The organism is Candidatus Firestonebacteria bacterium RIFOXYD2_FULL_39_29 (genome assembly GCA_001778375.1).
Taxonomy (GTDB): domain Bacteria; phylum Oederibacteriota; class D2-FULL-39-29; order D2-FULL-39-29; family D2-FULL-39-29; genus D2-FULL-39-29.
Window position 1 is genome coordinate 1 of the sequence record MFGV01000005.1, and the last position, 52,937, is coordinate 52,937.

Annotated in this window: 47 protein-coding genes and 1 tRNA gene; all 48 read left to right on the plus strand. The window is 38.1% G+C overall.

Translation table 11 applies throughout. The annotated features are described in order from the left end of the window. Positions 1 to 147 precede the first annotated feature (147 nt). The 48 genes from A2536_07700 to A2536_07935 all read left to right on the plus strand — a co-directional run bounded on the left by A2536_07700 (position 148) and on the right by A2536_07935 (position 52,774). The gene (locus tag A2536_07700) at positions 148 to 732 is read left to right on the plus strand and encodes a hypothetical protein (protein ID OGF48272.1); all 585 of its coding nucleotides are present in this window, start codon (positions 148 to 150) and stop codon (positions 730 to 732) included. A gap of 23 nt (positions 733 to 755) precedes the next feature. Beyond that, complete coding sequence (locus A2536_07705; protein ID OGF48273.1) at positions 756 to 1,094, plus strand: hypothetical protein; 339 nt, start codon at positions 756 to 758, stop codon at positions 1,092 to 1,094. Between the two features lie 15 nt (positions 1,095 to 1,109). Then, entirely contained in the window at positions 1,110 to 1,937 is an 828-nt protein-coding gene (locus tag A2536_07710; protein OGF48274.1) for a hypothetical protein, read from the plus strand. Positions 1,938 to 2,077: 140 nt separating this feature from the next. Continuing rightward, a complete protein-coding gene (locus A2536_07715) occupies positions 2,078 to 2,551 on the plus strand; it encodes a hypothetical protein (GenBank protein OGF48275.1) in 474 nt (157 codons plus the stop codon). Further along, positions 2,541 to 2,996 carry a hypothetical protein gene (locus tag A2536_07720; GenBank protein OGF48276.1) on the plus strand — a complete coding sequence of 152 codons (456 nt, stop codon included), beginning with the start codon at positions 2,541 to 2,543 and terminating at the stop codon, positions 2,994 to 2,996. Before A2536_07715 ends, A2536_07720 begins: the two co-directional genes overlap by 11 nt. Further along, positions 2,980 to 3,297 (plus strand): hypothetical protein, encoded by a 318-nt coding sequence (locus A2536_07725; protein OGF48277.1) that lies wholly within the window; start codon positions 2,980 to 2,982, stop codon positions 3,295 to 3,297. The genes A2536_07720 and A2536_07725 overlap by 17 nt, the downstream gene beginning before the upstream one ends. Before the next feature lie 176 nt (positions 3,298 to 3,473). Next, complete coding sequence (locus A2536_07730) at positions 3,474 to 4,436, plus strand: hypothetical protein (GenBank protein OGF48278.1); 963 nt, start codon at positions 3,474 to 3,476, stop codon at positions 4,434 to 4,436. A 154-nt stretch (positions 4,437 to 4,590) separates the two neighbouring features. Beyond that, complete coding sequence (locus A2536_07735) at positions 4,591 to 4,839, plus strand: hypothetical protein (GenBank protein ID OGF48279.1); 249 nt, start codon at positions 4,591 to 4,593, stop codon at positions 4,837 to 4,839. Between the two features lie 14 nt (positions 4,840 to 4,853). Then, positions 4,854 to 5,069 (plus strand): hypothetical protein, encoded by a 216-nt coding sequence (locus tag A2536_07740; GenBank protein ID OGF48280.1) that lies wholly within the window; start codon positions 4,854 to 4,856, stop codon positions 5,067 to 5,069. A gap of 249 nt (positions 5,070 to 5,318) precedes the next feature. Next, complete coding sequence (locus A2536_07745; protein ID OGF48281.1) at positions 5,319 to 6,497, plus strand: hypothetical protein; 1,179 nt, start codon at positions 5,319 to 5,321, stop codon at positions 6,495 to 6,497. Further along, the gene (locus A2536_07750) at positions 6,498 to 6,776 is read left to right on the plus strand and encodes a hypothetical protein (protein ID OGF48282.1); all 279 of its coding nucleotides are present in this window, start codon (positions 6,498 to 6,500) and stop codon (positions 6,774 to 6,776) included. Next, a complete protein-coding gene (locus A2536_07755; GenBank protein OGF48283.1) occupies positions 6,773 to 7,051 on the plus strand; it encodes a hypothetical protein in 279 nt (92 codons plus the stop codon). Before A2536_07750 ends, A2536_07755 begins: the two co-directional genes overlap by 4 nt. Before the next feature lie 81 nt (positions 7,052 to 7,132). Beyond that, a complete protein-coding gene (locus tag A2536_07760) occupies positions 7,133 to 7,330 on the plus strand; it encodes a hypothetical protein (protein OGF48284.1) in 198 nt (65 codons plus the stop codon). Between the two features lie 27 nt (positions 7,331 to 7,357). Further along, complete coding sequence (locus tag A2536_07765; GenBank protein OGF48285.1) at positions 7,358 to 7,549, plus strand: hypothetical protein; 192 nt, start codon at positions 7,358 to 7,360, stop codon at positions 7,547 to 7,549. Between the two features lie 9 nt (positions 7,550 to 7,558). Then, complete coding sequence (locus tag A2536_07770; protein ID OGF48286.1) at positions 7,559 to 7,951, plus strand: hypothetical protein; 393 nt, start codon at positions 7,559 to 7,561, stop codon at positions 7,949 to 7,951. A gap of 15 nt (positions 7,952 to 7,966) precedes the next feature. Next, the gene (locus tag A2536_07775; GenBank protein OGF48287.1) at positions 7,967 to 8,350 is read left to right on the plus strand and encodes a hypothetical protein; all 384 of its coding nucleotides are present in this window, start codon (positions 7,967 to 7,969) and stop codon (positions 8,348 to 8,350) included. Between the two features lie 37 nt (positions 8,351 to 8,387). Further along, complete coding sequence (locus A2536_07780; protein OGF48288.1) at positions 8,388 to 9,527, plus strand: hypothetical protein; 1,140 nt, start codon at positions 8,388 to 8,390, stop codon at positions 9,525 to 9,527. Between the two features lie 25 nt (positions 9,528 to 9,552). Continuing rightward, positions 9,553 to 9,628 (plus strand) — tRNA-Thr (locus A2536_07785). 189 nt (positions 9,629 to 9,817) lie between these two features. Continuing rightward, positions 9,818 to 11,752, plus strand: coding sequence for a hypothetical protein (locus A2536_07790; protein OGF48289.1), 1,935 nt, complete (start codon positions 9,818 to 9,820; stop codon positions 11,750 to 11,752). A 100-nt stretch (positions 11,753 to 11,852) separates the two neighbouring features. After that, positions 11,853 to 15,638 (plus strand): hypothetical protein, encoded by a 3,786-nt coding sequence (locus tag A2536_07795; protein OGF48290.1) that lies wholly within the window; start codon positions 11,853 to 11,855, stop codon positions 15,636 to 15,638. Between the two features lie 24 nt (positions 15,639 to 15,662). After that, positions 15,663 to 16,655: a hypothetical protein gene (locus tag A2536_07800; protein OGF48291.1), complete on the plus strand. Its 993-nt coding sequence runs from the start codon at positions 15,663 to 15,665 to the stop codon at positions 16,653 to 16,655. A 13-nt stretch (positions 16,656 to 16,668) separates the two neighbouring features. After that, a complete protein-coding gene (locus A2536_07805; protein OGF48292.1) occupies positions 16,669 to 17,658 on the plus strand; it encodes a hypothetical protein in 990 nt (329 codons plus the stop codon). Beyond that, positions 17,642 to 20,833 carry a hypothetical protein gene (locus tag A2536_07810; protein OGF48293.1) on the plus strand — a complete coding sequence of 1,064 codons (3,192 nt, stop codon included), beginning with the start codon at positions 17,642 to 17,644 and terminating at the stop codon, positions 20,831 to 20,833. The genes A2536_07805 and A2536_07810 overlap by 17 nt, the downstream gene beginning before the upstream one ends. Positions 20,834 to 21,040: 207 nt before the next feature. Beyond that, complete coding sequence (locus A2536_07815; GenBank protein ID OGF48294.1) at positions 21,041 to 22,921, plus strand: hypothetical protein; 1,881 nt, start codon at positions 21,041 to 21,043, stop codon at positions 22,919 to 22,921. A gap of 3 nt (positions 22,922 to 22,924) precedes the next feature. Continuing rightward, on the plus strand, positions 22,925 to 24,376 hold the full coding sequence (locus tag A2536_07820) for a hypothetical protein (GenBank protein OGF48295.1): 1,452 nt from the start codon (positions 22,925 to 22,927) through the stop codon (positions 24,374 to 24,376). 74 nt (positions 24,377 to 24,450) lie between these two features. Further along, entirely contained in the window at positions 24,451 to 25,665 is a 1,215-nt protein-coding gene (locus tag A2536_07825; protein OGF48296.1) for a hypothetical protein, read from the plus strand. Between the two features lie 83 nt (positions 25,666 to 25,748). Next, positions 25,749 to 26,768 (plus strand): hypothetical protein, encoded by a 1,020-nt coding sequence (locus A2536_07830; GenBank protein OGF48297.1) that lies wholly within the window; start codon positions 25,749 to 25,751, stop codon positions 26,766 to 26,768. A 32-nt stretch (positions 26,769 to 26,800) separates the two neighbouring features. Further along, positions 26,801 to 27,607 (plus strand): hypothetical protein, encoded by an 807-nt coding sequence (locus tag A2536_07835; GenBank protein OGF48298.1) that lies wholly within the window; start codon positions 26,801 to 26,803, stop codon positions 27,605 to 27,607. A gap of 11 nt (positions 27,608 to 27,618) precedes the next feature. Next, positions 27,619 to 28,464, plus strand: coding sequence for a hypothetical protein (locus tag A2536_07840; GenBank protein OGF48299.1), 846 nt, complete (start codon positions 27,619 to 27,621; stop codon positions 28,462 to 28,464). A gap of 156 nt (positions 28,465 to 28,620) precedes the next feature. Further along, the gene (locus tag A2536_07845; GenBank protein ID OGF48317.1) at positions 28,621 to 29,211 is read left to right on the plus strand and encodes a hypothetical protein; all 591 of its coding nucleotides are present in this window, start codon (positions 28,621 to 28,623) and stop codon (positions 29,209 to 29,211) included. A gap of 209 nt (positions 29,212 to 29,420) precedes the next feature. After that, complete coding sequence (locus A2536_07850) at positions 29,421 to 31,388, plus strand: hypothetical protein (GenBank protein ID OGF48300.1); 1,968 nt, start codon at positions 29,421 to 29,423, stop codon at positions 31,386 to 31,388. Beyond that, positions 31,385 to 32,506 carry a hypothetical protein gene (locus A2536_07855; protein ID OGF48301.1) on the plus strand — a complete coding sequence of 374 codons (1,122 nt, stop codon included), beginning with the start codon at positions 31,385 to 31,387 and terminating at the stop codon, positions 32,504 to 32,506. The genes A2536_07850 and A2536_07855 overlap by 4 nt, the downstream gene beginning before the upstream one ends. Positions 32,507 to 32,918: 412 nt before the next feature. Beyond that, the gene (locus tag A2536_07860) at positions 32,919 to 33,809 is read left to right on the plus strand and encodes a hypothetical protein (protein OGF48302.1); all 891 of its coding nucleotides are present in this window, start codon (positions 32,919 to 32,921) and stop codon (positions 33,807 to 33,809) included. A 183-nt stretch (positions 33,810 to 33,992) separates the two neighbouring features. Next, positions 33,993 to 36,647, plus strand: coding sequence for a DEAD/DEAH box helicase (locus A2536_07865; GenBank protein ID OGF48303.1), 2,655 nt, complete (start codon positions 33,993 to 33,995; stop codon positions 36,645 to 36,647). Between the two features lie 17 nt (positions 36,648 to 36,664). Further along, positions 36,665 to 38,656: a hypothetical protein gene (locus A2536_07870; GenBank protein OGF48304.1), complete on the plus strand. Its 1,992-nt coding sequence runs from the start codon at positions 36,665 to 36,667 to the stop codon at positions 38,654 to 38,656. A 51-nt stretch (positions 38,657 to 38,707) separates the two neighbouring features. Further along, a complete protein-coding gene (locus A2536_07875; protein OGF48305.1) occupies positions 38,708 to 39,103 on the plus strand; it encodes a hypothetical protein in 396 nt (131 codons plus the stop codon). Between the two features lie 157 nt (positions 39,104 to 39,260). Beyond that, positions 39,261 to 39,794: a hypothetical protein gene (locus A2536_07880; protein ID OGF48306.1), complete on the plus strand. Its 534-nt coding sequence runs from the start codon at positions 39,261 to 39,263 to the stop codon at positions 39,792 to 39,794. After that, positions 39,778 to 40,014: a hypothetical protein gene (locus tag A2536_07885; GenBank protein OGF48307.1), complete on the plus strand. Its 237-nt coding sequence runs from the start codon at positions 39,778 to 39,780 to the stop codon at positions 40,012 to 40,014. The genes A2536_07880 and A2536_07885 overlap by 17 nt, the downstream gene beginning before the upstream one ends. Further along, on the plus strand, positions 40,008 to 40,214 hold the full coding sequence (locus A2536_07890) for a hypothetical protein (protein ID OGF48308.1): 207 nt from the start codon (positions 40,008 to 40,010) through the stop codon (positions 40,212 to 40,214). Before A2536_07885 ends, A2536_07890 begins: the two co-directional genes overlap by 7 nt. Further along, positions 40,211 to 41,464, plus strand: a complete 1,254-nt coding sequence (locus A2536_07895) for a hypothetical protein (protein OGF48309.1) — start codon at positions 40,211 to 40,213, stop codon at positions 41,462 to 41,464. Before A2536_07890 ends, A2536_07895 begins: the two co-directional genes overlap by 4 nt. Then, positions 41,461 to 42,624 (plus strand): hypothetical protein, encoded by a 1,164-nt coding sequence (locus A2536_07900; protein OGF48310.1) that lies wholly within the window; start codon positions 41,461 to 41,463, stop codon positions 42,622 to 42,624. Before A2536_07895 ends, A2536_07900 begins: the two co-directional genes overlap by 4 nt. Before the next feature lie 170 nt (positions 42,625 to 42,794). After that, positions 42,795 to 46,070, plus strand: coding sequence for a cation transporter (locus A2536_07905; protein ID OGF48311.1), 3,276 nt, complete (start codon positions 42,795 to 42,797; stop codon positions 46,068 to 46,070). Between the two features lie 34 nt (positions 46,071 to 46,104). Next, a complete protein-coding gene (locus A2536_07910; protein OGF48312.1) occupies positions 46,105 to 46,581 on the plus strand; it encodes a hypothetical protein in 477 nt (158 codons plus the stop codon). 306 nt (positions 46,582 to 46,887) lie between these two features. After that, positions 46,888 to 48,309, plus strand: a complete 1,422-nt coding sequence (locus A2536_07915; protein ID OGF48313.1) for a hypothetical protein — start codon at positions 46,888 to 46,890, stop codon at positions 48,307 to 48,309. Positions 48,310 to 48,522: 213 nt separating this feature from the next. Next, positions 48,523 to 48,972, plus strand: a complete 450-nt coding sequence (locus tag A2536_07920; GenBank protein OGF48314.1) for a hypothetical protein — start codon at positions 48,523 to 48,525, stop codon at positions 48,970 to 48,972. A 159-nt stretch (positions 48,973 to 49,131) separates the two neighbouring features. Beyond that, entirely contained in the window at positions 49,132 to 50,067 is a 936-nt protein-coding gene (locus A2536_07925; protein OGF48315.1) for a cysteine synthase A, read from the plus strand. Between the two features lie 212 nt (positions 50,068 to 50,279). Beyond that, positions 50,280 to 51,575, plus strand: coding sequence for an O-acetylhomoserine aminocarboxypropyltransferase (locus tag A2536_07930; GenBank protein OGF48316.1), 1,296 nt, complete (start codon positions 50,280 to 50,282; stop codon positions 51,573 to 51,575). A gap of 140 nt (positions 51,576 to 51,715) precedes the next feature. Next, positions 51,716 to 52,774: a [FeFe] hydrogenase H-cluster radical SAM maturase HydE gene (locus tag A2536_07935; protein OGF48318.1), complete on the plus strand. Its 1,059-nt coding sequence runs from the start codon at positions 51,716 to 51,718 to the stop codon at positions 52,772 to 52,774. Positions 52,775 to 52,937: the final 163 nt, after the last annotated feature.

Below are 52,937 nucleotides of genomic sequence, written 5' to 3' on the forward strand. Positions count from 1 at the left end.
AATTTTGTTCTCGTAAAACTTATTATACAGGATACGTCGCTGTTTTACTTCATACACATCTTTTGATTATAACTCATCAGCCTTCTTTGTGGAAAAATATTTAAAAAAATAATTAAATGTTAACATTTAAAATAATGGAGGAGTGATATGAGAAGAATGCTAGTAATTTCAATAGGATTCGCGTTGCTTTTTTCCGGCTGTGCTCATGTGTCTGATTATGGTTTTATTGACCAAAAGCTAAAACATATTGCGATTAGCAATAGTATAAAGACAGATAAAAAAATGGGAGACGTGAGTAAAGCATTAAAAAGTAGAAATGTGGCTTTAACCTTTAACGGGATTGTTGATAAGGAACAAGGTGAGTATGTTAAGTCGATAATTGAGAAATATCTAACAAATAATGATGTAAATATATGCTCATTAGATAAAGCGGATTATATTTTAAATATTAGGGTGGATGTATTAGGGACAATACAGGATGATGAGCATTTTGGGATATTTTATCATACATCTAAAAGAATCGGTCAAACTAGAGTAAATCTGAGTCTTAGTGATATAAAAAGCAAAAAAATATTAAATGAAGATACTTTACAAGGATGTGCTATGTGGACGGAATTATATTTATTCTGGATATTTGGACCCATTAGAAATTATAATGATAATGTCGATTATAAAGAGTATAGACCTAAGTATAAAAATTCTGATGAAATAGAAGATCTATATTTTAAATAGACAAGAAAATTGTGAGATTGAAAATGAAAATCAAAGATAAAATATTGGATATTCGGGGTCGTTTGAGTGATGGTATTATTGGATTTGTAGTTATAGGCTATTTTGTAATTAGCATAGTAATTGGTATGTATCGCGATTCCGGGCTGACAATATGGCAGTTTATCTCCACGAGCATTGTGATTATTATTATTATTGTAATAGGTTATTTCTCTAAAAAGGTTGGCTATTTGGAGGGTAATCGAGAAGGTTATAGAAGCGGTTATGAAGATGCTTATGAGGATGGTTTTGCAGATGGGATAAAGAACGATTATGGCAAAAATTATACAGATTTAGACAAAAAGGAAATGGAAGATGAATATTAAAGGGGAAGGTGAAAAATGAAAAATATCTTTTCTATGATTATAGGATTTGTCGTATTGTATTCAGGTTGCTCATATAAGTATTCTAATTTGCAATCTTCAAGTGATTCTGTTTATCATATAAAAGACAATATAGACCTTGCTGGAATTCCTCAATGGGAAAAGGAACGAATGGTTTTCAGTAACCGTTTGGGGTTTAATACTATTGAAGCAGGTAGAGAAGTTATTGTTTCGTTGGTTTATGAGCCAACTTTAAAAGATATGATATTGCCAGGAGATGTTATACTACAATTAAATTCAAATAAAGTGTTATCCAAAAGTTCATATGTTAAAATATTGGATAGTTTAGATATTGAATTGGTTTGCACAATAAAAATAAAAAAAGGTAATAATGTATCTTCCATAAATATCAGACCTGGTAAAAATTATTATGAATCAAGTCTATATTCTGAAATTGAAAGATTATTACTAGGAAATAAAATTGCTATCACCGTTGTCAGCTCATCAAATTCAGGATCCTGTGCAGATAATCCAGAAGCTGATAAAAATGATATTGCCGCTGTATATGAATCTCATTTATTGCAAATATTTAAGGCAGATGATAAATTTTCATTGGTGGATCGTGCTTTGATCGATAAAATATTAGCAGAGCAGAAACTTTCGTTGTCTGGGGCCATTGACGAAAAAACACGAGTTGAAATTGGCAAAGTCACAGGTGTTACACATATTATATTTTTAACTATTTGCAGGTATTCTGATGGCTTTGGCTGTACTGAGAAAATTATTGAACTCAAGACCGGAAAAATATTAGTTAGTAATAGCTATACAAGACCTTATGGTAAATAGATTCTGTGATTTATAATCATGGCCTGCTTCAAAATACCTCACCCTGAAAACATGAAATAATCATATATATCATGATGTATCTAATCTTATAGTATATTGACAAATTCAATAGCCTGATGTATAATGATAAAAGAGTATATATGAGTATAATAGCGCAATTACAACAATATTGTCTTGAAAAGAAGATGACCCAGAAAGAGCTTGCAAAGAGGCTCGGGGTCACTCTTGTTTCTGTTAATCGTTGGTTTAACAAAAGAAGTAGCCCGAATAAACTCCAGGTGTATCAAATTCAGAAGATTTTAGGCCAGACTGAGCAATATTCACTTGATAAGGCTGAATTACATAAATATTTAACTGACAAGGTAGAAAAGAGAATTGAATCTAATAGTAATTTAGGCTATGCCTGTGCAAGAGAGGACTCTCCTGAATACACTCCTGGCAAGGGCTTGATAAATTCTATAGCGCTAATAAAGGATGCTGAGACAGGAAGGGAAGAAGTATTTGTATCATATTTAAGTAGGAATGCTGGGGGTAGAGTTATTTACAGAAGTATACCGGGAAAGAGGCTTATTGAACTATTGGAGAAATCTCCGGGAGTTGACGATGACGCATAACTGGTCGAACTTAAAACGTGATTATCTGAAAGGTGAGTATAAAAGCTTGAAAGACTTTGCAGAGTATAAGGGAATAGCCTATCGGACAGTTAGAAAAATGGGAGCAAAATGGGGGCAATTGAGGGGCAAAATTGAAGAAAAAGGTGATGAGAAGACTGTCGAGAAGGTTTCGGACCACATAGCAGAGATGAATGTCAGGCATATTATAAAGGCTCAAGAACTTATAGAGACCGGAAGTCAAGCTTTGGAGCGGTTAGATTTTGAGTCAGCGGTTGGGGCCGTGAATGCTATAAAGACTGGGATAGAAATTGAGAGAGAAATAGTATTACCTAAAGGTGAAGATGCTTCAATAACTTTAATAATTGATGGGAGAATAAATCATCCTTTAATCTCAAAACTGAAAGCTATTCAGAATCAAAAGGAATTTAATGCTCTTCACCCGTAGAGAAGTGATGATAAGGCTTGAAAACATCCGGCAGTCTGTAATAAAGCTCAATGGATCCGAGAGTAAGGTTGACAATGAAGTTGGAAAGGGAATACTTAAAGAAGTAAATAATATCGAGGCAATAATGATGAGGCTAGCAATAACAGAGCAAGATGACGGCGCAAATACAGAATATGCGACAACTCATCCTGAAATGTGTATGGAGTGTGATGGATGGATCCCGACTGAAGGCAAGGAATTTCCCGATGACTTTCCAAGTAATCAAATATGTGGCTGTCTGCTTCCAAAGAGGGCTAAATGAAACTATTTATATCAATACTTATAATTTTGATAGGTGTAACAATAAAGCCATATTACACGATGTACTATGGTGGCATAGTATTATTTATAGTGTTTCAATTTGCCCTGGATGAAAAGATTAAGGAAATGGGGCTGTAGTAAGCTTAGAAGAATAAAATAGTGAGGCGGTTAAAATATATGAAAATGAAAAATATGGATTATAGATTAAATTCTAATTATCGTTTAGTTTTAAGAGTTATAACTACTATGGTAGATCCACTTCTTTGTGCAAAAGTAGATGAAGAACAGGGCCTTGTTTGTAAGAGTCCATTAACATTTGAAGGAGCATTTAATAAAATTTATTTATTTTATGTAGAAAGAATACGAGAGTTTGACAGGGGTGAATCTTTTTGGAGTTGCAGCGACTTTTTTAATAAACTTGCTATTTGCGGAGACTCAAACAAAATGTATTTTAACCAATGGAAAAAAGAACTGGAGGAAGCATTATTATGTTTTAATGAAAAAGAAACAGCGCCTAAGCTCATAATGATAAAATATGGATTATGTGGATCGACTCTTAAGGATTTTGAGGGTGTTGGCATTCTTGAGGGTGATAAAAGTGTAGCTTTTGTAAATCCTACTAATGAGAAATATCATAGCTGTTTAATTGGCATCCCTTCTTTTTTTGCAAGGAATGATAATAGTGCGGGATATTTGAGCGAGATAACTAATGATATAAACTGCGTTCTTCATCAAGAGGTAGTTGGTAAAGAAGCATTGTATAAATTAAGAGAAAATCTTTTATTACTTAAGAAATTTAAAGACTTCAACAATGTAAGATTTATAAAAAGATTAAATTCTTTCATTAAAAAACTATTGAAGAATAAAACGCCTATAAATGATTTTATGGTTAAACATTATTATGATTTTGCTGAAGAATATGTGGATCCGAAATATGCAAAACAATGTATATTTTGTAAAATGTTTTTTATTGTTTCTAGTCCGCAAAAAAAGTATTGCTCCTTATTAACGGATAGGCGTGATTGTGGGAAAAAAGCTCGGAGTCAAAAAGATTATAGAAAACATCGGAGTGTAAGAAAAAATTATTACTTGGGCGAAATGAGAGAAACAAGAAGAATTAGAAAACTATATAGTAAATAAGAAGTATTACCTGCACTACTTAATTATCTGCAACATTTTGAATTATTCAGTATACTTAAAATCATTATCTCTATCCTCTGTTTTAGGAAATTGAAGTAATGATTAAAGTGCATTAAACTCCTATTAGATTAAATTATTGAATAGGAGTTTATATATGAAAAAAGAAATGTATGCAACCTCTGATTTTTACCTCGCCTGCTTCTTGCTTTCTAAAGAATGTGAATTGTCCGTCGTTCAATCCGTAATTGATAATCCTAAGAAAAAGAGCTTCGTTTTCGTTTGTAATAAACAAAATGACATTGCTAAATTAGCAGATACTTTTTATACCGGGACTGGCTCAATTTCAGTTAAAAAGTATGTGCATTGTATAAAAGATTTAAAAAGTATTTTGTATAAAAATTAAAATGAGGGGCGAAAATGGATTACAGAAAAACGAAAGAAATAATTTTACTTGTAAAGGGTCAAAATTGCGGCTGTATTTATATTAAAACCGCAGATGAAGCTAATAGTATTGTAGGAGAAAAAAAACGTGCAAATAATTCGTCTTTTTACGATTATCACCTTGCGGAGCGAATTTATAAAGTTTATTGGTTTTTATTGCCAAATACAACAAAAAAGAGGGTAAGTATTTAAAATGATTAAAAAAAAGTACCAAGTTGGTACCAATTTAAAGGCCAGTTGGTTGAGTAGGTACCAACTACAAAAAAGTACCAACTTGGGAAAAGGAGGCAATTATAATGTCTATTCTTAAAAATAGGTATATTGGTACTCTTATATACCCCAAAAATAAAATCCTTATAAATCAATACTTTCACTTTTTGAATCTAGGGGGTAGGGGGTATAGTACCAACTACCAACTGTACCTGATAAGTGAGGTAAAAAATGTCTAACTTATTATCTGATTACTTTAATTATATTTACTCTCCGACTTTAGAATATCCGCAGGGCGATTTACAGAAGGCTATTACAGATGGGCCGGAAATTTATCAGGAAGCGACTTTATATTCAATTATAGGCACCCTGATGGGTCGCAAACGTTGGCTACCTTTCGGACATAACCATTTATACCCTAATACTTGGATAGTAATACTTGGTGAAAGTTCAGTTATGAGAAAATCAACAGCTTTATCAATAGGAATACATATTTTACAGGAATTAAAACCTCATAGTGTATATCCTAATGAATTTAGCGGGGAAAAGATTTTAGAGGTAATACAGGAAACCTCGTCAGGGGTATTTTGTTTTTATGAGTTTGCAACTTTCTTAGAAAACATGGAGAAGGAATATAATGCCGGAACAAGATCAATGCTTACTGAGTTATTTGATTGTCCTCCGTCATATAATCGGGCAACTCGACAAACAAAAATTGAAATTGTAGATCCTTGTCTATCAATATTAGCGGCTTCTACTCCGCAATGGCTTAAAATGTCCGAAAACAACTTAAAGGGCGGTTTTCTTACAAGGTGTTTATTTGTACCGGCAACACCAAAAGACAAACCATTTGAAATTGATATACCTAATAAATACGATATTACACAAAAAAGGCCTGTCTTAATAGAATTAAAAAAACATATAGAGCAAACAGCCGGAACAGAATATAAGCTATCTCCGGAAGCAAAAGAGAGATATAAGCAACACAGAAGGTTTATATTTGAATATAGCGAAGGAAAAGAAGTTTGGCAGATAAAAGAACTTTTTGCCCGCCAGGATATCTACGCCTTAAAAATATCAATGATAATTCAGAGCATTTTAAATTTCGATAAAAATGTAATAACTGGCGAAGCAATGGACAAAGCCTGTAATTTTGTAAAAAGATGTATGGGCAGTATGAGCATTGTTTGGGGTGGAATGGCAAAAAACAAAGAGGATAGTCATGTTAAAGCGGTTTTAAATATTATAAAAAAATATGGGAAATCCGGAATAAGCAGAAGTGATTTATTGCGTTCTGGCAATGTATCGGCAAAACAATTAACGGATATTATTGAAACATTAAAACAGAGTGAAAGAATTGAAGTTGTTACAGTGGACAAGGTGCAATGGTATAAATTGGTGGAGGAATAAATGACAAGAGAAGAAAGCATTGCAATAGAATATTTAAAAGGTAACGAACTATTTAAAACAATTAAAGACTTACCGGAATTTGTGCATTTATGCGATATAACTTTCCCGACAAAAGAATATCACTTGGAATTTAAGAAAGCATATTTTTGGCAGAAGTCAAATCCTAAAAGACAGAAGAAGAATCAAAGAAGATTTTTAACAAACTGGTTGTTAGCTGCGTATGGAGTTTATAAGCCGAAACAAGAGAAAAAACAAGAGGAAGTAAAGGAAAAAATATGAAATCAGCTGAGAGAAGGTTTATAGAAGTTTCCAGTAAGAAGCCTTACTGGAGTTCTTATCTTTGTTTTTGTGAGGCTATAGATAGCCAAAAATTTCAGAAAAAGACAATACAAAAGTGGTTCCATAAATTGGTTGATAAAGACGATTACTTTGTTGAGGATGGAATGAAGGGATTATTTCAGCATCTCTTTCAAATCTCGAATCCTGTTAAAGACAACAAGAGAAGAGTCGCCTGGTCTAAAAAAGTGGCTGTGGCGTGTATGAAACAGGGGTAAATTTGGCTTCCTGTGAGTTAATTATATCAAATAGTAGTTCTGATATGGTTAAAGCTGAACGAAGGGGTTTAAAAGTATAAAATGGTTGAAAAGAGGTTATACAACATAAAAGAAACAGCAGAGTACTTAGGTTTAGCAATCGGAACCCTGTATAATCTCATTTCTCAAAAGCGGATTGAATATGTAAAGTTAGGGCGGAACGTGAAATTTGACAAGAATAAGCTGGATAGGATGATAGAGTTAAATACTATAAAAGATATGAAAATAAGTGTTGAATAGTGTGTTTACATATGGTAAACTATTTATATGAGTATACTTGGTGACAGGGTAAGTCAAATATTGAAAGAAAAAAAATTAAGCCATTCTGATTTTGCAAAAAAATTGAAAGTCAGCAAGGGCTTTATATCTTTAGTTTTAAATGGGAAGAGAAACGTTACAATAGATACATTATACAAAATAGCTAAGATACTTCAATGTAATCCGAAAGACTTGGTCTAAGAGGGTAATATGGGAAAAAATAGAGATAATTACGAATTGAAACTTTGGCCATTTATAGTTTTTGCAATAATAGTTTTTATTGTTATAGTTTTAATAAGTAGAATCTATGACATAATAATGGGAACACTCGGTTTTGCGTTAATTGTCTTAGCGATTTGCTGGTATGAATGGATGAAGGCAGACCAAATAAAGCATAGCACTGATATAAATAACCCATATAGAAAAGTATGTAAAAATTGTAATAAATGGAAAAGGATAGGGGCTGGTATTAAAACCGGAAAGTGTGAAAGAATAAAAGAAAGACTTCTTACTGTATCTGAAAGTCCAGAAGACTTTGGTTGTATTGATTTTTATCCATATACTCGAACTCCAAGTGCAAGTGAAAAAAGTTATTTTGACTAATAATAGGGGACGAAAATGGGCAAAAATAGAGATAGATATAAATTAAAAGGTTGGCCATTTGGGATAACGGCGATAGTCGTTTGGCTTGTAATAATAAAAATATTTGAAAGATTTGAAAACACATCAGCAGAAGTATCGCTTTGCTTTGCGTTACTTGCTTTAGCATATTGTTGGTATAAGTGGGTGGAAGCAGACCATATAGAAAAGAGTACTGATATAAATAATCCGTACAGGAAAATATGTAAGAATTGTTCCTATTGGGAAAGAATTGGCGGAAAAAAAACAGGAAATTGTAAAAGGTTAAAAGAAAGTTTTACCGATGTATATGAAAGTCCTGAAGATTTTGGTTGCAGATATTTTGGCCCATGTGGTTATTACATGTACGATTACGATCCTTAACTTAAAGAAAACACAGTAAATAGGTCTGGAGGATAAAATGAGAATATATTCCAGGATAGATAGTAAAAGCGGAGCTAAGAAGTGGGGAATAGACTATTTGAATCCGGCAACGAATGAACGCATAAGGAAAATAATTGGAACGAATAAAAGGCAAGCTGAGGATGTTTTAGCTAAGATTAAGATTGAAATTATTGAAAAAGGCTATTTTGAGAAAAACGAGGTTAAGAATAGGTCGTTTATTGAAGCTCAAAAAGAGTATATTGATTTTGTCAAAAAAGACAAGAAAACATTTGAAGGGGATGAACATACGCTAAGATTGTTTGGAGAGTTTAGTTCCCCTGCAACAAATAGTAAGAATGTAAAGGAATTGTTGCTTTCCGGGATAACAACAAAAATTATTGAGGACTTTAAAGCTTTTAGAAGTGTTAAGAAGAAACCGGCTACAGTTAACAAGGACTTGGCCTGTTTAAAGCACTTCTTTAATAAAAATATTGAATGGGGCTATACTGAGTGTAACCCGGTAAAACGGGTTAAGCTATATAAAGTAAGTGATGGTCGTACCAGGTTCTTTGAGATGGAAGAGGTTGAGGCCTTGTTAAAGGCTTGTGAAGAGGCGGATCCAAAAGCAAAGCACCTTAAATCAATTGTAATTATTGCTTTGAATACCGGTATGAGAAAGAGCGAAATCCTTAATTTAAAATGGAAAAATATTGATTTAACACACAAAATAATTTATACTGGTATAACTAAGAACGGAGAAAAGCAAATAAAGAGAATGAATTCTGATGTAGAAAAGGCCTTGTCTGAAATATCTCCATTTAGGACTAAAGGTGAGAAGCTCTATTTTGATGACTTTGTCTTCAGAAACAAGAACGGGAAGCCCTTTGTTGATGTTAAACGGTCTTATAATACGGCTTTAAAGAACGCAAAGATAGGCGATGGAGCAAACTTTCATACTCTCAGGCACACTTTTGCTTCGCATTTGATGATGAAAACAGGCAACATAATGGCAGTAAAAGAGGCTCTTGGTCATAGATGTTTAAAGATGACAGAACGGTATAGCCATTTGTCGGAAAACTACAAAGAAAGAGCAATTGAAGGGCTTTACAAGAAGCAAGTTGGCACGGATTTGGCACATTTAGAGAAAACCGAAAATATTCGTGTTGAAAAAACATAAGATAAGATATATAAAATAAGGAAAAGCTGGCTTAGCTCAGTCGGTAGAGCATCTCACTTGTAATGAGAAGGTCATCAGTTCGATTCTGATAGCCAGCTCCATAAATATCGCATTAAATGAGACGGTCATCAGTTCTCCGCCTGAGGCGGACGGCTGTGGCCGGATAAGATAGCGAGCTCCATAAATATCGCGCTACAAAAGAAGGGCGTCAGTTCTTTGCTGCAAAGGGTTGGCGGACGGGGCATATGCCGGATGTCAGACAGCTTAAATATTTGCGCTAAAAGAGAATAATGAAAAATAAAAAACTCTTACTAGGGGTGCTTCTTTTAATAACTTTTCTTGCTTTTTTGCCGTCTCTGGGAAATAAGTTTACTAATTGGGATGATGATTTCTATGTCGTTAATAACGGGGTTATTCGTGAACTTAGTTTTCAAAATACCGTTAGAATATTCACTACAAGCTATAGCGAAAATTATCTGCCTTTAACGATATTATCGTATAATTTTGAGTATGAATATTTCAAGTTGAATCCTTTTTATTATCATCTTGATAACCTTCTTTTGCATCTGCTTAATTGTATCTTGGTATTTTATCTTATCTTCCTGCTCTGCGCAAATAACAGAATTGCTTTTTTTACTGCTTTGCTTTTTGGTATTCATCCTTTGCATGTGGAGTCGGTTGCCTGGGTCGCGGAAAGAAAAGATCTTCTTTATTCGTTGTTTTTTCTGCTGTCATTGATATTTTATGTGCAGTATCAGAAATTTAATAAAATCAGATATCTCTATCTGACATTTGCCGGTTTTGCGCTTTCCTGTTTTTCTAAGGCAATGGCCGTTACTCTGCCTTTTATACTTATACTGCTTGATTATTTTAAAAGCAGAAAGTGTGATAAGAAAGTAATTCTTGAGAAAATTCCTTTTTTTGTTCTTACGCTGATATTTGGTGTTCTTGGTTTTCTTATGCAGAAAACTCATGGAGCTATCAAAGCCGAGAAGTTGTCAAATATTTCTGATAATATTTTAAATGCGGTGTACAATCTTGGTTTTTATCTTTATAAAATTATAATACCTCTAAATCTGTCCAATATCTACTCCTACCCTTCGACATTATTTGGCATGATTCCTTTGATAATGCTGGTTGTTTTGACAGGCGTTATTGTGTATCGTTTTAAAAATAAAATAATATATTTCTGCTCTTTGTTCTTTCTGATAACAATATCTCCGGTACTTCAATTGATACCGCTTGGCAATGGAGTTCCTGCGGACAGGTATACCTATATCCCGGCTATAGGTATATTTTTTCTTTCAATTACCGGGCTGGAAAAGCTTTATGTAAGATTTGAATCAAAGAGTATTAAAAGAAAACTTATTTTATCCGTGATATCTGTAATATTAATTATATTTATTTCTCTTACATTTCTAAGGTGTTTTGCCTGGTATAATGGCGAAACAATCTGGACGGATGCCATAAAGAATGATATTAACTCAAAAATTGCGATTTACAATCTGACGGTGCTTTCTTTTGAGAAAGGGGATTATGATAAAGCTCTCACAGGCTTTTCAAAAGTAATAGAACTTGATCCGGGTTTTGATCTGGCATATGAGCAAAGAGCGAATGTTTATATCCGTTTAGGATTGTATGCAAAAGCAAGAACAGACATTGCACAGATAAAGCAGAATAGTTCAAAAAAAAAGGATATTTGTAAAAAGTTGTATGAACTTTGTGACAGAATAGAAGGTAAGGGAAAAAAAGGAATTAATAGAGAAGAGGCTCAGATTGTAGAGGATGGCCTGACTTTTCTTGCTCAAGGCAATTATAAAGGTGCGATAATAAAATACACCGAAGCCTTGGCATTAAGCCCCGGAAATCCTGAGTATCTGAATAATAGAGGAGTATTATTTAGTACGCTAAATGATAACTTAAACGCTCTGAAAGATTTTGATGCTGCAATAAAAGCCGTTAAGAATGATGTTTTGCCGGAATATTATTTTAACCGTGGAAATTTATTTAGAAAGCTGGGGAAAAATCACAAAGCTGTTGCTGATTATACAAATGCAATTCAAAAAGAGAAGGGCAGGTCGGAATATTATAATAACCGCGGAATAGCATACTATAATCTGAAAGATTACAAGCTGGCTTTAGTTGACTTTAACCAGGCTGTATTCCTAAATCCGGATAATAAAAGTGCAGTTAAAAACAGGAATAGTCTTATACAGAAACAATAAAGTATTGAGTATAGTCATTAGACAAAGTATAATTGACTAAGATGTATTTGCTGAAGCCATTGCTTGAATGCAGCTGTCTCTATTTATCGGAGGTGGTGATATGGGTTGGAAAAGATTAATTTTATTAGCTGTTTTATTATGTTTTGGTATTATGACAAGCGGTTATCTGTATGGATTAGATGAGAATGTGCAAAAAGAGACAACAGTTGAAAAAAGCAGTGTGTCTAAACAAAAGAAAAGAAAAAGAGCCCCCAGGGAAAATAAAAAACTGACTGAACCCAAAAAAGAAGCGCCTAAGGCTTCAATCAACCCGCCCATGGAATCAAAAGACGGTAAAGAATGGATCTATGTCTCCGAGACCTCGGCAAGTATCTACTGGAAAACGGATATACCCTGCCAAAGTTATATTGAGTACGGTCAAACAGCTATTTACGATAAAAAATCTGAAAAAGACAGCAAACTTAGAAAGGGGCATTTCCACCGTCTTCCGGGATTAAAGAAGGGCGAAGAGTTTCACTTTAGATATGTAACAATAGGTGAGGATAAAAAAGAAATAAAAGGGGAAGATAGAAGAATAAAAACAAATGTAATAGCAAATGCCGTATATCTTCCCGGCGATTTAAAGGGACCTCCATATGTGTTAAGTCAACCGGATACCGTGTATGTTTTAACAGAAGACATAACTGCAGAAGGTACAGCGTTTGAGATTAGAACCGCCAACGGGATTACTCTGGATTTGGACGGACACACGGTAAAATATTCAACGGCTGCAAAAGCTATTAAGTGGGACAGACCGGCAGGTCAGGTCTTTGGAGTGTTTATAAATTATGCCAAAAATTTAAAAATATATAACGGTGTTATTAAGCAAGGTGTAAAAAATACAAATTGTGCAGGAATAGAAGTAGGAGGATCAGATAACATTGAAGTGGCAGGGATAACTATTGAAACTTTGGGTGATACACAGTGTTTGGAAGGTGCATATGGAGTAGGTGCGGTACGTCTGCATCATAATTATTTTATTGACAGCTGTAATGATTGGATAAAAGAAGGCGGGCCGTGGAATCCCAGACAGTGTGTTTCGTTCGGACAACCTGCTGCAAAAATTGATCATAATCTTTTCACGGCAACTCACAGGTTGCTGCATGTAAGTGATCAGGGAGGGATGTCGGATAACAGCGGCGGGGAAATCTACGAAAATGATTTTTATCTTGATTCCTGGGGAAACCAATCGGAAGGTGTTGTTCTTGAATATCGCAATGCGGTATTCCGTGATAATTATATGATTTGTGAAGGTGCCGCATTGATAGGTGTAAGAGCGGGAGGGGCCGGAGGCAGATATTCAAAGATATACAATAATCACATTGAAGTAAGACCTACCAGGGGATTTGAAACTGAAGAAGGAGCCGGAGTTCCTGCTCCTGATGTTTATATGGCCATTGCTCTTTCCGGAGGTAATTACGGGACGGAGATATATAACAACTATATTGAGGTGTATTCAGGCAGGTACGGCAAGGGCCGGTCTGCTTCATTCTGGTCTAATGAAAAAGGCAGTTATGTTTCTGTGAGTGTTTCCAGCGATATAGAGGCAAACGGGATAAGGGTTGTTAATATGATGTTTGATGCTTTCACAAATATTCATGATAATACAATCAAAGCAATAAGCAAAAAAAACGGAAGAGCAGCCTGTGTAGTTGTTACCGGCGGATGTCAATCTGATACATTGGAGTTTAAGAATAATAAGTTTATAAGCAACTGGTGCGGTGTAATTGTGTCAGATTTAAAACATTCGACTCAATGGAAGGGTGAACAGGATGGTGGAAGAAATGCTGTATTTATAAATAACACCTTCATTAAAGAGGAAAAAAATGACGGATATAAGATAATCAGGTGCGGTTGGGATACAATTGACAGTAATGCCATGTTTTTAAATAATAAATATGAGGGAGGCGCGGCAGCAGACGATATTCTTTTTGACGGTAAAAAGGGAGAAAGGGAAATATTGATCGGAAGCATGTCTTTAGCCGCGATAAAAGATGAAAAAGGAAAGCCTGTTATTGATGCTAAAGTTGAGTTAGTATTAGATAAATCAAAGTTAGAATCTGTGAGTTATTCTACGGTAGCAGGAACAGCCGGGATACCGGTAGTGAATACCGTTTACACCCCAAAAGCCAAAATACCTGTTCTGTCGCACAAAATAAGAGTGAGCAAGGAAGGTTATGATAATTTTGAAATTGATGTGAAACCCGGTGATAAAATTGCAAATATTGTTTTAAAAGAAGGATTTGCCGATCCGGAAGCAGTGATAAAGTGGTTAAGTGAAAAATATTCCGATAAAGCAAAACAAGAAGCTGAGTGGGACTGGCTGCATGCTCCTTTGACCTCCATTACGGAAAATAGTGCTCATTTTGGGGTTACCTCTGCCAGCGTATATTGGCAGACGGATGGAAGGGCATGGGGATATGTTGAGTATGGGGAAGATTTTAAATACGGGATAAAGACACAGCCATTTGAAAAACCTAATTTTGCTCATTTGCACCATATTAAAGGATTGAAAAAAGGTGCCAAATATCACTACCGTATGGTAAGCATAGGTGTTGACGGGAAGAAAGTGTTAAGTGAAGATAAAACAATCAGCACTGTAACTGATAAAGGTATGAAGATATTGACCGGAAATCCGCCTTATAATCTTAATGAAAAAGGGACCTATCTGTTGACAAATGATGCATCCTGCAATAGTGGATTTGGAGTGTCTGTGTCCTCTTCCGGAGTCACTTTAGAAATGGATGGGCATACTATCGTGTACGGAGCTGCTCAACCTTCGGGAGTTCCGGGACAGGGTATATATGGAACAGGTGTTTCCAATTTTAAGATTTTTAACGGTATAATCAGAGAAGGCCCTCATGACGCAGCATATTCTCATGGAGTAAGTTTGGTCGGATGTAAAAATTATGAACTTGCGTATCTTCGAGTTGAAGTGAAGAGTTTTTTAACGGGTGTTTTGTATTTGCGGAAAGGCAGTAACAGCTTTGATATCCATCATAATTTATTGTGGGATCGCGGGCATGCATATGCGAACAGGCATCAGCAGAATAGAACAATTGATATGGCTGACGGTGGAGGGGCTGACAGCAAGTTTCATCATAATATGGTGGTTGCTGCAAGAAATCAGAGTATTAGCGGCGGCGGTCCTAATTCAGAATATTTTGAAAACACTGTGGAACTTGTGGGACATTCAACCAATTCTGCGGCGATAGCCGTTGTAGGGGCTGAAGCCAAGGTACATCATAACAGGATCATAGCAAGAGGGGAACATCCCCACGGCATATGGGGTTCACCCGGGGTAAAATATTTTTCAAATAAAATTGATTCCATGACTGATATGTGCGTTAGTTATGAGTATGGTACATTGGGAGGGGTTGGATTTAGGACGAATTACTCCAGGAATTATTCCGGAATGGAATTGTCTGACAATGTAATGGTTGTGCGGGCGATGGAAGATACCGGACGGGATTTTGTTGACTCAGGCAGCTGGTTGTTCTGGCTGGCTGATATGAAAGGAGAAGACAGCGTTCTTTTTAAGAACAATACCTTTGTTTCTATGGTTTATGGCAATGCAAAAACAAAAGGACTTGCACACTGCAGTACTTCTCCAAACATTGTTTATGAAGGTAATACAATTATTTCTAACTATTGCTGCGTCACCTTTGGCACACACCGCGGCGATGGGATGAACAGTCAATGGATCAATAATACGTTTGTTAAAATAGGGAATAACCGTGAATTTAGAACTTTCAAAAATGAACGCGGAAAATGTACTGGCAATAAAATGACCGGTTCCATATATAAAGGCGGAGCGAGTTTGGATTTTTCAGGATTTTTAAAATGAGATTTAATATTTTCCGGAGGTTTTATGGCAATAGATAATACAGAAGCTATAAAGGTGGTTTGCGATAATATGGACAGGCTGATGAGTTGTTCTTTAAGGACCTTGGGTCATCCAAGGGCAGCTTATGTAAAGAAGCTGTATGAAAGAGAAAGGTCTGTTTTAGGTGAACCTATTTGTTATGTTTGTGCGAAGGAGATATTAAACCATCCGGGGTGCCGTATAGCAATAGTAACCGGAACCTATAATCCTGTTTATTTTCCCGGAGGGGAAACCGACGGACCCATAGGGGCCGTTGTTCTGGGAAGAGCTTTGGAACAATTAGGATATAAAATTACTTTATGTTTTGAAAAACAGATACTTCCTGCAATGCAAGCACTGGCAAAAGCGGCAGGTTTAAAAAAATATGAAGTGGAAGGGCTTACTATCGGAGAAGGAAACGGTTACGCAGAACTGGCGGAGAAATATGACGGTGCAATATTTATTGAAAAAATCGGAACAAATAAAGCAGGCGTTCCTCACACTTCATCGGGGGTAAGGAGCGACTCTGATGATTCAGTCATAGACGGGTTTGTAAACGGGATGCTGAAGAAAGATAAATTTTCAATTGGACTGGGAGACGGCGGCAATGAAATTGGTTTCGGGAAAATGTACGATTATGTAAGAGAAGTAGTTAGATACGGTGCCGAATGCCGTTGTCCGTGTAAAGACGGAATAGCCACAAAGCTCGCGACTAAAATTCTTTTTCCTTCTGCCATATCAAATTGGTCGGCTTATTCCATTATTGCCGTGATAGCATTGATAAAAAATGATATTTCCTTGTGCCATACGCCGGAAAAAGAAATAGAACTTCTTGAGCTGGCGCCGAAAGTAGGTTGTTTTGAAGGGACAGTCGGCAAGGGTAAAGCCTACATTGATGCAGTTCCTGCCAGAGGGTCTGCTGCAATGGTTGAGTTGTTAAGAACTGCAGTGGAAGTTGCTTACGGTGAAACAATATCTTTGGAAAGCCGTCTGTACTAAAAGGAGCTGTTTGATGAAAGTATTGATTTTGAATGAAAAAGATTTAAGAACAGCATTGAAAGATTCAAATCCGATAGACGATGTAGAGCAGGGTTTTAAAAAATTAACATTAAATGAAGCTGTGCTTCCGGGTATTATTTCACTGGAAATTCCGGAAAAAAAAGGCGAGTTTCATATAAAAGGAGCATATCTTCAGGGGAGTCCTTTTGTCGTTTTTAAATCAGCCAACAGCTATTATGATAATCCTGTTAAAGGGCTGCCTTCAAGCAGCGGCTTGTTTTTTGCATTTGATTCGGATACCGGTTTTATAAAGGCGTTAATGTTTGATAATAGTTTTTTAACCCATGTAAGAACCGGGATATCAGGGGCCATCGGGACAAAGTATCTCTCAAATAAAGATTTAAAACAGGTTTTGATAGCCGGTTGTGGGACTCAGGGTCGCTTTCAATGGGAATATTTAAAAAAGGTAAGGAGTATAAAAAAATTAAAACTTTGGGATATTGACCCTAAAAAAGCCGAAGAATTTCAAAATGAAATAAAGGCGAAAGATAAAATAGATGTTTCAGTCGTGACCAGCTTAAAAGATACTGTGCCGGAATGCGATTGTATTACTACCGTTACCCCGAGTAAAAAACCTTTTATTTCATTAGAGTGGATATCTAAAGGCACGCATATAAACGCTGTAGGCGCGGATAATCCGGATAAACAGGAACTTGATGAAAGAATATATGGAATAGCGGATGTTATTATTGTCGACAGAAAAGCCCAATGCGTTAAATTTGGAGAAACTCATCATGCGATAGAAAATAATATAATCAAGGAAGAAGAAATTGACGGGGAGATCGGAGATGTGATAGCGGGTAAAGTTTGCGGGCGCACTTCTGTTGATCAGATAACAATATGCGATCTGACAGGAGTTGGAGTGCAAGATGCGGCAATAGCAGCTTTTGCAATTAAAAAAGCTACAGAAAAAGGGCTGGGAACGTATGCCGATATTTCCTGATCCGGGAGAATGTAAAATGTCTACAAAAATAAATTTAATACTTCTTTCTTTGAGTTGTTTTATTGTTTTAGCTTCTAATGCAAATAGTGTTTATGGACAAGCACCTTCAAAAGAAGAACGAATAGGGTTTTCAGAAGATTTTGATAAAATAGAAGGCTGGAAAACGGGTGAAAAAAATCCTCTTGCAGGGATGGAAGCAAAAGAAGGCCTGGGTGTTTTTAAAACATATATTGGCTCTTTTATGGGAAGCAAACCTATTGAGCAAACCATAACTTTAAAACCCACTTCGGAAGCTGTGAAAGAATATGACATGGAAATTGATCTGGACAAATATAAATTTTTGATCGCCAAAATAGATGAAAAATCAATGTTTTCAATTTTAAGAATTAACGGTAAAGAAACAGAGGTGGCATATACCAGCGGAATAATTTCGGAAGACCTGGCAAAATTAGGTTTCAAAGGCAGAAAAAAATTAAGAATTGCAATTGAAATAATGAATAATGGCAGGGAATTAAAGATAGATTATCTCCGCCTGGCTAGCAGTTTAAATGACGAAGAAAAAAAAGGTTTAATAGTGTCTCCTGTCAGATTGTATAAGGAAAACATTCAAAGTCATCCGTACCAGAAACTTGAAGCGTTATACAGCCGGTCCGCAAGACCGTTAATGGAAAATATAATAGAAGAAAAATTTATGTTCCGCGATGTCGGAACGGGCGCAGTTATGTGGAGGGTGACAGGACTTCCAGGGGATGAAGGATTTTCAGAAGAGTATGATATGTGGAAACCGGATGGTTCCGGCTTTTATGCGAAAGGTTCCAGGCACGGATATTTTGATTATAAAACAAACAGATGGGAACAGGGCGGCAGCGTTGATCCAAATCCTGAGTATGAGGTCAGCTATCGTGAAAAAAAAGGATCTGTAATATTTAAAGCCCGTAATCATCAAAACAATAAGATGGAAGTTGTATATGACACTCCTGTCAAACAGGGTCCGGGAAATAATAAGGGTCTTATTCACGGTGATAAAATGGTTGCTTTAATTGCGGGAGTTGAGCTGATAGTTGTTGATATGAAAGAACAGGATAAAAATAAACGGATAAAAACATTTCCATTGGGACCTGATGGCGCAAAAGGAGGCGGATTCAGTTATGACGGGAAGTATTTTATCTACTATAGCCCCTTCGGAAGTTACGGTATTGTAATTGTGGATTTAGAAACAGGTAAGGTGGAAAAGGGCTCAATTTTTACGTTTACTCATGGAATGGGAGGAAGCCCATACAGTATTATGGCCTACGGCGGAGGATCAAAGTTAATAGTTTCTGAAAAAGCCGATTATGGCGGTAATTCTCATCCAGGGAATGAACTTAAAGTATATGGTGTTTATCTTGATGCCGTGCAAACCGATTATGGCGGAATGACAAGAGATTGTAGATATGGTATTACGAACGGGACCGGCGGGGAATTAGCAGGACAGCATGTTATGTTTGATGCTACTGATCCCGGCACTGTACTGCGCCTGTGTAATTGGAGGATATCAAGGATACAATGGAATCTTTTTACCAAAGCTATTGCAAGCCCTGACTATACCAAGCTTGTTCATCTGTCAGATATGCTCGGCAACGGTAATTATTATTTTTGTATAATGAGATTACCTGATGCTCCAAAAGAGTTAAAAGCCTCAAAACAACAGGGCGGGGTTAAACTTGAATGGAAAATACCGGAAAGGCATGCTGAGTTAAAAGGATATAATATTTATAAGTCGAATAAAAGCGGAAATGGTTTTAAGCGGCTTAACTTGAAAGTAATATCTGAAACAGCTTACCTGGATACGGAATCAGGGTCTGAGACAGGATTCTATATGGTTGCTGCCGAAGAATATTCCGGATTAGAAGGATTCTTGTCACGTGAAGCCAGCGCGGGCGGGTTAAACGGGCCTGTTATCCTGCATTATGAAGCGGAGGAATGTGAAAAAACACTTCCAATGAGAGAGGTCTTAGACGGTTATGCTTCAGGATATCGCAGCATGCGGGTAACTAAGGTTGCTGAAGGCGAAGATTCCGGTTCTTTAACAATAAATCCTGGAATTTTTAAAAAAGGCAGCTATTTAATATGGGCAAGATGTAAAAATGCATCCGGCGGAGATGGAAAGTTTTCTCTGAAGGTGCAAGGTAAGGAAACCGCCGTGTTAAAGGGAGTAACCGGTGATTGGAGTTGGATAAAAAGTACTGCAGAGGTTTCAATGTCACCCGGAGATAAATTATTGCTGGTTTCTAATGATGACGGCCTGGCGGTGGATAAAATAGTAATAACAAATGATAATAGTTATAAACCTGTTGGTTGTGATGATAGGAAAGGCAAACCGGCAGCCGTTTTGGAATTTAAAGCATCTGAAGTTACTGCTAATTCGGTTAAATTAGAGTGGAAACCTAACATGGATTCTGATTTGTATTACTATTCTGTGTATGTTTCTGAAAAACCTGATTTTAGTTTGGATAATGAAACAGTGTTATGTTCAGGAGAAAAAACAATAGCCTTGGATTGGGGTATAAAATCAAACACAAAATACTGTTATAAAGTGGTAGCTGTTGATAAACGGGGAAATATGTCCGACCCTGTTACTCTTGAAGTAAAAACCTCCGGTCTGGAAATAGTCACAAAAGATATTGAATCCGGAAAAGCAAAATTAAGCAGTTCACTTAAAACCGGAACTACCGAAGGAGTGAATTTTGTGGAATTTCCCAAGGATGCTGTTTCTGGAAACCAGTCTCTGACATTTGATCTTGATATCATCAAGGACGGTTCGTATTATTTCTGGATAGAAAATAGTCCCCGGCAGATAGGAGCCAGAACGGTTAAAGTGCTGGCAGATGGTAAAGACGTCGGATATTGGTCGGCTCGGGAACCGCTCAGGCTTGGCAGTGCTGCAGAAGTTAAACTTGAAGATGCAAGATGGTTTGTAGAGCGTTTGTCAATAGCTCCAAATATCTGGGGAAACGGGGTCTGGAAAAGTTATTTGAATTTTAATACAGGAAAACATACTTTAACTATTGAATTTGATGAAAAAAAGGCCGGACTAACCCCGTTAATTTCGAAAATATGGTATAGTAATGATGCTTCGTTTATACCACCCGGTTATAATGTACAGGCAAGATTTAATAAATTAAAAAGACAATAATAATCTTAGTATAAAAAGAGGAGGAGTTTAATGCGGAACATACTTAACACGTCCTTCCGTGATTGCCGTTTATGGGGATTACCTGTTAATATCTGATATGTATTCACATAGAGTAATGCGCTGTAAATTAGTTTATAATCAGGAATTCAGACTGGAATGCAACTGATTAAGTACATTTGTTTTACCATAATCAGTTAGGGAGATATCGTGAGCAAATATGAAGGTTTGGGCGTATTTTTTGTTTTTATTTTTGTTATTTTATTGCTTAAGGGAATAGGGCATGCTCAGGATTTTGTAAAACCTGTTAATAAGATCTGTAATATTAATCTTGTGTCGGATGTGGAACCTGATATGACCTCATTGGACAGTATAATAAAAGATATTACTAAACCGGGTATGACTGATGAGCAAAAGTGTCTTGAGGCTATGAAATTTGTAAATGAGCATAGATTCTGGGCTCCCTCCCTCAGGACTCCGGGTTACGGTCTTGATGAAGGCGGAACTGATCTAATATTACTTATGAATTCTACAATACCGACAATTTGCCAGCAGGATGCCGCACTTTGTTCCATACTGTGGATGTGCATGGGGTATGATGTTCGTTACTGGCAGTTAAAAGGACATACTACAAGCGAAGTCAAATGGGGTGATAAATGGCGTAATTTAGATGCCACATTTCCGGAAGTTGCAAAAGGTTCTGATGGCAGTATTGTGGGAGTTATCGAGGGTAATAAAAGGTATAAGCCGAATATAAGTTACATTGAAAAATATGATGATTTTATCGTGGGGCATTCAATGACTATGGGTTTAAGAAAAGGGGAGAATTTTACAAGATACTGGGGGCCTATTTCAAAAGATCCTGATTATTGGATCCCGGATTTAAATAAAGAAATGCCTCATGATAAGGGTAATGAAAGAAGAAGTTTGGCAACAATCATAGAAAAAAAACCTTATAGATTTGAAACCCAGGGTTGCGGCTATGGAAATGGGCTATGGGTTTTTGTTCCGGATTTTGTTAGTTCGGATTGGAAGGATTTTGTTGAATATGAGGAAAATATCAGAGTCCCGCAAACTAAAGAAGGATATGTGAAATCAATGAGTCCTGCAAAAAAAGGGGTCATTATTCTGAAAGTTTACACTCCATACCTTATTGACTGCGCCTGGATAAAAGGAAAATGCAAAAAAGAAACAAATGACAGTCTTAATATTTATGTTTCTAAAAACAACGGGATGAATTGGGAATCCGTATGGGATGCCAGGTTGATGAAAACCGGAGAAGAAAAATTCAATATCCCCGTAAGATCAATCGTAAGACAGGAACTAAGTTATCTGGTAAAAATAGAAATTGACGGTGCCTCCGCAGGATTTAAAGATTTAAGGGTTGAAACTGTTGTTCAGGTAAATCCGTTGTCGCTTCCTGCGTTAAAAACGGGAGAAAACAGTATAAGTTTTGATGCCGGAGAGCAGACGGAGCGTATTACGGTTATACCGGAAAAGAATAAGTTTCCGGAATTAAAGAATCAATGGAGTAAGGAAATAGAAAAGGGATTTGTAGAAGCTTCTATGATAAAACCGGAAAATGAAAATGCTTTGATAATAAAGGTAAAGGCACCCGGCAATATAAAAAAAATAAGTTGGGGCGGCAGATTTAGAAAGGATGCTTTTCAAATGTCTTATTCTTGTGATAATAAAGAATGGAAGAAACAAGAAGTATCAAATAAATATATATTTCCCGGCACAGATGCTGCTAAAAGACTTATAGCAGTTTACGAGAAAGTTGCTAATCTGCCCGGTGATTGCAAGACGATATATTTAAAGATGGGAACAACAAATGATTGGATACGGGTAGTCCAATATTTGCGGGCAGATGTTGATTATTCCGCAAAAATAAACAATTTTAATAGTAAATCTTTTCCTGCCGGTATTAAAGTAAAATATTGCTGGGTGGAAGAAAAAGACGGGAAAAAAGAAGAAAAGTACCATACTGAAGAAATAAAGTCCGTTCCTCATAAATTTAAGATAAAAGTAGAAGGTTCGGAAAGACCTGTTATGAAATGGGTAAAGATTGAATATGGAGAGGTAGAGTAGAAAATGACCGGGAAAGTTAATAAATGTATATTGAATGGTAATATTCAGATAGCATTTTCAAGTACTATTATTACTGATTGCGGGCAAGTTTCAAGGGCGTCTCGCGGATATGATAAGCCTGAACCCCCGGCAATTCATGATGACCTTAAAGCAAGAGTGCTTTTGGTGAAATCAGACAAAAAAGAGATGGTTTTGATTTCCTGCGACTTTGGCGGATTTGACCTGTATGAAATTAATAAAATAAAGGAACAAATTAAGAGAATCGGAATTTCCCCCTGCAATGTTACGATATTTTGCTCCCATACTCATGCAGGATTTGACAAGATAAATAGCGGAAAAATTGGAGAAAAACTTGCTAATATAATAAAAAAATCAAGAAAGAATATGGTGTCTGCTTCCGTAGGATTCCTTGAAGTTAACGCCGGTACGGGTATCAATATTAATAGAAGAGTTGTCTTACCGGATGGTTATGGTGTTTTTTGTATTATGTATAATACCGACTGTACTATTGGAAGTAATAAACTTAATTGTACAAAACAAGTGCGTAAGCAGTTTGAAGCATTGGGGTTAGATTGTAGAAAAGCTAATATTCTCAAAAAACCGGTTTATACTGACAGACCCGTAGATACTACATTAAACGCTATTTATTTTAAGGATGATAAAGGGAAGTTATTGGGATCGTTTGTGCGGTTTTCAGGACATGCTTGTGTCGTCTCCTCAAAACATATAGGAAACCGTATTTCGGCGGATTATGTCGGATATCTTTGTAGAAAAGTTGAAAAAGAGCTGGGTGGAATATGCCTTTTTGGAAACGGCCCTTCCGGAGATATTAGAATGCTTTATCGTGAGAATACTTTCAAGGAAGCCGAAAGATTCGGAAATTTGCTGGCGGGTAAGGTTATCGATAACTTCAAAAAAACGGATTATAGACCGCTTGTTTCTTGCGGGGTAATTCAAAAAGAAGTTGACTTTCCGGTTAATAAAAAATTCCCTAAGACAGTTGAAGCGGGAAAAGAAAAATCTGAATATTTAAAAAAAGAAATATTGCAGCGAATAGCCGATAGGAAAGATATTCGAGGAATAAAAACTCTTTATGATGAAAAATATTATATTGAGTCTAAGACGAGATTGTTCAGCAGGGACAGGCATACCTGGGATGAATGCCTTTCCGGAAAATTAAAACGTGAAGTTCAGTATATGTATTTCAATGATATCGGCATTGCCGCCTTACCCGGGGAAATATTTACAAAGATTGGGCAGCGTATAAAAAACGAAATTGGAAAAGAAAAAGTATTTACGGTCAGTCTGGCTAACAGTTATTTGTGTTATTTTCCTCCTAAAGAAGAGTATGGGATGGGAGCATATGAAGTTGGTCAAAATTTGCTGGCACCTGATTCGGTAGATAGACTTGTGAATGAATCTGTTTTATTAAGCAGATATTGCTCCGAATCATAGTTTACTGAGGATAGGCATTTTGGAATGGGAGTTTTGTAGCAGGGAAAAGGTATTAAATTAGAAAGGAAGCTATAATGAAGTTGAAAAATAATAATCTAATATTTTTGACGGCTTTTATTAATGGTATACATACTTATATGATGAGAGTTTTAATACAGCCGTTTGTTCTAAGTATCACTTCTTCTATGACTATGGTCGGATTGGTCGACGGTTTGACTCATAGTCTTGTTCCTTCCTTGATACAACTGCCAAGCGGTTTTGTTTCCGACAGGGTGGGAAGGAAGACTCCGATAATCGTCGCCAGTATTTTAATAATATTCTCGTTTCTTGTTTTTCTGTCGGCGTATTTTACCGGATCAATAGCTCTTGTTATTCTTGGGGCGGTATTGTTTGGACTCGGGACTTTGGGCGCGCCTGCAAGAGATTCTATGGTTGCCGAGTCTGCGGATGCGTCAAAAAGAATAATGCTGTACAATTTAGTTGCGTTTGCTATGGTTGTTCCGGGAATCTTTACTTCGTTTTTAGGCGGTAAAATAGCGGATATCCGGGGGTATAATGCTGTTTTTGTGATAAGTGTTTTTCTTGAAATCGCATGCTTGATTTTATATTTATTTTTGCGGGAAAGTATGACGAATAAAGAAAACGATATTTTCAACAGAAAACATATGAATATATTTTTAAAGAATGTTTTCAATGTTCCCCGCGCTTTGCTTGTTTTTTATCTCATAATAGCTGTTGACAGTTTTGTCTGGGGCTTAGGTTACAGAATACTGTTTGGACTTCTTCGAAGGGAATATAGTTTAAGTCTGACACAAATTGGAATTTTGGGCAGTGTTTCTGTATTTTCCTGGGCTGTGTTACAGATACCAATAGGTTTGTTTATGAATAAATTTGGCTGCAAAAAAGCTCTAATTTTGTCGGAAGTTTTCGGGGGTGTCGGCCTTTTAGGTATAATTCTTTTTAAAAATTTCGGGCTGCTTGTTGTTTTTCAGGTTTTTCTGGGTCTTATTCCGGCCTTCTGGCTGCCTGCGATCAGAATACTTGTAGCAAACAGTGTTTCTGAGAATCAAAGAGCGGAATCTCTTGGCAGGTTGACTCTTTTTACCGGTGTTACCGGCTTTTTGGGTTCTTTTGCAGGAGGAGTTATTTATGAAATGTCAGGTTTAATACTTCCTGTTTTATTGAATGTTATCGGTGCGGCAATAATGGTTTTTACTATTTTATTTTTTATTAAGGAATCAAAAGATAAAAGCCTTATGGAAGTTGAGCCGGAGTATAAAGTTCCTTAATATTTGAACATTGTTCTGTGAAGTTCCGTATGAATTATCATCGCAATTACGTTTAATGTAATCAGTAAAAAGGAGAGGATACTATGGGGAAAATACTAAAAGGCGGAGTAATAGGTTTTGGAAATATGGGACAAGGATTTACAAAGATGATAAATTCGCGTTCTGATGCCAAAATAACCATCGTTTGTAACAGAGGGAAGGAGAAACTGGATATTGCAAGAAAGGATTACGGATTATACGGAACTCATTCAGCAGAGGAACTCCTTAATTCGGATATAGATTTTGTAATAATAACCTCTAATTCCTATGCGCATAGAGATCAGGTCGTAATGGCGGCAGAGAAAGGAAAACATATACTTTGCGAGAAACCTATTTCTCTTAACTTGAAAGAAGCTGATGAAATGATCGAGGCAGTTGAAAAAGCAGGGGTGGTAAATGTCGTTAACTATACGCTCAGATTTACTCCTCACTATAAAAAGATCAAAGAAATGGTTGATTCAGGAGCCATAGGCAAGATACTTTCCTGCTGGAGTTCAAGATCCCGCGGCTCCGGTTTGTACAGTGGAGGTTCAAAACACAGAGCAATTGTAGAACCGGAAGAATCAGGCGGATGGATAATTCATCATGCTTGTCACAATGTGGATTTTATGATGTCATTTGCGGGTCATGTTAAGGATGTCTACTGTGCTACTCAGTCAACATTTCATGAAAAAGATTCCGAAGAAATTATCTGGGCGATAATGAATTTTAAAGACGGAGCAATCGGGATGATGGGGGATTCCGTTTTGAATTTGAGATATGAATCTTTAGGTGTTTCCGGAGAAAAAGGGACAATATGCCTTGATTATACGGAGAAGGGTAAAGTGTTAAGGTTTCGGAAAGAAGAAGCTATCGATAATTTTGCTTTTGCCAGACCCGGTGATATTATTCAAGCAGATGAGAAATCCGATGCAGCAGAAAACTTGTTTAATCATTTTTTTGACTGTATCCGTAATGATAAAAAATCACATATAGATATCCGGGAGGCAAAAGCTTCTTTGGGTGTAAGTATTGCGCTTAAACAATCCTCGGTTGAAAAGAAAATTGTAAGTTTGCAGGGGTAAAATTTCTAATGAAAAATTAAACAGGAGGGGGAATGTCGAAGATTGAGATATATGATTTACATACTGCAGTGTCTGGCCCATGTTTGGAAGATCCAAAGAAGCTGACTTCTGAAAAATTCTCCGAGATATTTTCCAAATGCAGGCACGGGATAAGGCTTTTATCTATGGACGGGCGGAATGAAGCCGGAAAATATCCGGTTAGCAGTGTAATGCAGATGAAAAAAGTTATAGATTGCCTGGAAGGTAAAATGCTGGGATTTGTTACGGTAAATCCGTATTTTCTTGAGGAAGGGCTTGAGGCAATGGAATTAGGTGTTAAAAAATTGAATATGAAAGCAATAGGAGAGATGGTTCAATATATGGAAAATTGGGTAACTGATGAATATATGGTCTTACCTGTTGTAAAAAAGGCCGGAGACCTGGATGTACCGATAAATTTTCATGCGGGTGGTGAAGACCATGTCGAAGGTGTTGTTCACCTGGCTGAAAGTTTTCCGAAAACAAAATTTATAATGGCTCATTTTGGCGGGCGTGCCTGGCGATTCGCCGCAAAGCTTTTAAAGAATTTTAAAATAAGAAATGTCTGGGTTGAGCTAAATATTCCGGATCCGAAAGATCCAAGGTGTCCTATCCCTTCCACAATAGAAATGGTGAGAGCTGCAGTTGATTGTGTTGATATTGATCATATAGTATTTGGCACGGACTTTAACATATCTCCCGGGTTGGATTATCAATTTGGCAACAGGCTTCTTGATGTTTTGGAAACTATGAAAATGAAAGACAGGGATATGGAGAAAATATGTTCGTTAAATGCCAAAAAAATATTAAAGGTTAGATAGCGGAGGATAAAATGATTGGAAATATAGAGCAATTGTTGAAAGTACTGGGAACCAGGACTCCGGAGGCAGTTGAGGCTGCAAAAGCTTTGGCTAAAAAAGGCGTGCCGGCTTTATGCTTGCCGTTAAAACGGCCTGAATCCTTAAGTTCACCCCAGGGCAGACATGCAATTGCCAGGTTGCTTTTTGTTACTGATATTTCTAAGATAATGTCAAATTTATTAGATGCAATTGCAAGTAAAGACTGGAGACCTGTTCAAACTGCAGGAGATGTTCTTTATGCGATGGGTAGAAGGTCGGCGCCAATATTGATTAAATACCTTGAAACAGAAAAACGTTCTGAGGGAAAAATAAATGCGATGTTTGTGCTGCAAAGGATAAGCACAGATGAGGCAGGAAAGGCTATAGAAAAAATTGCGTTGACTGACAAAGACCCTAATGTCCGTTCTGTTGCAGTTATGACATTAGGGATGATCGGTGCTTTCTCCTCTAAAGATACGGTTGTAAAAGTGTTAAGAGATAAATCCCTCGATGTCAGGTTTTCTGCAGTTAAATCAGCCGGGTATCTAAGGATAAAAGAAGCGGCTAAACAAATTGTTAAAATAGTTGAAAAAGAAAAAGACCCAAAAGTGAAGGCAGTCGGTATATACTCTCTTGATAGGATCGGTAATCCGGAAGTTGCAAAAGATATTCTCGGATTTTTAAAAGACTCAGATGCTTATGTCAGATGGTCTGCGGCAGTAGCATTAAGAAGGATCTGGAATGATTCATGCAGACCAATATTGAAAAAAATGAAAGATCCTGATAAAGTTGTTGCTTCTGCTATTTTGGAAACAATGCAAATATGCTGCAGTAAATAAATATTATGACGTTATGCCAAAGAAAACCCCGAGCGCACGGAGTTTCGACGATAGGAGATTTTTAATTATTCATGCCAAATTCATCCCACGAGCTCACGCTCGGGGTTTTCTTTGGCATAACGTCATAAAAATTGAAGAAAGTTTATGATATTATTAATGGTGTCGGGAGAATATGACTTGATAAATACTCCAAAAAACGGGATAGATCCAGATTCTATTTTAATGCTTCAAGCCAAAAGCGGGGATATTCATGCCTATGAAGCACTCGTAAATAAATATAAAAAACCTCTTTTAAATTTCATATACCGTTTTCTGAAAGACAGACAGCTCGCGGAAGATATCGCCCAGGAGACATTCTTTCGGGTCTACCGCGCAAGAGAAACCTACCGGCCCGGGTCAAAGTTTTCCACCTGGCTCTATACGATTGCCTCAAACCTTTCTCTTGATACAAAAAAGAAAGAAAAACGAGACGCCTCCGGTCATGTTCAGTCTATGCCGGATTCCGGCCGGGAGTTAGGAAGTAGCGACACCCCCGTATATTCAGGCGCCGAAAATTCCCGTCTGGAAGAAAATATCCACGCCGCCCTTCAAAATCTTCCCGAAACACAAAGAATAGCACTACTCCTCAAGGTCTACGAAGATAAAAGCTACACCGAAATAGCCGAAATCATCGGCACCACCAAACCCGCCGTAGAATCCCTGATCTTCCGAGCCAGACAGAATTTGAAGATAAAACAACTGAAATAAACAACTCGTTAAAGCGTAAATCCCCCGGATTTTACCCTTTAAAAGTACTGCTTTTCGATGTATAATCTATAATGCGCGTTGAATCAATGTGCATTCAGGGGCCTGACAACAGCTTTTCCGGTGTCTGCTTTTTTGCCCGCCGGTCTTGATGGAGGGTACCCGCCAGTTAATTTGTTTGGGTGAAAAAGAAAGGCATATAAGGGGAAAATATGGATGGAAAATCGGAAGATATAAGGCAGGAAAGAATAAACAATTTGAAAGAAATTATGCCTGAGGTTTTTACTGAGGGGAAGGTGGATGTTGAGAAGCTCAAGCTGACGCTTGGGGAGGATTTGAACCTTCAGGATGAACGGTATGTGTTGAATTGGGCGGGGAAAGCGGAAGCTTTTAAGGTCTTACAGGCGCAGAGTACCGCGACACTCGCTCCGGCGCCGGAAGAATCCATTGATTTTGAAAAAACGCAGAATGTATTCATAGAAGGCGAGAATCTCGAAGTCCTGAAAGTCCTTCAGAAATCCTATTACGGCAAAATAAAGATGATTTACATAGACCCGCCGTACAATACCGGCAACGACAGCTTTATCTATCCAGACAAGTTTTCCGAGTCAAAAGACGAGTACCTGAAGAGAATCGGCGACAAAGATGAAGAAGGCTTCCTCCTGAAAGAAGGCTTATTTCGAAAAAACAGCAAAGAAAGCGGCCACTACCATTCCAACTGGCTCTCCATGATGTACCCACGATTATTCCTTGCAAGAAACCTCCTGAGAGATGACGGCGTGATTTTTGTCTCCATTGACGACAATGAAGTTCATAATCTACGAATGATAATGAATGAAGTCTTTGGAGCCGAGAATTTCATTTCAAGTATTTCAAGAGTAATGAAATCTGGAGGTTCTAAAGGCAGTTACTTCACTCCGAATGTAGACTTCATTCTTGTATATGCAAAAAATATTATTTCAACTGAGTATTTTAGATCACCAATAAGTCAGGATCAAATAGCTAATTACTACAATAAAATAGAATCCTCGGGTAATAGGAAAGGAGAATCTTTCGGGGAAGAACGTGTCTATGTCGCCGGTCTTGATATTCGTCCTAATCAAAGATATTGGATAAAATGCCCAGATGGAAGTTTTGTAATTCCGCCAGGGGAGAATTTCCCAGAAAAAATTAAACAAGGATCAAAAATAACTCCAACTTCACAAGATGGTGTGTGGAAGTGGATATTTGAGACATACGAAGATGAGCTTAAAAAAGGTAACATCGTGTTTAAGCAAACGTCAACTTCTGCATTATTAGATCAAGATGGAAATCGGTCAAAATGGAATATATATAACAAACTATGGCTAAAAGATAGGCTTGAGAAGGGTGTTGTTCCCTCTAATTTTATTGATGATTATGAAAACAGGCAAAGTGCTTCAGAGTTGAAACAGCTTGATATTTCTTTTGATTTTGCAAAGCCTGCTGGACTGATAAAATATTTGATTGATATTGTAAGTGTTAAAGGTGATGAAATAGTCTTAGATTTTTTTGCTGGTTCAGGTACTACTGCTCATGCATTATATTTATTAAATAAAGAAGATGGCGATGATAGAAAGTACATTTGTGTTCAATTACCAGAGAAAACTGATGAAGACAGCGAAGCATATAAAGCAGGTTATAAGACGATAGCTGAAATCTGCAAAGAAAGAATACGAAGAGTTATTAAAAAAATCAAAAAAGAAAAGGAAGAGAATCCAGACCTTTTTGCCGACCAGAAAAAGGACTTAGACCTAGGAATGAAGGTTTTCAAGCTTAAAAACTCTAATTTTAAAATCTGGCGGAACGACATAGCTGAAAATGAAAAAGAACTTGGCAAACAATTAGATGCCTTTGAAAATCCAATAAAAAAAGAAGCCAAAAATGAAAATATGCTCTGGGAAATCCTTCTAAAATCCGGCTATGACTTAAATACAAAGGTAGAAGAAAAGAAAATCTCCGGTTGCCCTGTCTTCTTGGTCTCTGACGGTGAAATGATCGTCTGCCTTTCAAAAATCAACGAGAGTGTAGTCAAAGAAATCGTAAAACAACCCCCAAAAAAATGCATCTGTCTTGACATTCTCTTCGCCAAAAACGACCAATTAAAAACCAACACCGTCCTACAAATGAAAGACGCCGGAGTGGAGTTTAGGACAATATGAACAATAAAATAGTTTTCATAGATAGATTCAATGAAGAATCAAAACCCATAAATGATGAAATATTCAAAGAGGTTGCCACGATTGTAAAAGATAAAAAGTATAATTTTAAGCTTGAGCCTGCTAAAGTACCAAGAGGAATATTGGATGAATCACTAATAAGACAAATTATTGAAGCAAAATTAGTTATCGCTTGCATAAATGGTATTGAAGACCAAATTGTTGCTTCAAAATCTCTTAATGTTATTTATGAGCTTGCTTTCAGACAAGCTGCTCAAAGACCAATTATTGCTGTCAGCAAAAACAATAAATTAGAAAATCTGCCATTTTATCTGCGTAATATTAAAATAGTAAAAAATATTAGAAGAGAATTGCCAGAGGTTTTAAATAGTGTCTTGAATAATCCGGATTATCCAGATAATAGAGTATGGAAAATACTTAAAGAAATAGAAACAGAAAATCGCCTGAGCGTTAAAAATGCATTTGATTTTTATGAGAGAAAAAAAATCTGGGAAGTAGATTCAACAGGAAGCCTGAGGGTATTTGGGTCATATCTCGGAGCCATGTCAAAAGCAGGTGAAGACTGGAAAAACTACACCTTGTCTTTTAAAATGAAAATAGTTAATAGGTCTTTAGGTGTGATTGTGTATGGCGGTACTTGGAAAAAGGGATTGATGTTCCAAATATCAACAGAAGGAAAAAGGATTATTCCTCACAGATTATTTCCTACGGTAAATGCAATGCCAGACTCAATAATAAAATCCATGTCAAAATGCTCAAAGAATTGCAATATCTGTAACGATACTTGGTATGATGTTGCCATTACGATTGGAAGAAGAATACAAATAAAACTTGACAAAAAAACATTAAGCTGGACTGAAGCTCAGACAAGGATATTTCTTGGATTTGTTAGCCAAAATGATGCTATTATAAAAGATGACTGGGTAGGAGAAGAAAGAGCGATCCCAAAGATAGATTCTGAGCAATTGTGTTGTGGAAAGATAGGATTTAGAAATTCTTACGGTGGAAATGAGTTGAATGATGAAGAAGCTTTAATAAGGGATGTGAAGGTAATATTAGAAGATGGAAGGGTAATAAATATCTGGCCGAGTGCTTGCTGAGAGCGAAAAGAAAAATTAGCGAGCTACGGCCATTTTGCTGAGGTCAGCAAAATCGTCAAGCTTGATGCAGCAGTGCGGTGAGTCTTCGACAGTTTGTCGACAAGTGAAATGGGTCCAACTATTAAGGAATACTTAATAGTTCAACCAGAATGAAAACAAATAGATTCTCTTTAAAGACGGCGAATTATGGAAAAATCAGTTGCCGAGAAATTCTCGGTAACTGTCAGGAAAGTGGAAAGTATTTTTAAAGACACTGCCCTCCAAAAAGCGTTGGCGGGTCAACTAAGAGATCCCGGATATCCAAAAAGATCGGCGGGTTAATTAAGAGATATCCAAAAAACCGGATTCCCCGCCGAACGGCGAGGTCTCGTTAACGACGGACGGAATGACAGAGACGAAGGGAAAATAATTAATGATTTACAAAGTATTTGTTGATGACAGCGGGAGTAGAGATTACAAGAATCCTTATGTCTCTGATTTTAAGGTAAAGCCGCCTTTATTTGAGGCTTATCCCCAATTTTGGAGAGATAATTATTTTGTTTTGTGCGGAGTAAGAATCCATCAGAGTGAAATCGGTGGCATTAATAAAGAAATTAACGATTTAAAAATGACTCACTTTAAAACAAATAAAGTTGAAATAAAGTCAGACTGGCTTAGGAATCCGAGGCAAAGACAGAAATATTATTTAGAAAAGTATAATATTTCAGCTGAAAAGCTTAATGAGTTTGGCTTTGAGATTTATGAGATTATTAAAAAGAATGCTAATAAAATGAAAATTATTGGGGTTGTTTTTGATAAAAGATGTTACGGTGAAGAAAAAAGAAGGACTACGGATGGGCAGCCTTTGCTTAAAGCCGTTCAAGTGTTGTTTGAAAGACTTCAATACACGAAAAAATATCATATTGTGATTTTTGATCAATTTGAATGCGACTTGTGTATAACTAAAGGTGAGCATAAAAAAATATCTGATATTGCCCAATCCAAAGATAATCTTAAAAAGCTTCATGTTGGCCAATTTGATAAGATAATTGATGTGAAATTTTCTAAATCTTCCGGAGAAAACTTTATTCAAATCGCCGATCTTTGCGCGTACAATGTTTATAGGCAATTTTTGCATTTTGGCAGGGAATGGACAAAAGAACAAGGCAATGAAGTAATGAATATGTATGAATACTTTGAAAAAATTAGATGTAATTTTATGGTTAATCCGGTAAATGGTAAAGTTCAGGGATGTGGATTGGTCTGCTTGCCGGACTTTGGTAAATGCAATTGGAATCTGCTAAAAGGGTGCGATTTAAAATAAATGAGGTCAGTTTCCTTTCGGATATCCACATTGCCAAGAGGTGGACTAGCTCCGGAGAGCAACCGACCAAGATTATTCTAACAAAAAAGTTAAACATATGCAATAGGCAATAAATACTAATTTTTAAAGGTAAAAAAGTAAGGAAAAGCAGCAAAAAAATAATGAAAAAGGAAAACTTAAACAATGAAACTGCATTTTGACGCGAATCAGGAGTTCCAGCTGGAGGCGGTTAAATCCGTTGTTGATTTATTTCAGGGGAATCCTATGAACAAGGGGGATTTTGAATATTCTCTGAGCGGGGACGCTGAAGGCAGTACGATAAATGAATATGGAGTTGGGAACAGGTTGTTTGTTGATGAGGATAAAATAAAAGAGAATCTTGGGGAAGTTCAGCGCGGGAACGGGCTGGTGGGTGTTCCGGACTTTGCCGGGATGCATTTCTCTATTGAGATGGAAACGGGTACAGGTAAAACTTATGTTTACCTTCGAACAATTTACGAGTTAAATAAAAAATACGGGTTCAAGAAATTTATCATAGTCGTTCCGAGTGTTGCCATTAAAGAAGGGGCGAACAAAAACCTTGAGATAACGAAAGAACATTTTCAGGGGTTGTATGATAATGTTCCGGTAAACCACAAGATCTATGATTCAGGAAGAACTGCCGAGTTGCGCAATTTCGCGTTGAGCAATACTGTTGAGATTCTCGTGATAAATATTGACTCTTTCGCGAAGGATACAAATATAATTAATCAGGCGAGAGATTCGGCTCTGGGGAAAAAACCGATAGAGTTTATTCAATCTACCAGTCCGATTGTTATAGTTGACGAACCTCAGAATATGGAAACAGAAATACGAAAAAAGGCGCTTGAAAACCTTAAGCCCTTATGCACGCTCAGGTATTCTGCTACGCATACCAACCTGTATAATCCTGTTTATAGTTTAAATCCTGTGAAAGCTTATGATCTGGGGCTGGTAAAACAGATTGAGGTGGATTCTGTTTTCGCGGAGGGCGGCTTTAATCAGGCGTTTATCTCTCTTGAAGAGCTAAAATCCGCCAAGAAATCGGTCAGCGCAAGTATAAGAATAGATGTAAACACCGATAAAGGCGTTACGAAAAAAACATTTACAGTAAAGAGCGGAGATGATTTGTATGAACTTTCCAATGAAAGGGAGGCCTATAAAGAAGGTTATAAAATAAATTCTATAGATGTCTCTAACGGCTGTATAGAACTGTCAAACGGCGATGTAATTTCCAAGGGAGAAACAAAAGGCGGTTTGCAGGATGAAGTTATGAAAGTTCAGGTGGACAAAGCCGTCAAAGAACATTTCCATAAACAGCGGAATCTTAAAGAAAACGGGATCAAAGTGCTTACACTGTTCTTTATTGACAGGGTTGCCAATTACCGTTCTTATGATGAAGCCGGAAAAGAAGTTCCGGGAAAGTTTGCGTTATGGTTTGAGGAGATATATAAAAAGTACGCGAACGAAGCTAAATTCAAAAAAGTAATACCTTTTGAAGTTGAAAAAGTTCATAACGGCTACTTTGCTCAGGATAAAAAGGGGAAATTTAAAGATTCTACTTCCGGGGAAACCCAGGCCGATGATGATACTTATAAGTTAATTATGCAGAAAAAAGAAGAGCTGCTTGATATTAATAATCCTTTGAGTTTTATTTTCAGCCATTCTGCTTTGCGTGAGGGCTGGGATAATCCGAATGTGTTTCAGATATGTACCCTAAACGAGACCAGATCGGATTTGAAAAAGAGGCAGGAAATAGGAAGAGGACTCCGGCTTTCCGTAAACCAGCAGGGCGACAGGATAAGGGATAAGAGTATTAATGTTCTGACGGTTATCGCGAATGAAAGTTATGAGGATTTTGCTAAGAAACTTCAGAAAGAGATACATGAGGACTGCGGTGTTGAGTTTACCGGAAGGATTAAAAACGCGAGAGATAAAAAGAATGTGACTTTCAGAAAAGGATTTAATCTGGATCCGAAGTTTATTGAGCTATGGAACAAGATAAAGCAAAAAACAACTTACAGGGTGGACTATAATACTGAAGAATTGATAAAGGACGCGGGTAAAGCAATAAAGGAAATGCCGAAAATCACAAAGCCCGTTATAAGATCGGAAAAAGTCAGTATTTTTATGGGTAAAGAAGGAGTCAAGACCTATATGACGGGTTCTGATTTGCCAAAGACCGTGGAAATGAAGACGGAGACCCCTGATGTTCTGGGATACATTCAAAGTAAGACAGAGCTTACAAGGTCGACAATACTGCAGATATTAAAGGAATCAGGCAGGATAGCTGATATTCTAAAAAATCCTCAGATGTTTCTTGACCTCGCAGTGGAAAAAATCAGGACAATACTTACTAAGTTTTTAATTGACGGCATTAAATACGAGAAAATAGCGGGGCAGGAATGGGCGATGATGCTTTTTGAAGGTAAAGAGATAGAATCCTATGTGGATAATCTTTATGAGGTTAAAAACGGTAATAAAACTCTGGCATCTCATATTATTATCGACTCAATGTCCGAGCCGGAGAGGAAGTTTGCCGAGGATTGTGATACAAATAATAATATCGAATTTTTCATAAAGCTGCCAAGGTGGTTTGTAATAAAAACGCCTATTGGACCCTATACGCCGGACTGGGCATTGATATTTAAAGGTGATAAAAAACTGTATTTTGTCGCAGAAACAAAAAGCACGCTTGATGAAAATGCTCTCAGGGGCAGCGAGTATATAAAAGTTAAATGCGGGGAAAAGCATTTCGCGGAATTCCCTGATGTTATATATCAAAAAGTGACTAGAGTTGCGGGACTGCGGGAACCTTAATTAAATGGGAGAAGATTATGACCGAACCGGGGAGAAATGACCCGTGCCCCTGCGGGAGCGGGAAGAAATATAAGAAATGTTGTATGGGTAAAAGTAATATTCTGCCGGTAAAAACCGGACAGAATATCAATATATTGGAGACCTACTCAAATCAGAAAGATAACCTGCCAAAACTTCACAATACAGACGGAGAACCGCTGCTTTTTTGCAAGGTTTATTTTAAGTTAATTAATAAAGAAGCAATAGAAGTAGTACTGAATGGGATGGAAAACGTAGAACGCGACGAAAATAACAAGAGTTGGGTCTGGAAAAAGAAAGGCAAAAATCTACTGCATCCGAATGTTCTTATCGGAAATATTTACTTCGAAAATGAATTCCTTGTGTTTGATACAAATTCAATGGAAAGATCGGTGAAATTCAGGAAGTTAGCCGTTAAATCGTTTAAGGGATATATTTCTTATCTTCGTACGGAGGAAAAAGAATTTTCAGAGCTAAAAAGGCCGTCGGAAGAAAAGATGAAAGAGCAGGCTTTGAAACAGCAGGAGCTGATGAATAATCCGGAAGTTGTAAGGCAATTAAAACAGAAGACAGAAGAGTATTATCTGAAAAGCTGGGTAAGGCAGAAAATACCGGCGCTTGGTGATATTACCCCTTATGACGCCATGAAATCTGAAAAAGGCAGGGAGTTACTTGAAAAGCTGATAGGCGAAATGGAAGAAATGGATAAGAATGTTGCCGTAAGAAACCCGGCAATGAACATGAATTTTGACCTACTGCGTGCTAAAGTAGGGATGAATAAGGAACAGCGGCGGAGTAAAAACGGTCATCATGTTGATGAAAGTATAAGCGAAATAAAAACAGGAATGAACGAACCATGTCCGTGCGGGAGCAAAGAGAAGTATAAAGACTGCTGCTTGACAAAGGATCGGGTGCAAGAACTTGACAAAAATTCCAGGATTTCCGGTACGATCCTTGATGAGTATATGTTCCTTATTCAATATGTCGGGATGTATGCAGATAAAGAACGGCAATTCAGCATTAATGGTGAATATTTAGACGCCGTCTATGAATATATAAAAAATGCGTATACCGATGAAAAAATAAAAACCAGAATGTATGACAGTATGCTGATGGGATGGTATTTCCTTGATTTAAAGTACGGAATTGAAAATATGTCTTTAATTGATAATCTTCTGAAGTATGGCTCGGTCTCCGAGCTAAACAGCCCCGGTCCGGAATGCTTGCGGGATCTGGCAAAAAGTTATCAGGGTTTTTACGAAATAATGAATGTTTCTCCGCGCGAAATGACAGTCAAAGAACTGGTTACTGGAAAAGAAAGAAATGTAATGGCTTATGGAGACACCTATGAAAAAGACAGGAAGCCGGGAGAGGTCTGGTTCTGCCGTCTGCTTGGAGCGGAAAATGAATCCTATTCTTATGGAGCTCCCTGGATGTATACAAAAGATCAGCGGGATAATATCGAAAGCAATCTGTTAAAGATTATAGAAAAAGCCCGTGAAAACGGCTGGCTCGAAAAAATGACGCCGGAAGAAGAGGTTAGAACCGTTGCCAAAAACTCTATAATATTCTTTGTTGCAGGTTCTTTGCAGTGTGAGCCTTCCAGAAAAGAAGAACTGCCTTTTGGGTTTTTTAAAAAAAACAGCAACGAATTCTTTGGACCAAGTTTTAAGAATCTTGATAAAGATGAGATGTTTTACAATAAAAGCATTTTCAGTGTGTCTGATATATTTGTACTGAACTCCCGGCTTAAGGAAGATAAGAATTTTGATTTTGACTCCGAAATCAATGACCACCTTTATATGAAAAAATATAAAATTAAAGGAGCCGCGACGAATATGGCAATTGCTTCAATAAAATTATTTGAGAACCGCATGGAATGTGAGACCAACTCCGAGTATAGAGCCAATGAAATGATGAAATTACTCTGTGAACGCGGAAAGGGTATAGTCAAATTTGAAAGTCATGAAGAAATTAAGGGAATATTCTGACCTTAAGACAGCGACCTGTTGTTTTCAGCATACAATGCAAAAGGGGATTTTATGGTTGAAGATAAATACATTGACGTACTGGCTAATCTGGAAACCAATATAGTTAAGAAATATAAGGAAAATTCTGAAATTACGGATTATGATGTCATCAGGGTTGTAGAAATTGTAATAGAAATATTCAATGCGGAAAAAGCCGGAAGGCAACCGCGCTCTTACTCACTTTCAGAAAGGGAAAGCTGTATCTTTGATTGTGTTTATGCGATAAGCGGCTGGAGCCTGGGCAGGGCTAAATTGGAAGAAAAAAGAGATGTGAACCCAAATATAAAAACCGTGGATGAAGTTGTCTATTGCTTGAAAAAAATAAAAAAATCCGCTGAAAAACATAGCCAATCCAGAGGGAAACATGGGTATTTAGATTTTATTACAAACTTCTTTGGACAAATTTAAACTATGGAAAACAGAGAGCTATTTTGACATACAGCTGTAGAATTCACTGAGGTTAATATGAGGGACAGACACCGAAGAGAACGTTGTCAGTCCCCTTTTTTAAATAAACCGCAAGTATTTCTTCCGATTGTCGTATAATATAATAGAGGGTAAAAAGATGAGAATATCAAAGGGAAAATGCGAAGAAATAAGAAGGAAAATACCTGCTTTTGTCGACGGGGAGTTGAGTGATGTGGAGAAAAGTCAAGTAAAAGAGCATCTGGATTCTTGCCTTCCTTGTTTGAAAGAATCTAAAATATACTTAAAACAGGATAAAATACTTACAAAACTCAAAGATATTGAATCTTCTTTGAATTTCAATAGAAAATTGTTTTTGAAAATTCAGCAAGCTGATTCTAAGGGGCAAAACCCGATGGATATATTCCTAAAATGGATTCTTCCGGTGCCGGCTCTTTGCGCGGCTATTCTGGTTATTTTTATGGGATTTACGTTGGTTTCGCCGTATATTTATGCTCTTCCCGGAGAAAAGGTGAACACGACAGTTACGACTGATTCAAGAAAGAGCTTTTTTTCTTTCGTAGAGTTCTCTTCTTATTGTGATAAGCACTGCGAGCAGGTATGCAGGTATTGCAGGGTTGCAATGGGGAGTGAGTGCAAATGCGGGAGGTGTTCAAATGAATCTAAAAACTAGTACAGCGCTTGCTGTTCTTCTCCTCGGTGCTTTATCTTTCTTTGATCTCTTTGGCATTGAAAAAGCCATCGTCGCGATACTTCTTGGCAGTGCGTATCTTAATGAAAGTAGGGGTTCCAGCGACAAATATAAATATCCGGTGTGCGCCGGTATCGGTCTTGGCATTATAAGTATTCTGATTCTTACGGTAATAATGATCTCGAAAAGTCCGAAATGGTAGAACGAAGTGAAGGAAGTGAAGTAAAAGAAGGAAAAGAAGAAAGTGAAGCAGGGGAAGCGTGTAAAGCAAAAAAAGAATCAGGGGAAGGTTTGTATCAGTGTCCACCTACGGTGAGATCTCGTCCGCAACAATGTTTGTTGCGAGACCTCGCATTTAGGCGGGCTGAAGGCGGAGAATCTTTTTCAAGGAGTGGGATATGAAGAAGTTCAGGTATATTACGGCGGTGCTTTTATTTGCAAGCGTGAGTTTTTACGCTGAAGATAGTGAATTGCTGAAATTAACAGGTCTGGCTCTGGAAAATAATCAGGAGATAAAGTCACTGAAGGAGATGGTCAAGACCCTTGAGATAACTTCGCGTAAAGAGTCCGCACTGGAAGAACCGAAAATTGGCGCCGGGATTGTGAATCTTCCTGCAAATTCTCTTTCTTTTAACGAAGAAGATATGACGATGTTGGAGTTTAAATTTATGCAAATGCTACCGTTTCCCGGGAAGCTTGGCTTAATGGGGTTGTCGGCCGGGTTTAATGTGAAGATTGCGGAGCAGGAATTAGTGAAAAAAAAGAATGAGATAAAAGAGAATGTCTCGAAGGCTTATTATGATATTGTTTATCTAAACAAAGCCCTGGATATTTCCGAGAAAAATAAACAACTCCTGATGAATACAGTCGCCATTGCCGATGAAAAATATAGATCCGGGACCGCAATGCAGTCGGATGTCTTAAAGGCTCAGGTGGAAGTTTCCAGAATGGGGTTGGATATTAATATGTTAAAGCAGGAAAAACATTCCGCTCTCGCGTTATTGAGCGCTTTGCTAAACGAAAAGAAAGAGATCACACTGGAAAATACAGTGTTGGAAAGAAATAAAACCGAAATTAATGAAGAAAAAGTAATTGCAATAGCTTTGGAGGACAATCCCGAGTTGAAAATTGCCGCTCTCGGTGTGGAAAAAAACAAAGCAGACCTCGACGTTGCGGGAAGCCGGCTTTTACCGGATTTTAATCTTTCCCTCTCTTATGGCCTGAGACAGGATAATCCGGTTACCGGCATGAAAAGAAGCGGAATGATAACTCTTATGCTGGATATGAGCCTGCCTTTTCTCTGGGGTAGCGCGGGATTTGAAGTGAAAGAGAATGAAGCTGAGAAAGAAGTCAAAAAAGCGGTGTATGAAAATACGACTAACACTATCACCTCTATGCTTAAGGAGATTGTTTCAAGGATATCGAAAAACAGGGCAAATATTGAATTGTACGAGTCCGGCATTTTACCGCAATCAAGGCAGAATATAAATATTTCTCAGGAAGGGTATAAATCAGGGAAGCTGGACTTTTTGACATTGCTGGACAGCCAGATGACTTTGTATAAATATGAATTGGAGTATTACCGGGAGCTGGCGGAACATCAGAAGAATTTTTCCGGGATGGAAACTCTGTTAGGGGGAGAATATAAATGATATTACTGAATAAGGGCGGGTTAAAATACGTTATTATCGCGGTTCTGGTGCTTCTACTCGGTACGACCGGTGTAATCCTCTACCAAGGACATAAGAGCGGGGCCAAAGATGTTAAACAAATAAAGTATCATTGCCCCATGCATCCTGCTTATATTGCCGACAAACCGGGGGATTGCCCCATCTGCGGTATGAAATTGGTCCCGATGGAAAATAAGGAAGAGGGAAAGAAGAAAATAATCTACAGGTCCACGATGATGCCCGTTGAAATTTCCGATAAACCGGGGAAGGATTCCATGGGTATGGATATGGTAAAAGAAGAAATAACGGTGGACGCAGAACCTTCAAAGGTTTCCGGTCTGGAAAAAATTTCCATAACCGGAGAGCAGGAACAGCTTATAGGTGTGAAAACCGAAAAAATTACAAAGCGCAATTTAACGGCGGATATCAGGGCGTCCGGCAGAGTGGCGCATGATGAAGAACTCTATAATGCTCTTTCGGAGTACAAACAGACGCTTGTCACCTATGCTGATATGAAAAACAGTAAAATTTCCGGAGAAAACCTGAAACAAACGGAAGAAATGCTTCAGGCCATAAGATTCAAACTGGCGCATATGGGTATCTCCGTAGAACTCGCGGATAGAATGGTGAAAGAAAATAAATTCTCTAATCTTCTGTATACGAATAAGTCCGGCGGAATCGTCTGGATCTACGCGCAGGTGTATGATTACGAGTTTGGATTAATAAAAGAAGGTCAGGTCATAGAGGCCTCTACAACCGCGGTTCCGGGAAAAAAGTTCAAAGGTGCGGTAATATCTGTCGGTTCATATCTTGATGCCGAGACAAGGACCCTGAGAGTAAGAGCCGAAGTTGAAAATCCGGGCGGCTTATTAAAACCCGATATGTATGTCGACACTTTAGTTCATGTTCTGTTGGGTCAGAAATTGGCTATTCCGGTTACGGCCGTAATGGATACCGGTACCAGGAAAGTCGTGTTTGTCAAGACAAGCTCGGGGGTGTATGAGCCGAGGGAAATAGTAGCAGGGGCAGAAGGGGATAATTATTACGAGGTAATTTTCGGTGTTTCTGAAGGTGAAGAAGTTGTAACCTCCGCAAATTTCCTGATTGATTCAGAATCAAGACTTAAGTCAATGACCAAATAAAACAAGCACTAAGAAAAGCAATGACTAAGAAATAAGCACTAAGCACTAAAAAGGAAGTTTATTAATATAGATACAAAGATTTTGTTTTAGATTTAGTTATTAGGTTTTAGTAATTGTTTAGTGCTTAGAATTTAGATCTTAGTGATTAATTTTAACAAGGAGTTTATCGTATGCTCGAACGGATAGTTGAATTTTCTGCGAAAAACAAAATATTAATAATAATATTTACACTGGCGGCTATACTCTTTTCTGTTTATGCGGTCAAAAATATACCTTTGGATGCCATTCCTGATTTGTCTGATACTCAGGTCATTGTATATTCAAAATGGGACAGAAGTCCTGACATAATTGAAGATCAGGTTACATATCCCATCGTTTCCAGTTTACTTGGAGTACCGAAAGTAAAGGCCGTTCGCGGCTTCTCTGATTTCGGGTTTTCTTATGTCTACATAATCTTTCAGGATGGTACTGATATATATTGGGCAAGAAGCCGTGTTCTGGAATATCTGAGCAAGATCCAGTCAAAACTGCCGGAAGGCGTGAGTACCGAACTTGGCCCGGATGCGACGGGTGTGGGTTGGGTTTACCAATATACGCTGGTTGATAAATCAGGGAAAAATGACCTTTCGGATTTAAGAAGCTTTCAGGATTGGTATATGCGGTATTATCTGCAGTCCGTTCCGGGCGTAGCTGAAGTGGCTTCAATCGGCGGTTTTCAAAAACAGTATCAGGTTAATATTGATCCTAATGCTTTGTTGAGCTACAAGATACCTCTGATGAAAGTTTCGGATGCGGTCCGTGCAAATAACAATGATACTGGCGGCAGGTTGATAGAGTTCAGCGGTGCGGAATACATGATTCGCGGAAAGGGCTACATAAAAAATGTGGCTGATATAGAAAAAATAGTCGTCGGCAGGAGTATGCAGGGTACTCCTGTTCTCATAAAAAATATAGGTAAAGTAGTAATAGGCCCGGATATCAGGAGAGGTTCCGCAGATTTAAACGGGGAAGGAGATACTGTCGGAGGTATTGTAGTTATCAGACATGGTGAGAATGCTCTGAATGTTATAAACCGCGTAAAAGCAAAGTTAGAAGAGATAAAACCTTCTTTGCCCGCCGGCGTAGAAATAGTCACGGCTTACGACCGTTCAGACCTTATACACCGAGCCATTGAGACCTTAAAGAGTCAGCTGTTCGAAGAGATGCTAATAGTGAGTCTCGTTATTATGTTGTTCTTGTGGCATATACCCTCAGCTATCGTCCCTATAGTAACTATTCCCGTCTCAATATTATTATCTTTCAGTTTAATGTTCTTATTCCGGATCCCAATAAATATCATGTCCTTATCCGGTATCGCGATTTCCATAGGTGTTCTTGTTGATGGCGCTATCATTGAAGTGGAGAACGCGTATAAAAAACTTGAGTTGTGGAAAGAAGGTGGAGAAGTCGGGGACCCCCATGAAGTTCGCATTCAAGCACTCAAAGAAGTGGTCCCGGCAGTATTCTTCTCTTTGCTTGTTATTGCTGCAGCATTTCTTCCTGTCTTCACTTTGCTGGAACAGGAAGGAAGGTTGTTCAAGCCACTGGCATTTACAAAGACTTTTACAATGGCGATTGCCGCTGTTTTGGCGTTGACTCTCGACCCCGCGATAAGATTACTCTTTATGAGGATGCATAACTTCACTTTTAAACCCAAATGGCTGGCCTGGTCTTTTAATCAGGTACTAGTCGGAAAATATTACAAAGAGGAAAGTCATCCCGTGAGCAAGGTGCTTTTTAAACTTTACGGACCGGTTTGCAGGTTTGTGTTAGATTATCCTAAAGCTACAATTGCTGCAGCTTTAGTTCTGGTACTGCTTACGATACCGGTATATATGAAGCTGGGTTCGGAGTTCATGCCGCCGCTGAATGAGGGCAGTATTCTGTACATGCCGACTACTCTCCCCGGAATATCGGTTACAGAGGCACGGAAACTTCTTCAGACACAGGATAAAATACTTAAAAGCATCCCTGAGGTGGAAAGTGTCTTTGGTAAAGCTGGAAGAGCCGAAACTGCGACAGATCCGGCGCCGTTTTCCATGATGGAGACGACTGTGGTCTTAAAGCCGGAGAGTGAATGGCGTAAAAATAAAAGATGGTACTCGGGACTGCCGGAACCAATGCAGAAATTATTCAGGCCGATATGGCGGGACAGGATAACCTGGGAAGAAATAATAAATGAGATGGATTCTAAAATGAAATTCCCCGGGGTCACGAATGCCTGGACGATGCCTATTAAAGCCAGGATAGATATGCTGACGACCGGAGTACGAACTCCTATAGGTATTAAAATATTTGGGGCGGATCTGCAGGAAATTGAAAAACTGGGAACAAATATTGAGATGCTTTTAAAAGATGTACAGGGGACCAGAAGCATTTATGCCGAGCGGGTTACCGGCGGGTATTTTGTTGACTTTGACCTGAAAAGAGAAAAACTTGCAAGATATGGGTTAAGCGTAAAAGAAGCAGAAGATATAATAATGACGGCGCTTGGAGGGGAGACAGTTACTACGGTTATAGCCGGGAGGGAAAGATATTCGGTCAATGTACGCTATGGGCGTGATTACAGGGATACCCTTGCAAAGTTCCGCCGTACACTGGTTACAACTATGTCGGGCGAGAATGTTCCGCTTGAAGAAATTGCTGATATCGGTATTAAGACAGGGCCGTCGATGATAAGGGATGAGAACGGAATGATGGCAGGATATGTTTACGTGGATATTACCGGCAGGGATGTAGGCAGTTATGTCGAAGAGGCAAAGAAAAGAGTGAATGAAAAATTAAAGCTGCCCGCCGGTTACTCTTTGATCTGGAGCGGTCAGTATGAGAATATGCTTCGCGTTAAAGAGCGCTTAAAGGTGATTATCCCGCTGACTTTATTCGTTATCTTCCTGTTATTGTATATGAATACAAAATCCACGGTAAAGACCTTGATAGTTCTATCAGCCGTTCCTTTTTCACTGGTGGGTGCTGTCTGGTTTCTATACTTCCTCGGCTATAACGTCTCAATTGCTGTGTGGGTGGGAATGATAGCGCTCCTGGGACTTGATGCGGAGACCGGCGTATTTATGCTCCTATTCCTTGACATTTCATACGACGACAGCGTTAAAAGAGGCAAGATGAAAACCTATTTGGATCTTGAAGAGGCGATAATGCATGGCGCGGTGAAAAGAATCCGTCCTAAGACCATGACGGTGATGGCGATACTTATGGGTTTAATACCGATCATGTGGGCTATGGGAGCCGGGGCGGACCTTATGAAGAGAATTGCAGCTCCGATGATAGGCGGAGTTGTAACAAGTTTTATTCTTGAGTTATTGGTATATCCTCCCATATATGCTATATGGAAATGGAACTTTGAAATGAAGAAGGGGAAGCAGGAAAAACAAATACAGCACGAACAGTAAGTGCAGAAAAAGCAGAAAGAGGAGGAAAAATAAAATGAAGAAAATTAAAATAGTCTTTTCGAGTTTTGCGATATTGGCAGTAGTGTTCGTTCCGGGAGGTTGTACGAAATCAACGGATATGGGTATGAGTAAAGATTCTTCGGGTGTTCAAAAAAGTGAAGCTATTGCGGCGGATATTAAAATATATAAAGAAATTTGGACAGATTCTATGGGAGATTACAGAGGTGAAAAAACAAAGGACGGAAGATGTCCGAAATGCGGCATGAAGCTGGAAAAAGAGGTCATTATACGCGGGTTAAAAAAAGATGAGATTGGCAAAGAATATTTTTGTCCGGTTAAAGAAGAAACATTTACAGGATCGGCTGTTACGAAAGCCGGAGAATACAAAGATAAAACATATTACTTTTGCTGTAATTGGTGTCCCGATGAATTTGCAAAAACCCCGGAAAAATATATAAAAAAAGAAGATAAACAGGAGATGAAAGAAGATAGCGGCGGACATCATCATTAATTAAGATAAAACAAAAAGAGGTGCTTTGCAATATTTGTTTTGCAAGGCGCCTCTTTTAAGTTTATTAGATAATGCTTCTGGAGAATAAATGCTTGGGTACTGGCAAAATAGGACATTCTTACTTTGCAGAGAATAGGACATTTCTATTTTGCATTGACAGGTGCGAATGGCGGATTGACATTAGTAGCGGATTCAGTTAGAATAATCAAAGTATTCGTGTTTCTATGAAAACTCTTTGTTTTAGTTATTTTTAGTAGATTTAAACGGAACTTGAGATAAACAAATACCCCGACCGGAGGATATTTAATGAATCTGATGAAGCAAATTAAAGAAAAGATCAAAGAATCAAAGTTCTTTTTTGTTTCCTTCACCGCTCACCTGCTGATCCTCTTTCTGGTCAGTGGAATAGTCATTGTAAATCCAACAATGAGAAAAACAGTTTTTAGGGGCATCCTTCAAATGGGAGGCGGTGGAAAGGCGGAAACTCCGGAGTGGGAAACACAAAAACAACTTCCGTCTTCAAAACCTGTAGATATTCCGTCTGCGGCCAAACAAGAGATTAAAGTTACTGACGCAAAAGTCGTCATCAATACAAAGATTGCAGATGCAGCGAAGTCAAGTGCTGTTGTTAAGCCGTTGGATATTGTCGGAGCGGGCGGCAGTGAGGGTGGCGGCATGGGTACCGGTATCGGTAAAGGCATCGGAGCGGGTATTGGTATTTTCTCTGCCAGAATGAACAGAACAGAGATGGCAAAGAAATATGGCGGGACCCCTTTGACAGAAGTTGCCGTGAATAAAGGATTGGAATATTTATTTAAGAATCAGAAACCTGATGGTTCTTGGATAGATGAAAAACGATCAAGAAATAACGGCAGTTATACAGGATTGTCGTTACTTGCATTTTTGGGAGCGGGGTTCAGATGTGATTCTCCGCATAAGTACGCAAAGACAATAAGGAATGCAGTTGAATATCTGGTAAAAACACAAACGGATGAAGGAATCGTCGGTAATGTGACATCCGGCAACGACAGCATGTATACACATTTTATATGTACAATGGCTTTAAGTGAGGCGTATTTAGTGGGAGGTGCTTCCGGTATTAAAGAGAGAGTAACCAGGTGTGTGGATGCCACAATAAAATCACAAGAACAAAATCCTAAAGGGGCCTGGAGATACGGACCTAATGCAAAAGACGGGGATATATCGGTTTCCGGATGGGGCCTTATGGCTCTGAAAGATGCTTATTATTCGGAGATAAAAAAAGAAGAAGTTAAAAAAGCAATTGATAAGGCAATGGAATTTGTAATAGCTTGCAAAGGAGCGTATACTCCTGAACTAAAATATGACAGGTGGTCGTACGGGTCCTGCCCTGCAATAGGAATATTTTGTCTTGCCATGAATGATAAACTAAAACATCCTTCGGCAAAGGCCATACTTGATTTATTGACGTCTATTGATATTTCTGCTATTAATAGTTATTATGCTATGTATTATTTTAACTTGGCGTTATTCCAGGTGGGGGGGGGGAGCTGGGATAATTGGAATAAAAAATTCAGGGGATTTATAGTACCATTACAAAATGAAGACGGAAGTTTTAAACCTTATCCGGGTGCAACCTGGTATGAAAAAGATCTTAATGCAACATATACGACAGCGATGGCTGTCCTTTCGCTCGAAGTTTATTACAGATATTTGCCTATTTATCAGGTTGTTCAAAAAAAGGAATAGAGAAGTTATAATAAAAAGTTTAACAAGTGCAGAAAAAAGTATGTTAAATATCTTTAAGTTGGTAATATGAAAAAGCGGAACGTGAACCTACTCTGCAGGTAAGCAGCTACAAGAAAAAAAAGAGCACAAAATCAGAATAACTATTGACAAATAGAAATGTCTTTGTTATAATCACTACTAAGATGATAGACAAAGTATAGAAGGAGGGCTTTAATGAGGATCTCGTTTAAAGGTGATTATGCATTAAAAACAATACTTGATTTATCAACACATTATAAAAAAGGGTTGGTCAGAATTGGCGAAATATCGAAAAGACAGGATATACCGCTTAAATATCTTGAGCAGATTTTACTGCTTTTAAAAGGAGCGGGATATGTTAACAGTAAAAGGGGTCCGGATGGAGGGTATTTCCTGGCAAAAAACCCTGCGGAGATAACTGTAGGTGAGATTGTCAGGCTTACGGAAGGCTACACATCTCCTGTAAGCTGTGTAAGCAAATCCTGTTATGCGAAGTGTAGTGATGAGCTAAAATGTCCTTTCCGTCCTTTGTGGAAGGATATCAGAGAGATGATTAACGGAGTTGTTGACCGGGTTACCTTCGAAGATATGTGCGATAGAAAAGAAAAATTAGAAAAGAAAAATATAGTAAATTATGAAATTTAAAAAAGGGTGCTGGGTTCTGGGCGCTAGATTCTGGGTTTGCATTTTGGAGTTGTTGAATTTAATAATAGTACAATAATTTGGACGTGAGCAACGTGATAACGTGTAAAGTTTTAACAGTAATTTATGTATAAGTGGAATCTATTTCAAAAGGAGGATTCAATGTCAGGCATATATAAAGATATAACAAAAACCATAGGAAATACTCCGCTTGTGCGGATAAATAAACTTAATGCCGGGTTAAACGGGACAATTGCAGTAAAGCTTGAGAGTTTTAATCCAATTCACAGCGTGAAGGAAAGAATTGCCCTGGCAATGATAGAAGATGCCGAGAAAAAAGGCCTGCTAAAAAAAGATACCGTGATTATTGAACCGACCAGCGGAAATACCGGGATAGGTCTTGCTTTTGTTGCGGCGCAAAGAGGATACAAACTTATCCTTACTATGCCTGAGACCATGAGCCTGGAAAGAAGAGCTATTCTTCGGATCTTTGGGGCGGATATTGTGCTTACCGAGGGAGCAAAAGGAATGAATGGGGCTGTTGAAAAAGCGAAAGAATTGGGAAAGCATCATAAAAACAGTTATATACCCCAGCAATTTGAAAATGAAGCAAATTCTGAAGCTCACCGGAAAACGACTGCTGAAGAGATATGGAAAGATACTGATGGTAAAGTAGATTATTTTGTTAGCGGTATTGGTACCGGAGGTACAATTACGGGAGTTGGAGAAGTCTTAAAAAAAAGGAAACCTTCGGTAAAAATCATCGGGGTTGAACCGTTTGATTCTCCGCTTCTTTCCGAAGGTAAGGCAGGTCCTCATAAGATTCAGGGCATTGGGGCAAATTTTATTCCAAAGATTCTTAATAAAAAGATTATAGATGAATATATTAAAGTGAAAAATGAAGACGCGGGAAATACGGCGAAAATACTTGCAAAAGAAGAAGGTATTCTTGCGGGGATATCTTCAGGGGCTGCTCTATGGGCGGCATTAGAAATAGCAAAGAGACCGGAGAGCAAGAATAAATTAATTGTGGCGCTGTTGCCGGATACAGGAGAAAGATACCTTTCGACGTGGTTATTTCAGGAATTCCTGAAGTAATAATTACTAAGATCAAAGCACTAAGCACTAAAAATAAGGAGGTTTATAATATAAGCTCAAAGATTTTGTTTAAGATTTAGTTGTTAAGTATTAATGCTTGTTTAGTGCTTAGAATTTAAGTCTTAGTAATTTTCTGCGGGTTTCGAATTTTAAACCTGAGAGGAGAAGAATCATTATTCAAATAAAAATAACTTAACAGGGAGGACAATTTTATGTCACAAGGTATAGATACGATAGGTTTACATGCAGGGCAGGTTCCGGATCCGACGACAGGTTCAAGAGCGGTTCCGATCTACCAGACGACTTCTTATGTTTTCAACAGCGCGGAGCATGCCTCCAATTTGTTCGGTCTGAAGGAGTTTGGCAATATCTACACGAGGTTAATGAATCCGACTACGGATGTTCTGGAAAAAAGAGTAGCCTCACTGGAAGGCGGTGTAGCAGCTTTGGCCGTGGCTTCAGGTCAGGCTGCAATAACTCTTGCGTTACTCGGTATAACAGGGGTGGGAGATGAGATTATTTCAGCTAATAATCTTTACGGCGGAACATATACTTTGTTCCATTACACCTTTGCCAATCTCGGTCGCAAGGTTGTCTTTGTTGACTCAAAGAAACCGGAAGATTTTAAGAAAGCAATAACTTCCAAAACCAAAGCCATCTATCTTGAGACCATTGGTAACCCAAAACTTGATGTGCCGGATTTTGAAGCTCTTGCGAAGATAGCCCACGAAGCGGGCATTCCTCTCATCGTAGACAATACTGTCGGAGTTGGTATCTTTAGACCAATAGATTTTGGCGCCGATATAGTTGTCCTCTCGGCTACAAAATATCTGGGTGGTCACGGAACTTCTATCGGTGGGGTAATTGTTGATTCCGGAAAGTTTGCATGGGGCAGCGGTAAATTCCCTCAGCTTTCTGAAGATGATCCGTCGTACCACGGGCTAAATTTCTGGAAAGTATTCGGAAATTTCCCCGGAGCCGGTAACATTGCGTTCATAATAAGAGCAAGAGTCAGCCTGCTTCGTGATCTTGGTCCTTGCATCAGCCCATTTAACTCTTTTCAGATAATACAGGGAGTGGAAACTCTGGGGCTTCGGGTCCGTCAGCATTCAAAGAATGCTTTGGAACTTGCAGGGTGGCTTAAGTCGCATCCTTCCGTAGCGTGGGTGAATTATCCCGGGCTGGAAGAGCACACATCGCATGCGAATGCAAAGAAATATCTCAAAGGTAACTTTGGCGGTTTGATAGGTTTTGGTGTTAAGGGAGGACTTGAATCGGGGAAAAAATTTATCTCTTCAGTAAAGCTTCTCTCTCACCTTGCAAATATCGGGGATGCAAAAAGCCTGGTTATTCATCCGGCATCTACCACGCACTCCCAGCTTACTCCTGAAGAACAAGTGGCAACCGGAGTTACGGCCGACTTTGTCCGCTTCTCGGTAGGTATTGAGGATGTTGCTGACATAAAAGCAGACCTTGACCAGGCGCTGAAGATTGCAGTGGGGAAGTGAAGGAAGTGCAGAAAGGGAAGAAGGGGAAGCAAAAGAAGAAAGTTGAGCGAAGGTGTAAATATAGAACCATAAATCCTTCGCGAAATCCGCCTAGGCGGAAGAATAAATATAATGACTTCCCAACGGCTTTAGCTGCTGCTATTAATGAGACAGCTTTAGCTGTTGATTGGCTTGTTCCCTTGCTTGAGGCAAAAGGAAAGGATGAAACATTGCTTCTATCCGCAGCGGATAAAAAGAGAACTGAAACTATGGGAGATTCTGTCCACTTAAGAGGGCTCATAGAATTTTCCAACTATTGCAGGAAAAACTGCCACTATTGCGGGCTTCGAAAAGACAATAATAAAATTTACAGGTATAGACTTTCAAAAGAGGAAATACTTGAAACGGCTTTGAAGGCGGAGAAACTCGGGTACAAAACGATAGTTCTTCAGTCCGGCGAAGATCTCCATTTCAGCGCTGAAACGATGCCGGTGATAATAAGAGAATTGAAAAACAAGACAAAACTGGCGGTAACTCTAAGTTTGGGCGAAAGAAACGAGGCGACATACACCGCCTGGCGTAAAGCAGGAGCCGATAGGTATCTTCTCAGAATTGAGACAACTGACCGGATGATATTTAAAAAAATACATCCTGACAGTGATTTGGAATACAGAAAGAACTGTTTATATATTTTGAAAAAACTCGGATTTCAATTAGGCAGCGGGGTAATGGTTGGCTTACCCGGCCAGGATGCGCTGAGTTTAGCCAAAGACATTATCTGGCTGAATGAATTAGGTGTTGAGATGATTGGAATAGGTCCTTTTTTGCCGCATAAGGAAACACCTTTAAAGGATGAAAAGGGAGGAACTTTAGCGCAAACTCTCCGTTTAATCGCAGTACTAAGATTGGTTTTTCCTAATGCGCATATGCCGGCTACTACGGCTATGGGAACGATTGATCCGCTTGGACGGGAAAAAGCCCTTCAGTCGGGAGCGAATGTGATGATGCCGAATATAACACCGACGGCGGTCAGACCGCTATATGAAATTTATCCGAATAAGATTTGTCTTAATGAAGACGCCGATAAGTGCTTTGGGTGTGTTACGGCGAGAATAATCGGACTTGGACGTACGGTAGGAACGGATTACGGAGATGTGAAGCGAAGCGACAAAATAATTACTAAGATTAAAGCACTAAGCACTAAGAAAAACAATGACTAAGGATTAAATTCTAAGCACTAATATTTGGAAAGTATTTAAATATATTTCAATGATTTTGTTTAGTAATTTAATCATTAAGTATTCAGACTGTGTCGCAATTAAATTACTAACATGATATAATATGGCATATTCACTCCAAAGGAGCAAGCCATGTATCGCACTG

Excerpts from the sequence above, each read along its gene's own strand:
- A2536_07805 (OGF48292.1), top strand. The coding sequence starts at position 16,669 with ATGAAAGTATTGATTTTGAATGAAAAAGATTTAAGAACAGCATTGAAA.
- A2536_07840 (OGF48299.1), top strand. The coding sequence starts at position 27,619 with ATGATTGGAAATATAGAGCAATTGTTGAAAGTACTGGGAACCAGGACT.
- A2536_07925 (OGF48315.1), top strand. The coding sequence starts at position 49,132 with ATGTCAGGCATATATAAAGATATAACAAAAACCATAGGAAATACTCCG.
- A2536_07855 (OGF48301.1), top strand. The coding sequence starts at position 31,385 with ATGAACAATAAAATAGTTTTCATAGATAGATTCAATGAAGAATCAAAA.
- A2536_07710 (OGF48274.1), top strand. The coding sequence starts at position 1,110 with ATGAAAAATATCTTTTCTATGATTATAGGATTTGTCGTATTGTATTCA.
- A2536_07750 (OGF48282.1), top strand. The coding sequence starts at position 6,498 with ATGACAAGAGAAGAAAGCATTGCAATAGAATATTTAAAAGGTAACGAA.
- A2536_07825 (OGF48296.1), top strand. The coding sequence starts at position 24,451 with ATGAAGTTGAAAAATAATAATCTAATATTTTTGACGGCTTTTATTAAT.
- A2536_07800 (OGF48291.1), top strand. The coding sequence starts at position 15,663 with ATGGCAATAGATAATACAGAAGCTATAAAGGTGGTTTGCGATAATATG.
- A2536_07885 (OGF48307.1), top strand. The coding sequence starts at position 39,778 with ATGAATCTAAAAACTAGTACAGCGCTTGCTGTTCTTCTCCTCGGTGCT.
- A2536_07795 (OGF48290.1), top strand. The coding sequence starts at position 11,853 with ATGGGTTGGAAAAGATTAATTTTATTAGCTGTTTTATTATGTTTTGGT.
- A2536_07765 (OGF48285.1), top strand. The coding sequence starts at position 7,358 with ATGAGTATACTTGGTGACAGGGTAAGTCAAATATTGAAAGAAAAAAAA.
- A2536_07755 (OGF48283.1), top strand. The coding sequence starts at position 6,773 with ATGAAATCAGCTGAGAGAAGGTTTATAGAAGTTTCCAGTAAGAAGCCT.
- A2536_07895 (OGF48309.1), top strand. The coding sequence starts at position 40,211 with ATGAAGAAGTTCAGGTATATTACGGCGGTGCTTTTATTTGCAAGCGTG.
- A2536_07830 (OGF48297.1), top strand. The coding sequence starts at position 25,749 with ATGGGGAAAATACTAAAAGGCGGAGTAATAGGTTTTGGAAATATGGGA.
- A2536_07910 (OGF48312.1), top strand. The coding sequence starts at position 46,105 with ATGAAGAAAATTAAAATAGTCTTTTCGAGTTTTGCGATATTGGCAGTA.
- A2536_07850 (OGF48300.1), top strand. The coding sequence starts at position 29,421 with ATGGATGGAAAATCGGAAGATATAAGGCAGGAAAGAATAAACAATTTG.
- A2536_07725 (OGF48277.1), top strand. The coding sequence starts at position 2,980 with ATGCTCTTCACCCGTAGAGAAGTGATGATAAGGCTTGAAAACATCCGG.
- A2536_07735 (OGF48279.1), top strand. The coding sequence starts at position 4,591 with ATGAAAAAAGAAATGTATGCAACCTCTGATTTTTACCTCGCCTGCTTC.
- A2536_07905 (OGF48311.1), top strand. The coding sequence starts at position 42,795 with ATGCTCGAACGGATAGTTGAATTTTCTGCGAAAAACAAAATATTAATA.
- A2536_07745 (OGF48281.1), top strand. The coding sequence starts at position 5,319 with ATGTCTAACTTATTATCTGATTACTTTAATTATATTTACTCTCCGACT.
- A2536_07790 (OGF48289.1), top strand. The coding sequence starts at position 9,818 with ATGAAAAATAAAAAACTCTTACTAGGGGTGCTTCTTTTAATAACTTTT.
- A2536_07930 (OGF48316.1), top strand. The coding sequence starts at position 50,280 with ATGTCACAAGGTATAGATACGATAGGTTTACATGCAGGGCAGGTTCCG.
- A2536_07900 (OGF48310.1), top strand. The coding sequence starts at position 41,461 with ATGATATTACTGAATAAGGGCGGGTTAAAATACGTTATTATCGCGGTT.
- A2536_07720 (OGF48276.1), top strand. The coding sequence starts at position 2,541 with ATGACGCATAACTGGTCGAACTTAAAACGTGATTATCTGAAAGGTGAG.
- A2536_07810 (OGF48293.1), top strand. The coding sequence starts at position 17,642 with ATGCCGATATTTCCTGATCCGGGAGAATGTAAAATGTCTACAAAAATA.
- A2536_07860 (OGF48302.1), top strand. The coding sequence starts at position 32,919 with ATGATTTACAAAGTATTTGTTGATGACAGCGGGAGTAGAGATTACAAG.
- A2536_07870 (OGF48304.1), top strand. The coding sequence starts at position 36,665 with ATGACCGAACCGGGGAGAAATGACCCGTGCCCCTGCGGGAGCGGGAAG.
- A2536_07920 (OGF48314.1), top strand. The coding sequence starts at position 48,523 with ATGAGGATCTCGTTTAAAGGTGATTATGCATTAAAAACAATACTTGAT.
- A2536_07835 (OGF48298.1), top strand. The coding sequence starts at position 26,801 with ATGTCGAAGATTGAGATATATGATTTACATACTGCAGTGTCTGGCCCA.
- A2536_07880 (OGF48306.1), top strand. The coding sequence starts at position 39,261 with ATGAGAATATCAAAGGGAAAATGCGAAGAAATAAGAAGGAAAATACCT.
- A2536_07780 (OGF48288.1), top strand. The coding sequence starts at position 8,388 with ATGAGAATATATTCCAGGATAGATAGTAAAAGCGGAGCTAAGAAGTGG.
- A2536_07820 (OGF48295.1), top strand. The coding sequence starts at position 22,925 with ATGACCGGGAAAGTTAATAAATGTATATTGAATGGTAATATTCAGATA.
- A2536_07705 (OGF48273.1), top strand. The coding sequence starts at position 756 with ATGAAAATCAAAGATAAAATATTGGATATTCGGGGTCGTTTGAGTGAT.
- A2536_07715 (OGF48275.1), top strand. The coding sequence starts at position 2,078 with ATGAGTATAATAGCGCAATTACAACAATATTGTCTTGAAAAGAAGATG.
- A2536_07890 (OGF48308.1), top strand. The coding sequence starts at position 40,008 with ATGGTAGAACGAAGTGAAGGAAGTGAAGTAAAAGAAGGAAAAGAAGAA.
- A2536_07770 (OGF48286.1), top strand. The coding sequence starts at position 7,559 with ATGGGAAAAAATAGAGATAATTACGAATTGAAACTTTGGCCATTTATA.
- A2536_07845 (OGF48317.1), top strand. The coding sequence starts at position 28,621 with ATGGTGTCGGGAGAATATGACTTGATAAATACTCCAAAAAACGGGATA.
- A2536_07865 (OGF48303.1), top strand. The coding sequence starts at position 33,993 with ATGAAACTGCATTTTGACGCGAATCAGGAGTTCCAGCTGGAGGCGGTT.
- A2536_07730 (OGF48278.1), top strand. The coding sequence starts at position 3,474 with ATGAAAATGAAAAATATGGATTATAGATTAAATTCTAATTATCGTTTA.
- A2536_07740 (OGF48280.1), top strand. The coding sequence starts at position 4,854 with ATGGATTACAGAAAAACGAAAGAAATAATTTTACTTGTAAAGGGTCAA.
- A2536_07760 (OGF48284.1), top strand. The coding sequence starts at position 7,133 with ATGGTTGAAAAGAGGTTATACAACATAAAAGAAACAGCAGAGTACTTA.
- A2536_07700 (OGF48272.1), top strand. The coding sequence starts at position 148 with ATGAGAAGAATGCTAGTAATTTCAATAGGATTCGCGTTGCTTTTTTCC.
- A2536_07875 (OGF48305.1), top strand. The coding sequence starts at position 38,708 with ATGGTTGAAGATAAATACATTGACGTACTGGCTAATCTGGAAACCAAT.
- A2536_07915 (OGF48313.1), top strand. The coding sequence starts at position 46,888 with ATGAATCTGATGAAGCAAATTAAAGAAAAGATCAAAGAATCAAAGTTC.
- A2536_07775 (OGF48287.1), top strand. The coding sequence starts at position 7,967 with ATGGGCAAAAATAGAGATAGATATAAATTAAAAGGTTGGCCATTTGGG.